At 71.0% G+C, this 41,187-nt stretch carries 36 protein-coding genes and 1 pseudogene; 14 read left to right on the forward strand and 23 right to left on the reverse strand.

Annotated features, from left to right (window positions below):
• Positions 1–48 precede the first annotated feature (48 nt).
• The 5 genes from QSK32_RS33170 to QSK32_RS33190 all read right to left on the reverse strand — a co-directional run bounded on the left by QSK32_RS33170 (position 49) and on the right by QSK32_RS33190 (position 3,300).
• A complete protein-coding gene (locus QSK32_RS33170; RefSeq protein WP_285474070.1) occupies positions 49–828 on the reverse strand; it encodes a LamG-like jellyroll fold domain-containing protein in 780 nt (259 codons plus the stop codon).
• Between the two features lie 381 nt (positions 829–1,209).
• Positions 1,210–1,824, reverse strand: a complete 615-nt coding sequence (locus tag QSK32_RS33175; protein WP_045746924.1) for a class I SAM-dependent methyltransferase — start codon at positions 1,822–1,824, stop codon at positions 1,210–1,212.
• Positions 1,825–1,863: 39 nt separating this feature from the next.
• Complete coding sequence (locus tag QSK32_RS33180; RefSeq protein WP_285474071.1) at positions 1,864–2,568, reverse strand: TIGR03089 family protein; 705 nt, start codon at positions 2,566–2,568, stop codon at positions 1,864–1,866.
• 54 nt (positions 2,569–2,622) lie between these two features.
• A complete protein-coding gene (locus QSK32_RS33185; RefSeq protein WP_245674261.1) occupies positions 2,623–2,940 on the reverse strand; it encodes a peptidoglycan-binding protein in 318 nt (105 codons plus the stop codon).
• Positions 2,941–3,036: 96 nt separating this feature from the next.
• Positions 3,037–3,300, reverse strand: coding sequence for a hypothetical protein (locus QSK32_RS33190; RefSeq protein ID WP_045746923.1), 264 nt, complete (start codon positions 3,298–3,300; stop codon positions 3,037–3,039).
• A gap of 136 nt (positions 3,301–3,436) precedes the next feature.
• Here QSK32_RS33190 and QSK32_RS33195 point away from each other — a divergent pair, with 136 nt between their 5' ends.
• Entirely contained in the window at positions 3,437–4,327 is an 891-nt protein-coding gene (locus QSK32_RS33195; RefSeq protein ID WP_045746922.1) for a S1C family serine protease, read from the forward strand.
• Positions 4,328–4,671: 344 nt separating this feature from the next.
• Here the strand turns inward: QSK32_RS33195 and QSK32_RS33200 are convergent, their stop codons facing one another.
• Positions 4,672–8,283: an ABC transporter ATP-binding protein/permease gene (locus tag QSK32_RS33200; RefSeq protein ID WP_285474072.1), complete on the reverse strand. Its 3,612-nt coding sequence runs from the start codon at positions 8,281–8,283 to the stop codon at positions 4,672–4,674.
• Between the two features lie 87 nt (positions 8,284–8,370).
• Positions 8,371–9,549 (reverse strand): metallophosphoesterase, encoded by a 1,179-nt coding sequence (locus tag QSK32_RS33205; RefSeq protein WP_045746934.1) that lies wholly within the window; start codon positions 9,547–9,549, stop codon positions 8,371–8,373.
• Positions 9,550–9,674: 125 nt separating this feature from the next.
• Between QSK32_RS33205 and QSK32_RS33210 the strand changes: the two genes are divergently transcribed.
• Complete coding sequence (locus tag QSK32_RS33210; protein ID WP_285474073.1) at positions 9,675–10,367, forward strand: hypothetical protein; 693 nt, start codon at positions 9,675–9,677, stop codon at positions 10,365–10,367.
• Positions 10,368–10,567: 200 nt separating this feature from the next.
• On the opposite strand, the gene QSK32_RS33215 is transcribed toward QSK32_RS33210, so the two are convergent.
• Positions 10,568–11,224 (reverse strand): hypothetical protein, encoded by a 657-nt coding sequence (locus tag QSK32_RS33215; RefSeq protein WP_285474074.1) that lies wholly within the window; start codon positions 11,222–11,224, stop codon positions 10,568–10,570.
• Positions 11,225–11,504: 280 nt separating this feature from the next.
• Between QSK32_RS33215 and QSK32_RS33220 the strand changes: the two genes are divergently transcribed.
• A complete protein-coding gene (locus tag QSK32_RS33220) occupies positions 11,505–12,317 on the forward strand; it encodes a polysaccharide deacetylase family protein (protein WP_285474075.1) in 813 nt (270 codons plus the stop codon).
• Positions 12,314–13,375 carry a glycoside hydrolase family 26 protein gene (locus QSK32_RS33225; RefSeq protein ID WP_285474076.1) on the forward strand — a complete coding sequence of 354 codons (1,062 nt, stop codon included), beginning with the start codon at positions 12,314–12,316 and terminating at the stop codon, positions 13,373–13,375. The genes QSK32_RS33220 and QSK32_RS33225 overlap by 4 nt, the downstream gene beginning before the upstream one ends.
• On the opposite strand, the gene QSK32_RS33230 is transcribed toward QSK32_RS33225, so the two are convergent.
• The 6 genes from QSK32_RS33230 to QSK32_RS33255 all read right to left on the reverse strand — a co-directional run bounded on the left by QSK32_RS33230 (position 13,372) and on the right by QSK32_RS33255 (position 21,851).
• A complete protein-coding gene (locus tag QSK32_RS33230) occupies positions 13,372–14,493 on the reverse strand; it encodes a glycoside hydrolase family 26 protein (RefSeq protein WP_052721085.1) in 1,122 nt (373 codons plus the stop codon). The two genes, QSK32_RS33225 and QSK32_RS33230, sit on opposite strands and share 4 nt — an antisense overlap.
• Before the next feature lie 12 nt (positions 14,494–14,505).
• Positions 14,506–15,303, reverse strand: a complete 798-nt coding sequence (locus QSK32_RS33235) for a DUF1616 domain-containing protein (RefSeq protein ID WP_045746918.1) — start codon at positions 15,301–15,303, stop codon at positions 14,506–14,508.
• Complete coding sequence (locus tag QSK32_RS33240) at positions 15,300–18,323, reverse strand: putative glycosyltransferase family protein (RefSeq protein WP_285474077.1); 3,024 nt, start codon at positions 18,321–18,323, stop codon at positions 15,300–15,302. The genes QSK32_RS33235 and QSK32_RS33240 overlap by 4 nt, the downstream gene beginning before the upstream one ends.
• Positions 18,324–18,463: 140 nt before the next feature.
• The gene (locus QSK32_RS33245) at positions 18,464–19,795 is read right to left on the reverse strand and encodes a glycosyltransferase family 2 protein (protein ID WP_045746916.1); all 1,332 of its coding nucleotides are present in this window, start codon (positions 19,793–19,795) and stop codon (positions 18,464–18,466) included.
• On the reverse strand, positions 19,792–20,742 hold the full coding sequence (locus QSK32_RS33250; RefSeq protein ID WP_045746915.1) for a glycosyltransferase family 2 protein: 951 nt from the start codon (positions 20,740–20,742) through the stop codon (positions 19,792–19,794). Before QSK32_RS33250 ends, QSK32_RS33245 begins: the two co-directional genes overlap by 4 nt.
• Positions 20,743–20,774: 32 nt before the next feature.
• Complete coding sequence (locus tag QSK32_RS33255; protein WP_083449561.1) at positions 20,775–21,851, reverse strand: glycosyltransferase family 2 protein; 1,077 nt, start codon at positions 21,849–21,851, stop codon at positions 20,775–20,777.
• A 736-nt stretch (positions 21,852–22,587) separates the two neighbouring features.
• On the opposite strand from QSK32_RS33255, the gene QSK32_RS33260 reads away from it, so the two are divergent.
• The 8 genes from QSK32_RS33260 (at position 22,588) to QSK32_RS33295 (ending at position 31,444) form a co-directional block, all read left to right on the forward strand.
• Positions 22,588–23,520 carry a sulfotransferase family protein gene (locus QSK32_RS33260; RefSeq protein WP_285474078.1) on the forward strand — a complete coding sequence of 311 codons (933 nt, stop codon included), beginning with the start codon at positions 22,588–22,590 and terminating at the stop codon, positions 23,518–23,520.
• A gap of 64 nt (positions 23,521–23,584) precedes the next feature.
• The gene (locus tag QSK32_RS33265; protein WP_285474079.1) at positions 23,585–24,496 is read left to right on the forward strand and encodes a glycoside hydrolase family protein; all 912 of its coding nucleotides are present in this window, start codon (positions 23,585–23,587) and stop codon (positions 24,494–24,496) included.
• An 815-nt stretch (positions 24,497–25,311) separates the two neighbouring features.
• Complete coding sequence (locus QSK32_RS33270; protein ID WP_353051003.1) at positions 25,312–26,436, forward strand: serine/threonine-protein kinase; 1,125 nt, start codon at positions 25,312–25,314, stop codon at positions 26,434–26,436.
• 175 nt (positions 26,437–26,611) lie between these two features.
• Complete coding sequence (locus QSK32_RS33275; RefSeq protein ID WP_045746912.1) at positions 26,612–27,115, forward strand: hypothetical protein; 504 nt, start codon at positions 26,612–26,614, stop codon at positions 27,113–27,115.
• 261 nt (positions 27,116–27,376) lie between these two features.
• Positions 27,377–28,801: an amino acid permease gene (locus tag QSK32_RS33280; RefSeq protein ID WP_045746911.1), complete on the forward strand. Its 1,425-nt coding sequence runs from the start codon at positions 27,377–27,379 to the stop codon at positions 28,799–28,801.
• 301 nt (positions 28,802–29,102) lie between these two features.
• Positions 29,103–30,128 (forward strand): aldo/keto reductase, encoded by a 1,026-nt coding sequence (locus tag QSK32_RS33285; protein WP_285474080.1) that lies wholly within the window; start codon positions 29,103–29,105, stop codon positions 30,126–30,128.
• Positions 30,129–30,163: 35 nt separating this feature from the next.
• Positions 30,164–30,619 carry a VOC family protein gene (locus QSK32_RS33290; RefSeq protein ID WP_285474081.1) on the forward strand — a complete coding sequence of 152 codons (456 nt, stop codon included), beginning with the start codon at positions 30,164–30,166 and terminating at the stop codon, positions 30,617–30,619.
• Positions 30,620–30,796: 177 nt separating this feature from the next.
• Complete coding sequence (locus QSK32_RS33295; protein WP_285474082.1) at positions 30,797–31,444, forward strand: TetR/AcrR family transcriptional regulator; 648 nt, start codon at positions 30,797–30,799, stop codon at positions 31,442–31,444.
• A 74-nt stretch (positions 31,445–31,518) separates the two neighbouring features.
• On the opposite strand, the gene QSK32_RS33300 is transcribed toward QSK32_RS33295, so the two are convergent.
• Positions 31,519–32,472, reverse strand: coding sequence for an endonuclease/exonuclease/phosphatase family protein (locus tag QSK32_RS33300; RefSeq protein ID WP_285474083.1), 954 nt, complete (start codon positions 32,470–32,472; stop codon positions 31,519–31,521).
• 389 nt (positions 32,473–32,861) lie between these two features.
• Between QSK32_RS33300 and QSK32_RS33305 the strand changes: the two genes are divergently transcribed.
• Positions 32,862–33,212, forward strand: coding sequence for an STAS domain-containing protein (locus tag QSK32_RS33305; RefSeq protein WP_045746907.1), 351 nt, complete (start codon positions 32,862–32,864; stop codon positions 33,210–33,212).
• Here the strand turns inward: QSK32_RS33305 and QSK32_RS33310 are convergent.
• The 5 genes from QSK32_RS33310 to QSK32_RS33330 form a co-directional block, all read right to left on the reverse strand.
• Positions 33,154–34,440: a cytochrome P450 gene (locus QSK32_RS33310; protein ID WP_045746906.1), complete on the reverse strand. Its 1,287-nt coding sequence runs from the start codon at positions 34,438–34,440 to the stop codon at positions 33,154–33,156. The two genes, QSK32_RS33305 and QSK32_RS33310, sit on opposite strands and share 59 nt — an antisense overlap.
• Before the next feature lie 79 nt (positions 34,441–34,519).
• A complete protein-coding gene (locus QSK32_RS33315; RefSeq protein ID WP_285474084.1) occupies positions 34,520–36,727 on the reverse strand; it encodes a glycoside hydrolase family 9 protein in 2,208 nt (735 codons plus the stop codon).
• Between the two features lie 32 nt (positions 36,728–36,759).
• A complete protein-coding gene (locus tag QSK32_RS33320) occupies positions 36,760–37,998 on the reverse strand; it encodes an ATP-grasp domain-containing protein (RefSeq protein WP_045746905.1) in 1,239 nt (412 codons plus the stop codon).
• Between the two features lie 15 nt (positions 37,999–38,013).
• On the reverse strand, positions 38,014–38,712 hold the full coding sequence (locus QSK32_RS33325) for an alpha/beta hydrolase (protein ID WP_285474085.1): 699 nt from the start codon (positions 38,710–38,712) through the stop codon (positions 38,014–38,016).
• Positions 38,713–38,780: 68 nt separating this feature from the next.
• On the reverse strand, positions 38,781–39,230 hold the full coding sequence (locus QSK32_RS33330; RefSeq protein ID WP_045746926.1) for a nitroreductase/quinone reductase family protein: 450 nt from the start codon (positions 39,228–39,230) through the stop codon (positions 38,781–38,783).
• 103 nt (positions 39,231–39,333) lie between these two features.
• Between QSK32_RS33330 and QSK32_RS33335 the strand changes: the two genes are divergently transcribed.
• Complete coding sequence (locus QSK32_RS33335) at positions 39,334–39,786, forward strand: MarR family winged helix-turn-helix transcriptional regulator (protein WP_285474086.1); 453 nt, start codon at positions 39,334–39,336, stop codon at positions 39,784–39,786.
• 185 nt (positions 39,787–39,971) lie between these two features.
• On the opposite strand, the pseudogene QSK32_RS33340 reads toward QSK32_RS33335, so the two are convergent.
• From QSK32_RS33340 to QSK32_RS33350, 3 genes and pseudogenes are all read right to left on the reverse strand, one after another.
• Positions 39,972–40,502: pseudogene (locus QSK32_RS33340) on the reverse strand (flavoprotein); the annotation flags it as partial.
• 236 nt (positions 40,503–40,738) lie between these two features.
• Positions 40,739–40,867: a hypothetical protein gene (locus tag QSK32_RS33345; protein WP_285474087.1), complete on the reverse strand. Its 129-nt coding sequence runs from the start codon at positions 40,865–40,867 to the stop codon at positions 40,739–40,741.
• Between the two features lie 122 nt (positions 40,868–40,989).
• On the reverse strand, positions 40,990–41,187 hold a 198-nt coding region (locus QSK32_RS33350), incomplete at its 5' end, for a hypothetical protein (RefSeq protein WP_285474088.1).

The following is a 41,187-nucleotide window of genomic DNA, read 5'->3' on the forward strand; positions in this document are numbered from 1 at the left end:
GGATCTCGCCAGTCTGAGACGCCCACCGGCATCGGGGTCCGCCGGTGGTCAGCCCATGGCGATCCAGACGTCGTCCAGGTCGCCGTGGAACTGGTCGTTGTCGCCGTGGGCGCTCTTGCCGCCGATGCTGAGCGGGTCGTCGTTGGTGATGCTGAGGGCGGCGGGCACGGCCACGCTGCCGCGCGGGTTACCGTCGATCAGGACGGTCAGGGTGCCGGCGTCGCGGCGGCATTCCAGACGGTGCCAGCCGCCGTCGGCCACGCCCAGGTCGGCGACCGCGATGCGTACCCGGCGGTCCGCGTCGCCGACCAGGACGCAGCTCGGGTGGCCGGCCCGGCCGTCGACCTGCAGCTTGTACTGGCTTCCTTCGGCGGAATAGCCTTTCTGCAGGATGTTCTGGCCGTTGCTGGTGTTCCGCGGGGAGAGCCGGACCATCGCGCCGAACCGCAGGTTCTGCCGTCCCGGATTCAGCTTGTCCTTCGCCGGGGCCCGCAGGACCAGGCGCGGGCACGGTTCGGTGGTGCACGGGTCGGGGAAGCGGACGGCGTGGCCGCCGTCGCGGGCCACGAAAGCCGGCTTGGCGCGGTTGCCGGCCACCGGCTGGAGGTGCTGGGCGTTGCCGGTCAGGTCGGTCCAGGCCAGAGGCGGGACACCGTCGAAGGCGTACCGGGCCATGGTCACCGGCGGGGGCGTGGCGGGCGCCGGGCTCGACGGCACCACCCAGACGGTGCGGCGGGCGGTGTCCGGGCGCACGACGGTGGCGGTGGCCAGGGCGGCGATACCGAGGGCGGCGAGCACCCCGAGGAGTGCGGTTCGGGGAGCAGACACGTCAGAACAAACGGATCTGCGCCCGCTCGGATTCGGCCGAAAAAGCCTAAAAAGATGAAAAAACCGGAATCTCCAGCCTGTGCCGGAGATCTATGACCGCTTTTGATAGCTACGAGCTACGAGCTACGAGCTACGAGCTACGAGCTACGAGCTACGAGCTACGAGCTACGAGCTACGAGCTACGAGCTACGAGCTACGAGCTACGAGCTACGAGCTACGTGGTCTCTGGTCGTGTGGCTATGGGGGCGAACGGTGGGCGCCATGACGACTCGACTGTAGCGCCCGCGGAACCGTACGGAACGGAACCGGCGGCCCGGTGCGGAACGGGAGCCGGGCCGCCGGGAGGGAGGGAGGGAGGGAGGGAGGGAGGGAGGGCGTGCCTCAGGATTTGAGCTTGGCCAGCGCGAAGATCTGGCTCTCCGGCGGGGTCCCGGCCGGCGTGAACTCCACCGTCTTGATGCTCTCCACGTGGAAACCGTGGCGTTCCAACAGGGCCGCCAGGTCCGGTTCCAGATAGCCGGACACCTTCACCGGCACGCCCAGGAATTCGACCGGCGCGCTGTCCAGGTCGAAGTTGACCATGCCGATGGCGAGGTGGCCGTCCGGCTGCAGCCAGCGTGCCACCTTCGCGATCGTCGTCTCGATGTCGGCGCGGCTCAGCATCAGCAGGGAGAAGAACGCCGTCACCGCGGCGAACCCGCCCCGGTCCGCGCCGAAGTCGTCCGGCAGCGCGGCGAAGTCGGCGTGGACGAACTCCGCCTCCGGCACCTGGGCCCGGGCCAGCGCCAGCATCCCCTGGGAGATGTCGACACCCACTACCTGGTGATCGGACGCGGTCAGGATGGCGGCGGTCGGTACGCCGGTCCCGCAGCCCAGGTCGAGCACCGTCGACGCGGGCGGCAGCAGGTCGGCGAGCTGGGACACGAGGGCGTTCTGGAAGGGGTTATGACTGTGTTCGTTCTGATAAAGCTCGGCTAGCTGATCGAAAACCTCCATGCTCAGCGACCGTAGCCCACCACGGTCCACCGTGGAAGATCAATCGAAGTGTGTGATGCCTTCCGCCGCGATCCGCGCGTCCAGCAGGGTACGGTCCAGGTTCGCGCAGATCACGATCGACGCCCCGGCGGTCAGTGGGGACATCAGCCAGGTCAACGGCTCCTCGGAGGCTGTCGCGTCGATCAGCAGCCGGTCGCCCGGCCCGATACCGCGGTTCCGGGCCACTTCGGCGGCGACCACGCCGTACTCGCCGTAGGTGGTGCCGTCGACCGTCGCCACCTCGCGCAGGCCCACACCGTCGGCCGGTGGGGGCGTGCCGAGGTGGTCGCGGACCACCGCCGGGAAGTCGCGGTAGCCGTGCGGCACGTCCGGTGTCGGCGCGCCGTGCGGGGCCAGTCCGAGGACGAATCGGTGCGGCGCCTCCGGCACGTCCTCCAGCCAACTGCCGACCCGGCGCCGTTCGACGAACACCGCGTCCAGTGGCGGTCCGGTGTCCGGGGCCAGCCCGGCGGTGCTCCAGCCGCGGAACGCGACCTCGATGCCGGCCGCCCAGGCGCCGAGCAGCACCGCGGCGGTCTGCCAGTGCGGCGGGAGCAAGACGCCGGCGCGGCTGCCGCGGGCCAGGCCGCACTCGGCGGTGAGCAGCGCGGCCGTGGCGGCCGTCCAGGAGCCCAGCTCTCCGGCGGTGAGCCCGGAGCGTTCCCCGGTTGCGTCGTCGTAGTACGTGATCAGTTCGTGGCTCATCGCGACCACACGATAGCGCCGCCGTGGCCGGGCGGGAATCACTCGTGGCGGGGATCAGGCGGCGTCGATCCGGATCCGGTCCCGGGCGGCTGTCGCGTACTGGGCGAGCAGATGCACGGTGCGCGGGCCGGCCTGTCCGTCGACGGGCAGGCCGGTGCGCTCCTGGAAGTAGCGCACCGCCTCGGCCAGTTCGGCGTCGTCCGGCCCGATCGTCACCCCGAGCGTGGCGAACAGTGCCCGCAGCTCGTCCGGATCCGCGGACGGCGCGGTCTCGCCCCATCCGATCAGGCCGCCGACGGCGCTGCCGACCACGGTGAGCATTCCTCGTGCGGACATCGCGACCTCCTTGATGCTGTTGGTGCTCTCCAGCATCGCGACAGGTTCTGTGCCCGGCATCTGACATTGGTCTCTACCCGCTGTGCGTTACTCCCTCTTTCAGCCGATGCGCGGATCGGCTATAGCGGGCTGTCAGCCCACGCGCAGGGAGCGCACAGCATGATCACCGGGAGTAGTGCGACCCCAGTTGGTGATCAGGGCGGCCCAGGTCAGCGGCCCCGCCTCCGCGCCGGGCTGACCCGGGCCCGCGGCGGGCTCCCGGTGCTCACCGGGAGCCGACGTGCGGATCGCCGGCGGCCCGGTGACGGTGGGGCCGAACGGGCGGCGTTCGACCAGGGTACGGGAGGTGTGGGGGAGTTCGGAGGACACGACGTTCGAGACGTGGGGCGAGAACACCCGGACGACCCTAGACCTCGCTGACGGACACGCCGTGCGGCGCGCCGAAGCCACTCGGATGGGCGACCAGCGCCACACAGCGAAGTCACAGAGCGTTCACCGGTCGGCGACAATCTCGGGGCGCACTGTCGTTCTCATGACCGACCTGCTGACGCGCCCCACCGGCAACGCCCCTCGCACCGAGTACTCGGTGGCCGACCTGCCGCCGCTCCCGCCGACCCACATCCCCCCGATGATGGTCCGGCCGCCCCGCGACCCCCGCTGGAAGCGCCGTCTCGCCGGCGGCGCCGCGGTGCTGGTGCTGGTGGCCGGCGGTGGCAGCGCCGGAGCGTACGCCACCGACCGCTACCTGGACGGCAGGGCCGCGCAGGCTTCCGTCGCGGGCACCACGGCGGGTGCGGTGACCGAGGGTACCGACCTCGCCCCGATCGTGGCGAAGGTGCAGCCCAGCATCGTGACCGTGCTGGTCGACGGCGCCCAGTCCTCGTCGCTCGGTTCCGGTGTGGTGCTCAGCGCGGACGGCATGATCCTCACCAACAACCATGTGATCGCCGAGGACGGTTCGGTCAGTGTCCGGTTGTCGACGGGTGAGACCGTGCCGGCGACCGTGGTGGCCACCGACACCACGCACGATCTGGCGCTGGTGCAGGCGACCGGTCTGTCCGGTCTGACGCCGGCAACGTTCGGTGCCGACGACAGCGTCGCGGTCGGTGACACGGTGCTGGCGTTCGGCGCGCCGCTGGGCCTGGAGGGCACCGTCACCTCGGGCATCGTGTCCGCTTTCGACCGTAGCCTGGACACCGGCGACGAGCAGCTCTCCGGCCTGATGCAGACGGACGCCGCGATCAACCAGGGCAACTCCGGCGGCGCGCTGGTCGACATGTCCGGCAAGGTGGTCGGCATCAACGTCGCCATCGCCACGTCGGGCGACAGCACCGGCAGCGTCGGTCTCGGCTTCGCGATCCCGTCGGACACCGTCACCAGCGTCGTCCGCAAGCTCGTCGCGCAGATCAACACCACCAATTGACCGGCGTAACTGCCCCAGTCCTTCTTTGCCGGGTACGCCGAAAGCCCACTCCCGTCCCCGCCACCACCCCGAGCCCCCCGGAGCCGAGCCCCCCGGAGCCGAGCCCTCGGAGCCGAGCCCCGCACGCCGAGTCCGGGCGCCGAGAGCGTCCGAACCGCACCATCGCCGAAAGCTGCGTGCCGAGTTCGGGCGTTGTGGACGCCCGAACTCGCCACAGCGGTGCCAGAGTGCAGCGGTGCCAGAGTGCAGCGGTGCCAGAGTGCAGCAGTGCCAGAGTGCAGCGGCGGCAGAGTGCAGCGGCGGCAGAGCACAGCGGCGGGACGGAGGCCGGTGAACCGGAGGGGTCAGCCGGCCAGGTGGCCCCAGCGGGATTCCAGGTCGGACCAGGTGCCCTGGTCCTCGGCGTGGCCGCCGATCAGCACGACCACCTTGTCGGCCTGGGCCAGCGCGGCCCGTTTCGACGTGGAGCCGACGACCGTGACGCCGTGCGAGCGCAGCGCCCGCCACAGCGCCAGCTCCGTCGTCACGTCCAGGGCGGACGAGACGTCGTCGGCGATCAGCAGTTCGGTGCGTGGGGCGAGGGCCCGTGCCAGCGCCAGCCGCTGCAGCTGACCGCCGGAGAGCCGGGTGCCCTTGTGGCCGATCAGCAGTTGCAGGCCGCCGCCGGCCGCGGCCAGGTCGTGTTCCAGTTGGGCGACCGACACCGCGTCGGCCGCGTCCACCTCGTGGCCCAGCTGGATGTTCTCGGCGACCGTGCCGGACAGCACCCGCGGCAACTGGGCCACGTAGCCGACCTGGTTGGGGCGCAGGAAGAGTTCCGGGTTGCGGACCTGTTCCCCGTTCCACTGCAGGTCGCCGGTGTGGTGCACGATCCCGGCCAGCGCCCGCAGCAGTGACGACTTGCCCGAGCCGACCGGGCCGACCACGAGCACCAGCTGACCGCGTTCGACGGTCAGGTCCACGTCGCGGACGCCGAGCGCGCCGTTCTCGTGGACCGCGCTGAACCGTCCGAGGCGCAGGGTGCGCAGCGGCTGCCGGGACGAGCCCTCGGGGGCGGGTGCGGTGCCTTCGGCGATGTCCACGCCGGGGACGTCCGACGAATACTCCGAGACGCCGGTCATGGCCACCGTCCGGCGGGTCCACACCTTCGCCGACGGGTAGTGCGACACCAGTGACGCCGTCGTCCACGCGAACCAGCGGGCCGAGCCCAGTGTGGAGACCGCGATCAGCGCCGCCGCCGCGGACAGCCCACCGGACAGGTAGAGCGCCCACACCCCGATCGGCAGCAGGCCGCTGGCGATGGACGGCGTCGACCGTGCCCACACCTGGATGGCGATCTCCCGGCGTTGCAGTTCGCTGCGGGTCGTGTCGAGGCCGGCCAGGTGGGCCAGCACCGGTTCGGTGGCGCCGGCCAGTTTGACCGTGCGCGCCGCGGACAGCGACGACACCAGTGCGGTGGCGAACGCCGCCCGGGCCGCGACGGTCTTGCGGGCCGCCTGCTCCAGCCGGGGGCCGAACAGGGTCGCGGCCAGACCGGAGACCAGCATGGTGCCGAGGAAGAACATCGCCGGGACCACCGACTGCGAGGCCGCGGTCATCGCGACCACGGTGAACAGGGCCACGCCGTTGTCGATCAGGTTGTCGGCGAGCATGACCACCCGCTCGGTGTCGCCGCCCTGGGCCACCACCTCGGCCGGGGTGTGCTTGCTGACCCGGCGCGGGCCGACCTGGCCGTTGACCAGGCGCAGGCTGATCCGCAGCATCTGCCGGACCCACCACTCCGGGAACCAGGCCCCGGTGTAGAACAGCGTCGGGATCAGCAGGATCAGCGCGGCGGCGATCCCGGCCGCCGGGTGGAGCGGGTTGCCGACGCCGTCGACCACGTCGGCCCAGAGCAGCGGCAGGATCGCGCCGTCCAGTCCGAACAGCACCATCAGCACGAAGAAGCCGACCGCGCCCAGACCGTAGCGGGGGTCGTTGGTGGCCAGCCGGGCGATCTCGCGCATGGTGCGGGCCGGCGGCGGGGCCGGCAGTGGCGGCGGCTCCACCGTGGGCAGGGGCCGGGCCAGCGCGTCCAGTCCCGTCTCTGCCGGCTGCGGGCCGGCCAGGGTGTCCCGTCCCAGTTCGGTCCGCAGGGCGGCATCCCAGTCGCCGCCGGAGACCAGCGGGACGCCGCCCGGGGACGACGTGCCCGGCGAGATGGTGCCCGGCGAGGAGGCGCCCGGGGAGGAGGCGCCCGGCGAGGAGGCGCCTGGTGCACTGTCCGCCACGGTGGCCGGCGACGGGACGGCGAGGGCACTGCTCGCCATCAGCTCGGCGAAGCGGCGGGACTCGCGCAGCGGGCCCTGTTCGAGGACGGCGCCGTCGGCGAGCACGATCACCTCGTCGCAGCGCTGCACCGAGGAGAGCCGGTGTGCCACGATCACGCCGATCCGGCCCTCGAGGAGCCGGTCGGTGGCCCGCTGCACCCAGGACTCGGTGACCGGGTCCATCCGGGCGGTGGCCTCGTCGAGGATCACCACTTGCGGGGCGCGGACCAGGATCCGGGCGAACGCCACCAGCTGTTCCTGGCCGGCTGAGAGCTTGTGGCCGCTCTCGCCGAGCCGGGTGTCCAGGCCGTCGGGCAGGCCGGCCGCCCAGCCGGTCAGGCCCAGCTCGTCGAGGGCGGCACCGGCCCGGGGCAGCAGCTCCGGGTCGAACAGGGCGATGTTCTCCGCCAGGGTGCCGGCCAGGATCTCGGTGCGCTGCGGGACGATCGCGGTCCACCGGCGCAGGCCCTCGACGCCGATGTCGTTGATGTCGACGTCGCCGAGGAAGACCGTGCCGCGGGGCACGTCGACCGCCCGGGTCAGCACCTTGGCCAGGGTGGACTTGCCGGAGCCGGTGCGCCCGATCAGTGCGTAGGACCGGCCGCGGGCGAAGGTGGCGCTGACGTCGCGCAGCGCCGCCGGGCGGCCGGAGTCGGCGTTGCCGTAGTGGAACGTCAGGCCGCGGACGACCAGGTCGCCGTCGGCCGGCGGGACACCGTCGACGGGTTCCTGCGGCACCGCGCTGAGCAACTGCACCCGGCCCCAGGCGCCCAGCGCGTTCTGCAGCTCGGGGACCATCCGGGTGACGTGTTCGAGGGTGCCGCCGAAACCGAGGGCGAGCAGCCAGACCGCGGTCAGCCGGGCGGTGCCCAGGTGGCCGGTGGCCAGCGCCCACGCGCCGCCGACCACCAGGCCGGCGATCAGCATGCGGGTGATCGCGCCGGCGGTCATCGTGATCCGGGACGCGGAGCGCCAGACCCGGCGGCCCCGGGCCAGCACCTCGGCGGCCCGTTCGGCGAAAAGGCGGCGCACGTAGGGCGCGGCCAGACTGGTCCGGACGTCGTCCTGCCCGTGCACCGCCTCCTCCATCACGGCCGCGAGGTCGGACCAGGCCTCCTCCTCGGCGATGCGGATCGGGCCGATCCGTTGCACCGGTTTGTTCATCACCGCGAAGAGCAGGACACAGACCGCGATCATGGCGAGGGCGGCGGGCCACCAGACGAAGAACGTGGTGGCGATCGAGAGGGTGGCGACGGCGAGCGACTGGGCCAGGCGGACGCCGGCGTTGCGCAGCTCGGAGCCGACCTGGTAGACGTCGGAGTCGATGCGGTCGAGCAGCTCGCCGACCGGGGTGCTCTCCAGGGTCGGGATGTCCTGACCGAAGGCGACCCGGTTGAGCCGTCGCCGGGCCCGGGCCGCCCAGTCGGCGGTCAGGCGGGCCGCCACCAGGCCGACCGCGACGTCGCTGAGCACCGCGGCGACCAGCGCGACCGCCAGCACGGTGAACAGGGTGGCGGATCGGTCGACCAGCACCGGGCCGGCCAGCGCCAACGAGGCGGCTGAACCGGTGGCGCCGATCACGATCAGGATCGCGGTGATCGTGGTGCGACGTGGGCTGGTGGCCCATAGGTCGCGAAGCAGGCGCATGACAGGGTCCTCCGGCGGGGATGAGAGGCGGTGCCCTCATCCTGCTCGGCCGCCGGAGGACCGCTCAACCGGTTTATTCCCGGCTTTTCACCCGGCGCGCAGGGTCAGCAGCGTGATTTCGGCCGGTGCGAAGATGCGGAACGGCGGGCCCCAGAACCCGGTGCCCCGCGACGTGTAGAGCTGGGTGCGCTCGGAATGCCGGGACAGGCCCTGCAACGCCGGCTGGTCCAGCCGGACCAGATAGTGGAACGGCCACATCTGGCCGCCGTGCGTGTGCCCGGACAACTGCAGGTCGACGCCGTGCGCGACGGCGCCGCCGATCTGGGCCGGCTGGTGCGCCAGCAGCAGGATCGGCAGGTCCGGGTCGGCGCCGGCCAGCGCCGCCTCGTGGTCGGCGTGGTGCCCCGGCAGGCCGGAACCGGCCGCCGTCCGGTCGTCGACCCCGGCCACCACGAGCGAGTCGCCGCCCCGGGTCACCACGATGTGCCGATTGTGCAGGGCGTCCCAGCCGAGCCTCGTCATGTGCTCGACCCAGCCGAGGGCGCCGCTGTAGTACTCGTGGTTGCCGGTGACGTAGACCCGGGCGTGCTTCGCCTCGATGTCGGCGAGCGGGGCGGCCATCGAGAGCCGCTGCGCCACCTCGCCGTCGGCGATGTCACCGGTGTGCGCCACCACGTCCGGCTCGAGGGAGTTGACCACCTCGGTCACCCCCTGCGACCACCGCGTCCGGTCGATCGGGCCGTAGTGCGTGTCGGTGATCAGCACCACCTTGAGACCGTCGAGGCCGGCACCCAGACGGTCGATCGTGACGTCCACCCGGCGGACGCGGGCGACACGCATCGCTTCCGCGTACCCCCACAGGAGCAGGGGGATCGCGATCAGGAGGACCACCGCGGCGATCACCCGGGAGCGCAGCGGATCGGCCACCCCGGCCAGGCGCAGGGCCAGGCCGGCGACCTGACCGATCACCGACCAGGTGAACAGCACCCAGGCGACACCGAGCGTGGTGTCCGCCACCCGGGACGCGGCGTCGCTGTGCGCGGCGCCGTGCCCGCGCATCATCAGCACCGGGAAACCCGCCGCGGCCAGCACGAACAGGGCGGTGCCCGCCGCGAACACCGGGACCGGCCAGTCGCCGGACCAGACCAGCGTCGCCCACGGCACGCCGAACAGCAGCAGCACCACCGCGACCAGAACCACACCGAAACCGGCGGCACGCGACGCGCGCCCGCGCGGCTCGACCTCGACCGCCTCACCCACAGACATGAGCGCAAGCATGCCACCGCCGTGTGACAGAAGCCTTACGGGTACGTCGGATCGAGGACTCCCCGGTCGTCCCGGCCGTCGGGGCGGCGCAGCCTGGGGAGGCATCGACCACACGGGGGACACGGATGAACGGGCATTCGGGTCCGGTCGGGCTTCTCGCCGCGGTGCTGGCGCTCGCGCCGGCCGGCGCCGGTGAGACGTCCGGGCCGGGCTTCGCGGGGGTGACGGTGGCGACCGGTCTGTCCGGTCCGCGGGGGCTGGCGTTCGGTGAGTCCGGCGAGCTGTACGTGGCCGAGCGCACCGGGGTCGGCGTCGTCGGGTTCGACCGTTCCGGCCCGGCGCCGCCGTCGTGGTCGGCGGTCGCGGCCCGGGAGGCGGCCGACCCGCTGACGGCCGCCGGTCCGCGACGCGGCCGGGTCGAGGTGACGGCGGGGACGGTGTTCCGGGTGGGTGTCCGGGGGCGGCTGACCGTCGTCGCGCGTGCCCCGGCCGGTGCGGTGGCGGTGGCGCAGGCGCCGGACGGCTCGGTCGTGGTGGCCGCGGCGACGAGGGTCTGGCGGATCGAAGCCGGTGCACCGCCGCGCGTCCTCGCGGACGGTTTCCGGTCGATCGTGGATCTGGCCTGCTCTCCGGAGGGGGTGCTCTACGTCCTGGACAGCACGGCTCTGCTGGCCGTCGGCCCGGGTGGGCGGCGGACGACGGTGGCGTCCACCGGACTGGTGTCGCCGGGCGGGCTGGCGGTCCGGGGGCGGTTCGCCTACGTGACGGTGTGTGCCGGTTGTCCGGTCGGTGGCACGGTCGTCCGCATTCCCCGATAGGTCAGCGGGGCACCGATCGGCCGGCGTGGGGGGCGGTGAGTCGCGATACGGCCGGTGGGCGCGCTGCGGCCTCGGCCCGGCACGTGGTCGCGGGCAGCCACGGGCGGTGCGGGTGGAGCAGAGGGCACGGGCGGGGCGGTTCGGCGCGTACCCCCGAAGGAAGCGGGGGAGGGGGTCCTGGCCGGACCCCCATCCATGGCTCAGGAGTTGAGCAGGCCCAGGCGCAGGCCGGCGACGCCCGCGGGGGAGAGGGGACGGGCGGTGGCGCGGCGCAGGTCGGTGCGGACCGAGTCGGGGAGTTCGTCACCGAGGGTGCAGAGCGCCGGGTAGAGGTCCAGGACCTGGCGGTGCGAGAGGGCTCCGGCACCGATGAGCAGGCCGTTGAGGGCGATCGGGCTGGTGGCGAGTTCGGCGCAGAGTTCGGAGCGCCACGCCGGGTCGTGCACGTGGTCGGCGAACTCGCGGGCGATCCGGTTGCCGGACGGCGCGCGCAGGCCGAGGGAGGTCTGCCGGAAGCGGGCGACCGAGGGGGCCAGCCGGCAGGCTATGCCGAGGCGGCGGGCCAGCTGGGGTACGGTCAGGACCTCCAGGCCCTTGGCGCAGCGCTCGCACAGCCGTTCGTAGGTCTTGGCGTGGATCACCGAGGCGGGCCGCTGGCAGGCGCCGTCGAGGCCGCAGATCGGGTCGAGGATCACCTCGGTGAGGGTGCCCTCGTGGTCGAAGCGGCCGACGGCGAAATAGGTCGCCGGCGCGGTGCGGTAATGGGCCAGGGCGGCACGGGCGCTGACGTAACCGTCGGCGTCGACGCCGATGCGTGGCACACCACTGTCGGTGTGCAGTTGGATGAGCCGGAACATGGTGCGCGCTCCCCGAGGTTAGAGCGGTTGCGGTGACTCCCTCCGATACGTCTCCGATGCGATAAAGGTTCAGACATCACGGTGAGTTGCCGATTCGTGACGTCGTAAGCGCAGGCCGGAGGGCCGGAAGGCGTCGAACGTTACTCCGCGTAGTGTCTGATCGCCAGGGGCGAGCGTCACGGAAGCCTGGGCGAACGGGGGAGGCAATCGGGTGATTCCGGTTGGTAGGCTTCGGCGCCGGTAAAGGAAATTAAGGGGAGATATCGGTGGTGGGGATTCGGTGACCGACTCGGCGACGCAGGCCTGGACCACACTGCCGGCACTGATGTACCACTCGGTCTCCTCCGTGGCCGGCCCGCTGCGTGATCTCGCGGTGCCGCCGGAGCGTCTCGCCGAACAGCTCGGGGCTCTCACCGCAGCCGGTTACCGCCTGGTCGGCCTGACCGAGGCGCTCGACCTCCTCGGCGCCGGCAGCACCGAGAAGATGGTCGCGGTCACCTTCGACGACGGCTACCGCGACTTCGTCACCGCCGGGGTCCCGGCGCTGACCGCGGCCGGTGCCGGCGCCACCCTCTACGCCTCCGTCGGGCACCTCGGCGGGTACGCGGGCTGGCTGGGCCAGTGGTCGGCGGACTTCGGGCCGATGCTGACCTGGCAGGAGCTGGCCGACGTGGCCGCCGCCGGGATCGAGATCGGCAACCACAGCCTGATCCACCACCCGCTCGACGTGCTCACCCCGGCGCAGCTGCGCGACGAGGTGGTGCGCAGCCACGACGAACTGGAGCAGCGGTTGCAGGTCAAGGTGCGCTCGTTCGCCTACCCGCACGGCTACAACAGCCGCCGGGTGCGCGAGGTGGTCGCCGCGGCCGGGCACGACAACGCCACCGAGGTGGGCCGCAGGCTGCACACCCCGGGTGAGAAACGGCTGGCCGTGCCGCGCTTCCAGCCCACCCCGGACCACACCGGCGCCGACCTGGTCGCCTTGGTGGAAGGCGGCGGTTCCACCCTGGTGCCGACCCTCAAGCAGGCCGCCCAGCCGGGCTGGCGGATGGTTCGCAGACTCGCCCGCAAGGCGGGCCGGAACCTCACGTGACGACGCCGCACGGGCACCGGCGTCCCTCGTCGGGCATCGGACGGCGCACGCTGCTCGGCATCGCCGGGCTCGGCGTACCCGCCGCGGCCATCGGCGCCTACCAGATGCGGGCCGCCGGGGCGCCGGAGATCGTCGACCCCGCGCCGAGCGCCCCGTCGGCGGCGCCGAGCGTCACCCCGTCGCCGTTCGCCGACGCCGATCCGGACCAGAAGCTCGGCGGCACCGTGCCGTACCGGGCCGGCAAGGCGATGCGCGGCTCCTACCTGGGGCTCAAGGGCAAGACGTACGCCGAAGCCCTCGCCCTGCGCAAGAAGCAGCTCGGCCGCACCGAGCGGATCGTGCACGTCTTCTACGCGTGGGAGGACCGGCTGCCGACGTCGATCCCGTACCTGCCGAAGAGCGCCGTTCCGCTGGTCTCCTGGCGGGGTGCGAAGTACAAGAACATCCTCAACGGCAAGTCGGACGACCTGATCGCCGCGGCCGCCCGCCGGATCAGGGCGCTCGACCAGCCGACCCTGCTGCGCTGGGGCTGGGAGATGAACGGCCACTGGTACGAGTGGGGCGGCAAGAAGAACGGCGACGACCCGGACGGCTACGTCGAGTGCTACCGCCGGCTGCACAGGATCTTCGACGAGGAGGGGGCGGACAACGTCTCCTGGGTGTGGAGCCCGAACTGGAACGCCAACCCGCAGGAGGCCTGGAACGCCACCGAGAACTACTACCCGGGCGACGACTACGTCGACTGGGTGGGCGTCTCCGGGTACAACCTGCACGAGGAGTCCCCGCAGACCCTGTTCGACGGGATCTACCAGGGATTCTCCGCCCGTAAGCCGATCATGATCACCGAGGTCGGGTCGATGGACTGGGGCGGCACCACGAAGGCCGACTGGATCACGGCGTTCACGAGGTATGTGCAGGAGCGCCCGGCGATCGGGGCGGTGGTCTGGTTCGACACCGACACCCACGAGAGCTACACCGAGGACTGGCGGACCGACACCGACGAGGCGTCGATCGCGGCGTACCGGGCGCTCGCGCAGAACGCCCGGTTCGCCGGCTAGGAACCCCAGAGCTCCCGGTAGACGTTCGACGACGCGGTGTTCGGCAGGCAGTTCCTGTCGTTCGGCCGCAGGATCGCCGACTGGTTGACCGTGCCGTCACAGCGCTGGAAGTACATCTCGTAGGCGAGCGTGTCCGCGTGCGCCGCGAACCAGTCGTGCATCCAGGTGATGAAGTCCGGGTTCTCCTTGCCGGCGTCCCCGGTCGGCACCACACCCCACTCGCCGACCGAGAACAGCTTGCCGCGGGCGCGCGCGAAGTCGTGGAGCCAGTCCAGGCCCTCCTGCGCGTCCGCGGTCCGCTCGAAGTCCTGCCGCGTCGGCGACCACGGGTGGTGGTCGTAGTTGTCGATGCCGATGATGTCGACGTAGTCGTCACCCGGGTAGCAGGTGGTGCTCAGCCCGCCGCACAGGTCGGCCGGCGAGTTGTGCGCGTTGATCGTCCAGTCCAGGACGACCTGCGGGTTCGTCGAGCGGATCGCGGTCGCCGCGTGCCGGTAGCAGTTGATGTAGTTCGCGGCGTTCAGGCCGCGCCAGGCCATCGTCGCCTCGTTCATCTCCCAGCCCAGGCGCAGCACCGAATCACCCCGGTTCTGCTTCACCATCAGGGTGCCGAAGTCGCGCCAGTACGCGTCGTACTCACCCGCGGCACAGCCGGCCACCAGGTTCTCGCCCTTGTCCGGCACCAGTGCCTGGGAGATCACCAGCACCCCGTCGAAGTCGGCGAAGTACTCGAAGGTCCAGGCGCTGCCGCGGGTCATCGACTCGTACGAGGTCCGGTCGGTGTACGTGTGCGCCACCGTGCAGCCCCGTCCCCGGGCGGTGCAGAACTCGGTCACCGACTTCGTGTTCAGGGTGGGGAAACCGTTGACGCCGGACAGGCCGTGGTCACCCGGCCAGGTGCCGGCCGCCTTGGGCAGGGCGATCCGGGTGCGGGCCGACCGGAGCGAGGCGCTGTCGGTGGCCACCGGGACGGGCGCCGCCACGCTGACCGAGGCGCTCGGCGTGGCGGCCACCGGCCGTTCGTCGTCCTTGCCGGTCAGGGCGGCCACACCGACGCCGAGGGCTACCACGACGACGGCGGCCGAGGCGATCCAGGCTTTACGAGCAGGGGTGGTCATGAACCCGTTTCTCTATTGAGCTGCGGCGGCAGCGATGATCACGGTGCGGAACGGGGAGGTCATGTCGGTGCCGCGGTAGAGGTTCGCGGTCACCCGGTCCTCGCCGGGAAGCGTGAACGGGCCGTCCCAGACGCCGTCGTCGTCCGGCGTGAGGACGTTGGTGGCGAGCTTCTCGCCGGCGGTGCCGATCAGCACCAGGGTCCACGGGCCGGCGGTGACGTCCAGGCCGGTGGCGGTGATCTCGACGGTCCGGTTGCCGTCGGCGCCGGTGCTCGGCGGCGGGGAGACGGCGAGGGTGGTGAGCTTGCTGTCGTAGGTCTGCTCGGAGTCGAGGAACGACCACCAGCCGATCCCGGAGATCAGCACGACGGCGAGGGCGAGCGGCAGGATGTCGCTCAGGATCCGCTTCTTCGTCCAGAACGGTGATCTGTCGGGTTCGGCGGTGGAGATCCGGACCGGCCCCGGCTGCAGGGTCTTGGCCCGGAACAGCGCCAGCGACAACCCCATCAGCGTCGCCGCCGCCGCGATCAGCATCCACGCGATCCGGTTCAGCGTGCCGCCCACCGCCCACACCGCGAGCCCGCCGAGCACCATCAGCGCCAGGCTCAGCGACGGGATCAGCACCAGACGTTCCACGATGCCGATGTCCCGGCGCCCCGGCCGGAAGATCGCCTCGACCAGCGCTAGACCCGGGAGCACCAGTGCGAGCGCCAGCCCGCCCGGCACCGACAGCGGCAGCGGGCCGAACATCACGGCCGCTCCGGCGACGACGGTCAACCCGGCGAGGACGCCGGCCCGGGCCGTGTTCACGAGGCTCCCAACTGGTAGATGCGGACCTTGCCGTTGTCGTAGATGCGGGACACGCTGGTGATCGTGTCGAACTTGTGCAACTGCAGTTCGGAGAGCGGCTCGGTGATCCGGCCGGCCATCGGGTCACCCTGGAAGTACGCGTCGTTGGACGGCAGCGCGTCGCCGAGCCGGTCGTCCACGACCAGGTAGCCGACACCCCGCGACCGGGCGATCTCCTGCTCGGTGCCGCCCCACGTGGTGGCGTAGAACAGTTCGCCCACCTCACGGACCGGGTCGGTCCGGCCGTAGGTCGACGACAGCGCCACCGCGGTGATGTCACCGCCGACCCGGGAGTCGTGGCTGAGGTTCGCCGCCTGCCAGAGGGCGGCCTCCACGCCGTACGCGTCGACCGACCGCTCGTACGCGGCGGGCAGATAACCCCCGGGCAGCAGGGCCGACACCGGCGGCCAGCCACCGGTCCGCGCCCCGACCATCAGCACCGTGATCAGTGCCGTGCCCAGGTAGACCTGGCCGGCCAGGCGGCGCCCGGTGGTCACCGAGACGCCGGGCGGCGGCACCGACAGCCAGCGCCGGCCGTTCTCGTCCTTCGGCGGGATGATCTGGACGGCGTACACGATGGCGATGGCCGCGATGATCGACATCGGGACGTAGGTGAAGGTGGAGAGCCGCCCGGCGATCTCCGGGCCGCCGGAGCCGAGGAACCGTGCGCCGTTGCCGGCGAAGAACACCGCGCCGCCGACCAGGGCCGCCCAGCGCCAACTGTCGCGGTCCTTGCGCAGCAGCATGTCCCGGGCCACCGCGAGGAAGAGCACCAGCAGGCCGAGCAGACCCGCGCCCTGCACCGCGAGCTGCGTCAGCGGCACCGGTTGCGAGGCGGTCGCCTCGGCGTTGCTACCGCCGAACATCGACTCCAGTGAGGCGATCAGGCTCTGCACCGGTGCCTCGAGGTAGGCGATGACGTCCTGCGCGACCAGCAGGATCCACCCGGTCACCACGGCCAGCGCGACGGCGGGCACCACCAGCGTGATCCACTGGCGGGGCTTCTCCAGCACCAGCTCCGAGACCGACAGCAGCAGCAGCGTCGCGACCAGCGCGAACGCCGTGACGTGGTGGCTGACCGTGGTCATCAGGATCCCGACCAGCGCCAGCGCCAGGAACTTGCGGCCACCGCCGGTCCGCCACCGCCGGTGTGCCCAGACCGTCATCATGAAGAACGGCAGCGCCGCGGTCAGGTACAGGAACATCGAGTTGAAGAACAGGTAGTGCATGGCCGTTGCGTACGTCACGCAGGACACCCCGGCCATCGCGGGCGAGTTGCTGGCCCGCAGCACGGCCGAGAACAGCATCCCCACGAAGATCAGGTGAGCGATCCCGGCCACGATCACCCCGGCGGCGGTGACCGGCAGACCGGTCAGCGACGAGATCGAGGCGCCCATCTCGGCCAGGCCCGGGAAGTGCACGGCCGGTGGCAGCGCGTTGTTCAGCCGGAACAACTGGCCGGACTCGGTGATCAGGGTGGTCGCCAGCCAGTGCTGCAACTCGTCCGGGAAGCGGAACTGATCCGGACTGTAGAGCCATTTCAGGAGATACTGGTTGGTCGCCAGACCGATCACCAGCAGGAACGACTCGGCCACCCCGGCGAGCCGGCTGAGCAGCCGGAACACCACCGGGGAGAAGACGATGATCTGGCCGATCCAGTAGGCGGTCATCGCCCATCCGGTGTCCGCGCGCCCGCCGCCGTAGGCCAGCGCCACGATCACCACACCCAGGCTGGAGAGCGCGAGGACCCAGGGCGCGTACCCCAGGTCGACCTGACTCGGCCGGACCGGTTTCGGCGCGGGCTTCGGCGAGGCCGGAACCCGGATGATGACGGTGTCCTCGCCGACCGAACGTTTGTCGACGGTGGCACGGCCGGCGGCCTTCTTCTTCGGCGCCTGCGGCAGCCGGATGATGACGGTGTCGTCGGCGCGCGGCTTGCGGGGCGCGTTCTTCGGCTTCGACCCGGGCAGCCGGATGATCACGGTGTCGTCGCCGACCGCGCGTTTGCGCGCCGGCGCCTCTTTGCCGGGGAGCCGGATGATGACGGTGTCCTCGCCGGCCGGCTTCTTACGGGCCGGTTTGCCCGGGGTCTTCTCGGCCGGCGGCAGTTTGCCGATCACGACGGTGTCGTCGGCGGGCTTCTTGGCCGGCGGGGGCGGGACCTGCTTGACCGGTGCGGTGTCGTCGGCGGCGGGCCGGTGCGGCGTGGCCTTCGCCGGGATCCGCAGGATCATCGTCTCGTCAGCCTCGGCCCGCGACGGCGCGGGCTTGGCGGGGGGCGCGGCCGGGGGGACATTCTTCGGGGGTACGCCCGGAGCCTGCGCGGGGGAGGCCGGAGCCTTGCCCGCCGGCGGGGTGGCCTTGGCGGCACCCGTCGCGGGCGGGGCCGCCCGTCCGAGGGTGGATCGTCCGGGCGCGGTCGGGTTCGGGGCCGGTGCGCCGCCGAGGGTGGATCGTCCGGGCGGGGTCGGGTTCGAGACGGGCGCGCCGCCGAGGGTGGACCGGCCGGGCGCCGTGGGGTTCGGGGTCGGTGCGCCGCCACGCGTGGATCGTCCCGGTGTGGTCGGGTTCGAGACGGGCGCGCCGCCGACGGTGGACCGTCCTGGCGTGGTCGGGTTTGCGGCGGGGACGCCGCCGAGGGTGGAGCGGCCGGGTGTGGTCGGGGCTGCTGTGCCGGGGGTGGCCCGGCCCATGGTCGACCGGCCCGGGGTGGTCCTCGCGGCCCCGGGCACGGCTGTGCCACCGGCCTCGGGCGGCGTCGCCTTCCCGGGTGTCTGCGGCTTGCCGGGCGCGGGCGGATCCGCCGTCGCGGGTGGGGCGGCCGGGGGAGTGGCCGCCTTCGCCGGGCCGGCTGTCTTCGCGGGTTGTCCCGCACCGCCCTGCTTGGTGAGCACGACGGTCTCGTCGGGTCGCGGATCCGCGGGCTTCGCGGTCGCTTCCTCCGGCGTCCGTTTCCGGTCGGACGTCGGCTGGTCCCCCATGAAAACAGCCTCCACAGCTTCTTCGAAGGTCGGGCACGATGAGGCGGTTCCACCACCGGGGCCGCCCGCGGTCACCCCCGGAATCGAGGATGCCAGTCGGCGGGCGGAACTCCCGGTAGATGGTACTTCTTCATGATCAGTTAGCGGGTGCCCCGGAGCTTGGCCCGGGCGGCGCGTCGTCCGCGCAGGTAAGCCCGCGGTCCCGCCATCATCCCGCGCCGGTTGGCCGTGAGGAGCTCCCTCGGGAAGTCGTCCTTCAGCGTGGACACCCGCAGGCTGTCCGCGCCGGTCAGATCACGCAGCGCGGTGGGCGCCAGCTGGATCAGCTTGAACAACAGTCCCGGGCGGCCCAGCACCAGACCGGTGTACGCCGCGGTGAGCCCCGTGCCGTACCCCACCATCTGCTTGTGCAGGCCGGCGAAGTCCCGCCGGTGGTAGTGGTGCGTGACCGCGGTCGGCTGGTAGACGATCGTCCCACCGGCCAGCAGCACCTTGGTGAAGGCGAGGGTGTCCTCCGAGCCCATCGCCGGGGTGCCGGCGCCGAGCGCGTTGTCCCAGCCGCCGATGCGCTCGATGACACCCGGACGGAACGTCATGTTCGCCCCGGTGCCGAACGGCGGCAGCGGGTAGAGCGGGCTCTGCAGGTGCGCGGTGTGCGGGCCGAACGTGTCCGGCTTGAACCCGCGGCCCTTGCTGTGCCCGCCGAACTGCTCGAACCACAGCTGCGCCTTGGTCTCCAGCTCGGCCGGCACGATCACCCCGGAGACGACGTCCGCCTCGGGGTGCTCGACCAGCGCGCGGGCCACCTCGGCCAGCCAGTGCCGGTCGGCCAGCTCGTCGTCGTCGAGCCAGGCGACGATCTCGCCGCGGGTGGCGGCCTCGGCCGCGTTCCGGGCGAAGGAGAGCCCGGCTTTCGGCTCCAACAGGTAGTCGACCTTGCCGCGGCGGGCGGCCGAACGGACCACCTCGGCGGTCTGGTCGGTCTCCGGGGCGTTGTCCACGACCAGGATCCGGGCCGGGGCGTACTCCTGGTTGAGCAGGCTGTCCAGGGCGCGGGCCAGTGCGCCGGGACGCTCCCGGGTGCAGATCACCACGGTGATGTCCGGCGCGGCCGCGAGCGCCGCCCGGCGGCCGGCCAGGAACGCCGGCTCGGACTGCGGGACGAGACCGGTCGACGGCACCCGGGCACCGCCCAGGCGCGGGCCGACCACCGAACCCAGCTGAGCCTCGACGGCCGCGGCCAGGTCGGCCGGGGTCAGGCCGTGGTCGGGCACGTCGACCAGGATGGTGCCGAGCGGCTCGGTGAAGAGCCGCACCAGTGCCCAGGCCTGCTGCACCCGGCGGCCGTCCGGGGCCACCGCGGCGACCGGCGGCAGCGGCTCGGACAGCTCGAGGTCGAGGACGACGGCGGGACGGATGCCGCTCTCCTCGTCCAGCCCGGGGGCCGGGGTGATGCCGGTTCCAGAGGTCATTGTCCTGCTCCCGCGTCCGTACGGTTGCGGCGAGCGCTCACCGTCTCAACAACGCCGCCGACTCCGGCAGCGGTCACACCGGCGACGACGCCGCCGGCGCGGAGGAAGTGGTCGGCGCCCTTGCCGGTCAGTCCCGCGCCGACGTGGCGCAGCACCGCCTTCGGCAGCGACCACAGGTAGCTGCGCTCGGCGCCGAGCGCGTCGTTCTCGTGCAGGCCGGACATCTGCACCTTGCCCCGGCCCTCGGCGTAGCAGCGCTTCACGAAGAACCGGAAGCTGGCCCGCTCGGTGGGGACCTCGTGCTGGATGACGGCGGCCGGCACGTACATCCAGTGGCCGCCGCTGACCTCGCTCATCCGCAGGCACAGATCGGTGTCCTCGGGACGGTTGCGGTCACCGAGCTTGCCGAAGCCGACCCGGAAACCCTCCGCCGCCACGAACACGTCCCGGCGGACGATCATGTTGGCCGACCAGACGTTGCGGATCGGCGCGGTCTCGGTGGGCATGCCGGCGTACGAGCCGCCGACAGCCCACAGGAACTCGTCCGGCATCCACTTGGGCGCCGGCCCCTCCCAGGCGGGTTCGATCGCGCCGCCGGTGCCGACCACGGTGGGGTCGGTGAACGGCTCGATCTGCCGTTCGAGCCAGTCCGTCTCGGCGACGATGTCGTCGTCCAGGAACGCGATCAGCGGCGTCTTGGCGTGGAACGCGCCGGTGTTGCGGTTGCCGGAGACGCCCTGGGCGTACTCGTTCTGCAGAACGGTGACCCCCGGCAGCTCGCGCTGGATCCGCGCGAACATCGCCGGGTTGTGGTCGACGACCACGATGATCTCTTCTGGGGTGTACGTCTGGGCCCGGGCCGAGGACAGGGTCCGGGTCAGGTACTCCCAGCGCACCTCCGAGTAGGTCGGGATCACGATCGTCGTGGCGAGAGGGGTGGGGTTCACGAGGGGAGTGCTCCTGTGGGCGGGAGGGGCGCTCAGTCGTCGAGCGAGGCGGGGAGGCGGGTGCCGTCCTCTTCCATGACCCGGGCCCGCAGCGAGCTCAGATCCTGGGTGGGCTGGGCGCCGAGGTCGTCGAGCGCCCGGCTGCGCAGCTTGTTGATGTCGTCGGTGCGGCGGGTGCCGACCTCACGGGGGGCGCTGGACCGGTTGAGGTGACCGGCTTCGCGCCGCGGGTCCACCGGGTGGTGGGCGACCTGCTGCTGCAGACCCGGGTTCTGCGGGGCGGCCGGGGTGACCGGCAGCGACATCAGGCTCTGCACGAACGGCGGCAGGCCCGCGCTCCGGCGACGCCGCATCCGGCCGTACTCGCTGAAGATGGTCCGCAGCACGCGGAAGCCGTCGCGGAAGGTGTTGAGGTTGCTCTCGCCGTGGATCCGCTCGTGCTCGGTGCTGCCGACCTCGCCGACGTTGAGCTTCTCGACGACCGCGCGGATGTTGATCATGGTTTCGATCTCGAAGCCGTCGCCCCAGATCTTGCTGCCGTCGGCGGGACGCGGCAGCGCGGTGTCCGGGAGGTCGAGGGCCGGCACGACGTTGCGCCAGAAGGCGTTGTAGCCGTAGCAGAGGTCGGTGAAGTGCGTGCGGAAGAGCACGTTGACGACCAGGTTGAGGCCGTCGTTGCCGAGCTTGCGCAGCGCGGTGATGTCGTGGCTGTGCCCGCCGTGGCTGAAGCGCGAGCCCTTCACGAAGTGGTCGCCGTTGATCAGCTTCTCGACGAAGAGCGGGATCTCGCCCGGGTCGGTGGACCCGTCGGCGTCGATCATCACGATGATGTCGCCGGTGCAGGCGGAGAAGCCGCACGCGAGGGCGTTGCCCTTGCCCTTACGCGTCTGCTGCACGATCACGGCGTCCGGGCGCAGCTGACGCGCGACCTCGACGGTGCGGTCCTTGGAGCCACCGTCGACGACGATCACCTCGGTGATCATCTCCGGGAGCTTCGCGAACACGTGCGGCAGGTTCCGCTCCTCGTTCAGGGTAGGAATCACCACACTTACTGTGGGTGATTGCGGACGGTTACTGTCGGTGTTCGTATTCAAGTGCGAAAGCTCCATGTCGGTCCCTTCCGGGGGCGGCAATGCGACTTGTCGCGCGAATTCCCGACCCTGGGTTCGCACAGCCGCTCGCTTCAGGAAATCAACCTAGCAAGGGATTACGTAGCGTCAACATACCGCGAGAAAGGTCTGGGTCACAGCGGCCTCAAAGCTGACAGTTTCAGTATGGCCAAAGCAAGTCCTCCGAGGTAACCCGGCGCGACCTAGGCCACATCGTTACCTTGTGTTACGGACATACTCCCTGCTTCGGTCTCAGGCGGAGAGCCTATGACGAATGCATAATAGCGGAGTCGATCATGACAAAACCGGACAAGAAGAATTTTCGGGTTTATTTTCTTCTACCTAACTTTTCGGGCTTGACTCTTAACGCAGCGTATATCCGTCACCCGGTCGGGTGAGTGCGCCGTTGCTGGGCGTGAGGAGCAGAGGCTGGCTACGGTGGTGGCCATGGCATCCGGCCGGCGCGCACCCGTAGCCTCCGACGCTCTCGTCCGTTGGTGACTCGATGGCTTCCGACACCGCGCCCTGCGTCTGCGGGCATCCGTACGCCGCGCACCGGCACTACCGCCCGGGCAGCGAGTGTGTTCTGTGCGAGCGCGGGGGATGCACCCGCTTCCGGCGTTCCGCCTGGTGGCGGCTCCGGAGCCGGCCGAAGCGGCAGTGATCGCCCGCCGGGGTGCGAATTCCTAGTCGATCTGTAGGCTAAAGGTCGTTTGTCGCACCCTCAGGGGGACCCGTGCCGCTGCCCGACTTCCTCATCGCCGGCGTGCCCAAGGCCGGCACCACCGCTCTGCACGCCGCACTGACGCGGCACCCGCAGCTGTTCCTGTCGCCGGTCAAGGAGCCGAAGTTCTTCCTCTCCGACGGCGCCCCACCGGCCTTCGGCGGCCCCGGTGACGTGCAGACCTACCAGGAGCACGTCTGGCGGCGCGACGACTACGAGGCCCTCTTCGCACCGGCCCCGCCGGGTGCGCTGCGCGGTGAGGCCACACCCTTCTACCTGTACGACCTGAAGGCCCACGACCGGATCCAGGCCCTGGTCCCGGACGTGAAGATGATCGTCCTGCTACGGGACCCGGTGGACCGGGCGCACTCCAACTGGACGCACCTGTGGGTCGCCGGTCTCGAGTCCGAAGCGGACTTCCTCGCGGCCTGTGCCGCCGAGGAGAAACGCCGGGCCGCGGGCTGGGCGGACTTCTGGCACTACATCGGACTGGGCCTTTACGGACAGCAGCTCGAGCACCTCTACCAGCGGTTCTCTGCGGAACAGGTGCTTCTGCTACGGTATCGCGATCTCAAGGACAGCCCGGCCGCGACGCTGGACCGGGTCTGCTCGTTCCTGGGCGTCCGCACCGGCGTTCTCACCTCGATCCCGAGGGAGAACGTCAACCGGCACTACGTCGAGGACAACGGGCTGAACCGGGTGCTGCGTGGCCTGCTCCGGGCCGGTGGCACCGTCGGGCACCGGTTCCCGGTCCCGCTGCGGCTCGCCGCTCGTGGCCCGTTGCTGACCCTGCTGCACCGCAAGCGGGGCAGCCGCCCGGTGACCACGCCGCAGGAGCGGGCCGCGCTGCTGCCGCACTTCACCGACGACATCGCCCTGCTGCAGGACGTGACCGGCCAGCGCTACGACGACTGGCTCAGCCTGGACCGGCATGCCCGCGCCTGACCCGCTCGCCACGATGGATGGTGCAGACTTGACGGGCCCGCCGCCGCTACCTCGGGGAGTCGCCTTGACCACCGGAATCTCGGTCCTGCCCCTGCCACGCTGGGAAGACTCCACGGTGGTGGTCGAGCCGCCGGGCGCCGAGCCGGGGGCGTGGTCCGGCGCCCCCAGCTCGATCGCCGCCGACGGGGCGATCTACCTGGCGTACCGTCTGCGCCTGCCGCTCGGGGCCGGCCGCGGCATCGCCAACGTGGTGGCCCGCTCCACCGACGGCCTGAGCTTCACCGTGGTCGCCGAGGTGGGCAAGGAGCGGTTCGGGGCCGAATCCCTGGAACGCCCGGCCCTGGTGCGCACCTCGGAGGGCCGCTGGCGGCTCTACGTCAGCGCCGCCACCCCCGGCACCAAGCACTGGCGGGTCGAGATGCTCGAGGCGGACACCCCGGAGGGCCTGCCCACCGCGCCCGCGGTGACCGTCCTGGCCGGTGACGACACCGTCGGCGTCAAGGACCCGGTGCTGCACCACGACGAGCACGGCTGGCACCTGTGGGCGTCGGTGCACCCCCTGGAGTCCTGGGACGACGCCGACCGGATGACCACGCGGTACGCGACCAGCCCGGACGGCGTGCACTGGACCTGGCGGGGGACCGCGCTGGCCGGCCGTCCCGGGCAGTGGGACGCACGGGGCGTGCGCGTCTCCTCGGTCCGGGTCGACGGCGACGGGATCACCGTCTCCTACGACGGCCGGGCGACCGCGAGTGAGAACTGGGAGGAGCGGACCGGCGTGGCCCGCGGCGTGCGCCTGCCGGACGGCACCTTCGGCGCGCTGACCGCGGACGACGGCGAGCCGGTGGGCAGCCCGCACGCCCCGCACGGGCTGCGCTATCTCAGCCTGGTCGGGTTGCCGGACGGCCGCTGCCGGCTGTACTACGAGGCCACCCGCCCGGACGGGGCCCATGATCTGCGTACCCAGGTGGTCTGATCTGCCGGTGTGATCGGGGCGTCTCCCGGGGTCTGTGCCTCGCCGGGGGCGCCCCGATCGCCGTCTCCGGCCGGTCGCGGTGGGTGATCATGATCCACTCCAGCGGGTACGGGTATAAGCGCACAGTGATCAGTCGCGGACGGCTCGGGGCGGCGCCGCCGATCGGTGTGAGAGTGCCGTCACGTGCGGCGGCACCCGCCTTCACACCTCGATCCACATGGCCTAACGTCGTCGGCGACGTCAGGTGTGCGCGGAAAACGGCCGCACTGTCGATGGCGGAGCCGCTCTCACAAGGAGTGTCTCCGCCATTTCTTTACCGGCTTCCGATGAGCATCCGGTCACTCTGCGTGCCGGTACGGTGAGTGTCTCCCCGTGGGGCCCGCAGTGATCCCCGATGACAGTCGATGTCTACGGTAAGTGACGACGGGGAGTCTCTTGGTGTTTCCTTAAGGCTCCTACAATGTTTCCGTAAGGTATCCCCGAGTCCCGTTTCCGCCACAAAGGCACACAGGCGGAACACAGCTTCGAAAGTGATTTGGGAGCGTTCCCGAATCGTCGATTCCACCGTGCACGCCGACATCCCGGCGCTATTGCATGAAGGTTCCGGTAAATCCGCGCCGAATAGGTGATCACATCCGCCATTCGGCCGAGCCGCACGACGAATCGGCGTCATGTTTACACCCGGACATCCGCGGGCGCCCGGGCCGTCCGGGCCGTACCCCCGCGGGCCGCCACCGGCGTTTGTGCCCCGGTGAGTGGGGTACACCTGGTGGCGGGGCGGGGCCGGTCCTCTCCCACCCCGGTGAGGAGGCACGATGCGGACCCTGGGCGGGCGCTACCAGCTGGTGAACCGAATCGGTCTGGGCGGCATGTCAGAAGTGTGGCGCGGACACGACCGTGTCCTCGACCGGCCGGTCGCCGTGAAAATCATGGCGCCGGCGGTGGAAGGCACCCTCGGTGAGGCGGGAGTGGACCTGGTCCGCGCCGAAGCCCGCTCGGCGGCACGACTGGCCCACCCCAACGTGGCCGGCGTGCACGACTTCGGGACCTCGCCGTCGCCGGGCCGCGACGTCCCCTACATCGTGATGGAACTCGTCGAGGGCCGCACCCTGAGCGCGCACCTCGCCGAAGGCCCCCTCGACTGGCGCATCGGCGTCCGCGTCTGCGCCGAAGTGGCGGCCGCCCTGGCCGCCGCCCACGTCGAACACGTGGTGCACCGCGACATCAAACCGGCGAACGTGATGCTCACCCCGGCCGGTGCGAAAGTCCTCGACTTCGGCATCGCCGCCGCCGTCGGCGCCCACGACGCCGACCCGGACGCGCCGGTGCTGGGCACCCCCGCCTACATCGCCCCGGAACGCTTCGACGGCGAACCGGCCACCCCGGCGGCGGACATGTTCGCCCTGGGCACCCTGCTCTACCACTGCCTGTCGGGCCGCCTGCCGTGGAGCGCCCGCACGAGCACCGGCCTGGTGATAGCGCAGCGCTTCGCCGACCCGGAACCCCTGCCCCACCTCGACGGCGTCCCGCCGGAGGTCCTGGACCTGTGCTTCAGCTGCCTCGACCGCGACCCGGCGGCACGTCCGACGGCGATGGTGACGGCCCTGCTGCTGGCCGAGGCGGTGGACGCGCGCGTCTACGTCCCGCTGATGGACCTGGAACCGTGGCCGCACCACCCGGCCCTCTCCCCGTGGGACGAGCGCGCCGCGTCGGCCCCGACCTCCGCCGCGCACCCCGCCGTGGCTCAGCCGGCCGTCGCACCCCGGCCGTCGGCTCCGGGTGAGTCCGGGGTGCCGCACCCTTCCGTGGTGCCGCAACCAGCCGGACCGCCGTCGGCCGTCTCCTCTGTCCGTGTTCCTGAGGCGGCTCCCTGCGCGGCCCCTCCGGGCGACGGTGTCCCCTCACACACCGAGCGGGTGGGCCGCCACCGCGCCTTCTGATCATCCCGTCCGGTCCCGTCCGGTCCCGTCCGGTCCCGTCCGGTCCGGGTTCGTTGCGGGCAGTGACCGGTGTGCATGGCGGGGTCACTGTCCGTCGGGCCGGACCACCGGCGAAAGACCATCGTCCCTCCCGGACACATACAGGTGACGAGGAGATCCGATCCGGGAGGGCACCATGAAGTACGCGATGTTCGCCAGCACCCTGACCCTCGGACTGGCCCTGGCCGGCTGCGCCGGCGACCCGAACGATGTGAACTCCGCCGGCACCGCGGACCCCGGTGCCGGACCGTCCCCGGCGGCATCCTCCGGCCTCACCCTGACGGCCGGGGGTGCGGCCGCCCGCTGCGCGCAGCCTGAGGCGGAGTTCTTCAAGGACGCCGAGGTCGTCTTCGAGGGCACGGTCACGTCGGTGACCGACGTCGCGACGACGGAGGTGGGCACGGTCGACGCCTCGGTCACCATCACGGTCACCCACACCTTCCGGGGGGAACCGGGAGCGACCGTGCGGTTGCGGCAGGACGGCGGCAACCCCGACGCGGTCTCCTACCGCGAGGGGCAGACGTACCTGATCACGGCGGGCGACGGGGGCGTCTGGGACTGTCTCAGCGGGACGGCCGACTCGCCGGAACTGGCGGAGAGCTACGAGCAGGCCTTCGGACCGTGGCGGAAGCAGCGGTAGCCGGAGGGCTCGGCGGGTGCTGGACACCGCGGGCGTGGAAGCGGCGACGATGCTCCGGGTCCGCGCAAGGGCGGTGCCCCGATGCTGCGGCGATCCCCTCCGTGCCGGACCACCCTGATCAGCCGGCCATCATCCACTTCGTAGGGGGACTGGCAACCCGGATGACTGAAGTTGTCGCATCGCGCTGATCGGCTCGTCGTTGCGCTTGCGAGCGTGGCAAGTGCGGGATGAGTGAGGTCCAGCGGTTGATGAGGGGGCGCCATGGCCAAGGCGGGACTGTTCGCGATCCGGGACGTCGGATCGCTGATCAAGGGGACGGCCGAGGAGGGCTCCGAGCTCAAGAAGGCGGTCGGCGTCACCCAGCTGACCGCGATGGGCGTCGGCGCGATCATCGGCACCGGGATCTTCGTGGTGATCGGTAAGGGTGCCGGGATCGCCGGGCCGGCGGTGATCCTGTCGTTCGTGCTGGCCGCGCTGGCCTGCGTGTTCTCGGCACTGTCCTACGCCGAGCTGGCGTCGTCGATCCCGGTCTCCGGTTCGGCCTACACCTACACGTACGCGACGCTGGGGGAAGTGGTCGCTTGGGTGATCGGCTGGGACCTGATCCTGGAGTACGGGGTGTCGGTGGCCGGCATCGCGATCGGCTGGGGCGGCAACCTGAACGCGTTCCTGGACGCGGCGTTCGGGGTCAGCCTTCCGGACGCGATCGCCAAGTCGCCGGAGGACGGTGGCGTGTTCAACCTTCCGGCCGTCTTCATCGTCCTGGCGATCACCGCCCTGCTGATCCGCGGCGTGACCGAGAGCGCCCGGGTCAACCTGGTGATGGTCGTGATCAAGCTGGTCGTGCTGGTGTTCTTCATCGTGGTGGCGTTCGTGAACTTCAGCACCGCCAACTTCCACCCGTTCGCCCCGGCGGGCGCGGACGGGGTGACGGCGGCCGCGGCGATCATCTTCTTCGCGTACATCGGCTTCGACGCGGTCTCCACCGGCAGCGAGGAGGCGCGTAACCCGGCCCGGGACCTGCCCTGGGCGATCATCGGATCGCTGATCATCTGCACCTTCTTCTACGTGCTCACCACCGCCGGGGCGCTCGGCATCGCCTCCCCGGACCAGATGAAGGACAGTGACGCGCCGCTGGCCGCCGCACTGGACCAGGGCGCCGGCATGCCCTGGGCGGCCGGGATCCTCGCGCTCGGCGCGGTCGTCGCGATCACCAGCGTGGTGCTGGTGATCTTCTACGGACAGACCCGGATCTTCTTCGCCATGTGCCGGGACGGCCTGCTGCCCCGCCGGATGGCCAAGGTCAACCCTCGTTTCGGTACGCCGGCGCGGCTGACCGTCACCCTCGGCGTCCTGATCGCGATCCTGGCCGCGCTGGTCCCGCTCGGCACCATCGTCGAGCTGGTCAACATCGGCACGCTGTTCGCGTTCGTCCTGGTCAACATCGGGGTGATCGTGTTGCGCCGCACCCGGCCCGACATGCCCCGGCCGTACCGGGTGCCGTGGTCGCCGGTGCTGCCGCTGATCGGGGTGGCCTTCGCCGTCTACCTGATGTCCGACCTGCCGCTGGACACCTGGATCCGGTTCGGTGTCTGGCTCGCCGCCGGCCTGATCATCTACGCCGTCTACGGCTACCGCCACTCCCTGGTCCGCCGGAACGCGGAGTCGAGTCAACGACGGGACTGACGAGCTTCCACGCGCGCGAAGTCACCACGCCCGTATCGGGGTGTGGTGACTTGGGGGCGGGCTGAAGTCGCCACGCGGGCGCTGACCACGACACGTGTCCAGGGGCTTCTTGATCGCGGTCCTCACCCGGTCCGTTGCGCCGGAATAAATTAATACCAGCGGGTACCGATACTTGCCGTTACCGAAACCGGCGGGTACCGTTTAAGGGGCAAGCTTCGCTCCGTCGCAGCTCAGGAGCCTTCGGCTCAGATGAAGACTCCTGCGATGTGATGCGGAGCCGTCTTGAAGAACGGGTGATCACATGCAGTACCGCCCTCTCGGCGACACCGGACTGCGCGTCAGCTCCCTGGGGCTGGGCACGATGATGTTCGGATCCTGGGGCAACAGGGACCACGACGACTCCATCCGCACGATCCACCACGCGCTCGACGCCGGCATCAACTTCGTCGACACCGCCGACCTCTACGCCCGGGGCGAGGCCGAGGAGATCGTCGGCAAGGCGCTGGCCGGGACGCGCCGCGACGCGGTGGTCCTGGCGAGCAAGTTCCACAACCCGATGAGTGACGACGTCAACGACCGCGGCAACTCACGCCGATGGATCATGCGGGCTGTGGAGGGCAGCCTCAAACGACTCGGCACCGACCACCTCGACCTCTACCAGGTGCACCGCCCCGACCCGGCGACCGGGATCGAGGAGACGCTGGGGGCACTGACCGATCTGCAGCGGGCCGGGAAGATCCGGTACTTCGGTTCGTCGACGTTCCCGGCCCACCAGCTCGTCGAGGCGCAGTGGGCCGCCGAACGCCGGGGACTGAGCCGGTTCGTGACCGAGCAGCCTCCGTACTCGATTCTCGCCCGCGGGATCGAAGCCGATGTCCTGCCCGCCGCCGAGGCACACCGCATCGGCGTGCTCACCTGGAGCCCGCTCGGTGGCGGCTGGCTCTCCGGCACGTTCCGCAAGGGCGCGACCGGCCAGGTCAGCAGCCGTACCGAACTCATGCCCGGCATCTTCGACATCGACGCCCCGCGCAACGCCGGCAAGCTCGACGCCGTCGAGGCCCTCGCCCTGCTCGCCGACGAGGCCGGCCTGTCCCTGATCCACCTCGCACTCGGTTTCGTGCTCGCCCACCGAGCGGTGACCGCACCGATCATCGGCCCGATGAACGTGGAACAGCTCGACAGCCAGCTCGGCGCCGCCGACCTCGTTCTCGATCAGGACATCCTCGACCGCATCGACCAGATCGTGCCTCCGGGCCGGAACATGACCGCCGGCGACGCCGGCTACTTCCCGCCCGCGCTCACCGACGCGACACTGCGCCGGCGCTGATCAACCCCCGCACCTCGAACGAACGGAACCTTCTCATGTCGACCTCCGCGATCCCGCACCTCAACTTCGCCGGTGGCCAGGCGCGCCAGGCACTGGAGTTCTACCGGGATGTCTTCGCCGGCGACCTGCTGTCGCACACCTATCAGGACTTCGGTATGCCCGCGGGTATGCCCGACAGCGACCGGATCGTCTTCGGTCAGATCACCACCGCTGACGGCGTCCTCCTGATGGGCTACGACATCCCGGGCACGCAAGCGCCGGACTTCGGCAAGCCGGGGTCCACCCGGCGCGCGAACGGCACCACGATCACGGAGCAGCCGATGTTCGTGACCCTGCGCAGCACCAGCCTCGCCGAAGCCGAAGCGCTCTGGAAGCGTCTGGCCGTGAACGCGGTCGTCGTCGAGGACTTCGCGTCGTCGACCTGGTCGCCCGGCTTCGGCATCGTCACCGACCAGTACGGGGTGACCTGGCTGGTCAACGCCCACGAGTAGTGACCCTCGCCTGACCGATTCCTCTCCGGCGTCTCACGTTCCCGCGGTCTGAGCCCTGCCTCGACCGCCGGTGGGCGGCACGCGGCCCCGTGTGCCGCCCACCGGGCCGTCGGCACAACAATGGATCGGGACCGACTTCGAGCAGGACATGCATCTGGCAGCGAGGAGACCACCGTTATGACGCAGGACGACCCGACCGCGGGTGACGCCGGCACGGACGGCGAGGCCGGCCGGACCGTTCACCGCCGTCCGGGCCGCAAGCCTGACCCCCACCGCGACGCCGAGATCCTGGATGTGGCCCTGCAGGTTCTGGCGGAGGTCGGCTACACGGGTATGACGATGGCCGCGGTGGCGGCGCGGGCGAAGGCCGGTAAAGGCACCTTCTACCGTCGCTGGCCGTCGAAGGCCGACCTGGTCCTCGATGCCGTCGGGCACATGAAACGCAGCCAGGCGGACCTCGACAGCCTGCCCGACACCGGCAGCCTCCGTGGCGACATCCTCGCGCTGTTCAAACCGGCATCCGTCGAGGAGGGCGAGTACCAGCTCTCGATCATGGCGGGGCTCGCGTCGATGCTCAGCCAGGACCGCGGGCTCGCCGAGGCGGCGAACGACGCGATCGTGGAACCGTGGACCGCCGCCAATCGTGTGCTGTTGTCCCGTGCGGTGAGCCGCGGCGAGGTCGGCGCCACCGCCGACATCGAGACCCTCGCCCAGGTCATCCCGTCCATCGCCGCCTACCGGGCACTCATTCAGCGCAAGCCGTTCGACCGCGACTTCCTCGTCTCCATCATCGACGGCGTTCTCCTGCCGGCCGTCCGCCCCTGACCCGCCCCGGCAGGGTTGAGAGGACCGGGCCGCAACCGCGCCCACCGGCGGGTTGCGGCCCTTCGGCACTGTCGTCAGTCGATGCTCAGATCGGCCCAGCCCCAGACGATGCGGTGGTCCGAGCAGAGTTCGCTGCCGCAGGTGCTCAGCGGCAGCGAGTCACCGGAGTGCTGCCCGGCGAGCCGGTCGTTCGGGAAGAAGATCATGTCGATCTTCGTGCCGGTGCCGCACGGGCTGCCGGTGGTCGCCTTGGTGGTGCCCTCGCCGTACCCGAGGCAGTACGGGTCGGCGTCGTCCATCTCCCGCCAGTTGCCGGTGTTGCCGCTGTTCGCCGTGGTGTCGACGCTCGGGTGGTACCAGACGTCGAACTCGGGCCAGCTCGGGGTTCCGTTGAAGTCCCCGGCCACCAGCACGGTCTCGCCGGCCGCCTCGAACTGCTCGACGTGCCCGAGGACCTGTTCGAGCTGAGCCTTGCCGGCGGTGCCGAACGGCGTCGGGGTGATGTGGGTGACGCAGTACTTCACCGTCATGGTGGTGGTCGGCGCGCAGAGCAGGTGCCGGATCTCGTCCTTGTCGAACGCCGGGTTCGGTTCCAGCGGGATGCGGATCGCCGCGCCCAGCGGTTGCCTGCTGAACAGGGCGATGCCGACCGGGTTACCCTGACAGACGTCCGGGTTGTCCGGGCCGGCCTCGGCGTTCCGGGTGGCCTGGAACCGGGCGAAGTTGGTCTCGTCCGCCGGCCAGTCGGTTGCCTGAAGCTTCGTGATCAGTGCGGAGTACTGGCTCTGGCAGACCTCGTTGAGGGCCACGAAGTCCGGGATCGGATTCCTCGACATGATCGCGTCGAAGAGCGTGTTGATCATCAGCGTGGTGGCGCCGCCGGTCTGGTACTTCCATCCGCCGCTGACGTTCCACTGCAGGCCGGTCAGCCGCTTCGTCGTCGCGGCCTGGGCAGCCTGCGGCGCCGTCACCGGCACCAGCAGTAACGCGGCGGCGACCGCCAGGATCCGTCTCACCAGAGTCCGCATGCACACTCCCCGTTCATGATGATCGATACCGTTGCTGAGACAGTATGGACGATCACTCTCTGTCGAATGGGCCACGGCTACCGCCATTCCCCGGACTGCCGGGCCGCGCTGGAGGAAGAGCGGACGCCGGGCGGGAGAAGCGCCGGTGAGGGCGCCGGGCGGGAAGGGCCGGCGGCGAGGGCGCCGGCGAGAAGGGAGCGGAGCGACAGGCCGGAGAAACGGCGGAACCGGCGCCCGATATGCGAAGCCCTGTGCGCGATGCGAAACGAACCGTCGTCAGGCGTACGCCCTGTGCGCCGCGTCCACCGAACCACGCGGCAGCCTGCGAGGGGCAGGTGCGGAGTTGTACGGTGAGGCGAACGGGCAGGTCGCCAGGCTCGGAGGGCGTGATGGGTGAGGCCGTGATCACGGCACGGCAGCAGGCCGACGGCACGATCGTCGTCGAGGTGCGGGGCAGTCTCGATGCGGCGACGGTCGGCGCGTTGCGCGGTCAGCTGGTCGAGACGGTGTCCCGGGACCGGCCGGAGCTGATGATCGTCGACCTGATGTTCGTCACGTTCATGGATTCGATGGGCATCGGTGCGCTGGTCGCCGGATATGAGGCGGCCCGCGATTTCGGCACGCGGTTCGAGTTGCGCAACCCGAACGAGTTCGTGCACCGGCAGCTGCGGGTCACCGGACTCACCGGGCTGTTCGGCCTGCCGCCGGCGCCGCCGTCGACGCAGACCTTCTCGGTGTGAGGGCGACCGGCAGGCTGATCGGCCCGCGGATGACGCCGGAGTTGCGGCGGCGGACGGCACCCGCGCGGTGCAGGCCGGGCATCCGTTCGGCGAGCCGTTGCAGCGCGACGGTGGCCTCGAGGCGGGCCAGCGGCGCCCCCACGCAGTAGTGGATGCCGCTGGAGAACGCCAGGTGGTCGACGCCCGGGGTGCGGGTGATGTCGAAACGGTCCGGGTCGGTGTGCACGGCCGGGTCGCGGCCGGCGCCGGCGATCAGGCTGACCACGAACTGGCCGCGGCGCACCGGGACACCGGCGACCTCGACGTCCTCGAGGGCGATGCGGGAGGTCCGCTGCACCGGCGGATCCCAGCGCAGCGTCTCCTCGACGGCCGGCCCGGCCAGACCGGCCGGGTCGTCGCAGAGGGCGCGCCACTGGTCGGGGTGATCCAGCAGGGCGGTGACCGCGTTGCCGATCAGGTTGACGGTGGTCTCGAAGCCGGCGACGAGCAGCAGCCGGCACATCGGCAACAGCTCGTGTGACTGGATCTGATCACCCTCGGCGGCCAGGATGCGGCTCACCGCGTCGTCGGCCGGCGCGGTGCGGCGCAGCGTGAAGAGCCGCTCGAAGACCCGGTCGAGTTCACCGCTGGCGGTCCGGAGCCGGGCGGCGTGCCGCAGCGAGCGGACGCCGTCGAGGGCGCTGCCGATGACCGCGCCGTGCGCGGCGAACCCGTCGGCGTCGGACGCCGGCACCCCGAGCAGGTCGATGATCACCGTGATCGGCAGCGGCGACGCGAACGCGGGGACCAGGTCGAACATGGGACCGGCGGCGTCGAGCAGCTGGTCGACGCGGCGCTCGACCAGTGGGCGGTAGCCGGCGATCCGGCGAGGGCTGAACGCGGGCTGGGCGAGGCGGCGCAGCCGGGTGTGGTCGGGCGGGTCGCGGTCCAGGAACGACATGTCGATCTCGTCGCCGGGTGCGCCGGGCCCGTTCATGTCGGCGGCCCGCACCCCGAACCGGCGGTCGCGCAGCACACTGTCGCAGACCGCGTGCCGGGCGGTGATGAAGTGGCCGAGCGCCGTGCGGGTCAGGTCGCCGGCGTCGCGGACCCGGCGGTAGATGCGGTAGGGGTCGTCACGCCCGGGCGCCAGGTGCAGCAACGACAGGGCGTCGCGGCGGAGGTGGCCGCGGTGGACGATGCCGAGCTGCCGGGCGTAGAGCGCCGCGGCGAACCGGAGAGCCTGCATGGGCGGACCTCCCGCTGAGGGTGCGATCGCACCCCCAGCGTAGGCCCACCACCTGCAAGATCTCTGTCAGCGACTCGACTCAGGCGAGATCGGCGACGTAGCCCGTGAGGCGTACCAGGGCGGCGTTCCAGTTGATGGTCAGCTCGTTGGTGGACCAGGACTGGATGTCGTCGATGTAGCAGAACTGCCCGACGCATCCGGTCAGCTTGGACTGGGCGTACGGGTCCTGGATCGAGGAGTTGGGACCACCGGCGAGGGTGCCGGCCGGCGGATGCGGCAGGGCCGGGTCGAGCTGCGCGGCATACCAGCGGCTGTGCTGGTTCTGCGCGCTGACCTCCCCGTACCCGGTGATGTAGGAGATGTTGAGGGCGTTGCGGCCGAGCAGCCAGTCGACGCCGGTGAGCACGCCGTCGCGGTATCCTCCGTTGCCGGTGAGGCGGTGCGCGGCGGCGATCACCACGGTGTTGTCGGCGACGATGCTGGCCGAGCCCCAGTCCCAGCTGTTGTTCGCGGGGGAGTAGGCGACGCCGTACGGGTGCGCCTTCTGGATCGCGAGGTACTCGTCCGCGCCGGCCAGCACCTGGGTGCGCACCGCGGAACGTCCGGTGAAGCCGTTCGGCACCAGCGCCAGGTCGAGTTTGCCGGCCGCGCCGGTGGTCGCCCAGTCGAACGCGACCGGGCCGAACGAGTCCGCGGTGTGCTCGGGTGAGGCCAGCAGGTCGGTCGCATACAACTTGTCGCCGGTGGTGAGGAACAGCTCGGCCGCCGCCCAGTAGAAGTCGTCGGTCACCTTGGTGTCGTTGTAGGCGCCGCCGCCCACGCCGTCGGACTCCGGCGCGTACACCACAGGGTTGGTCTTGGCGGCCTGGTAGGCGGTCGTCGCGGCAGCCAGCGCCCGCCGCGCGAAGGCCGCGTCGTAGGGCCGGTAGATCCGGGCGGCCTGCGCCGCCGTCGCGGCGACGTTCAGGGTGGCGGCGGTGGAGACCGGGTGCAGTTCCCGCGGCTGCGGATCCAGGTGGGGCAGCAGCGGAAGACCGGTCCAGGCAGCGTCGTGGATCTTGTGATGGACCATTCCGGCGTACGGGTGACCGCCCGGTACCTGCATGCTGAGCAGGAAGTCGAGTTCCCACCTGACCTCGTCGAGCAGGTCGGGGGTGCGGTCGCCGCTCTCCGGGATGTCCAGGTTCACGGTGCGGGCGGTCGGGGACTGCTCGAACTCGTGCAGCAGCTCCCAGACCGAGATGCCGCCGTTGACGACGTATTTGCCGTGGTCGCCGGCGTCGTACCAGCCGCCGCGGACGTCCAGGGTGTAGTCGCAGACGCCCGGCTGGCAGGGCACGGCGGTGTCACCCTGGTTGGGGGCGACGCCGAGGTGGCCGGCGGGGCGGGCGTACCCGGGGCGCAGGTCGTCGCGGATCGCGATGCCGCTGCGCTGGGTGTAGTAGAACTTGAGCGCGTCGGTGCGGAGTTGCTGGTAGGCGTCGCCGCCGATGTCGAACGGGTGGGAGGTCTCGCCGTCCGCGGTCAGGGTGAACCCTTCGCCCCGCTGGCGGAAGCCGGTGAAGTCGATCGTGTGGACGTTCTGTCCGGAGGACGGGTCGATGCCGCGCGGCGTCGATTGGCCATTCTTGACGACTCTTCCGGACTTGTCGGCCAGGGACCAGGCGGTCTTAGTGGTTTTGTCCGTTACGAGTGTTGCGGCTTTGGGGCCGTTGTTGAGGTAGGCGAGTTGGTTGACCCGGACCCTGGGGCCGGTGTCAGGCTCGTAGACCTCGGGCGGGACGCCGCCGACGAGGCTGACGTCGTCGACGCAGAAACGCCACGGGTCGGGGCTGCCCCCGACCTGGAAGGCGACCTGCCCCTGGTCCGTGGAGGTGCCGGCCGTGAACGTGTATTCGTAGTGCTGCGTGTCGCCGAGCGTCGGTGACACCTCGAAATACGTGTCGTACGGGCTGACCGCGAGCCCGGTGATCGCCCGCGCCACGTGGCCGGCGTCGCCGCTCGCGTCGAAACTGAACCGGTACGACTCGCCGGCGACCAGGTCGATGTCGTTCTGCCCGACCGCGGCGTCCCAGCGGTTGACGGTGCCGCCGGGCACGTCCACGCAGGCGCGGCCGTCGTCGAGCTGGATCGGCATGCCGGTGGTGGACCAGAACGGGTCGGCGGTGCCGTCGAACCCGCCGTTGACGACCTGTTCGACTTCGTCGGCGTACGCGGGCGCGGTGGAGCCGAAGATCACTAAGGCGGAGGTGAGGCCGATGATTCGGGAGCGCTCCCATAGAGACATGGAGATATGTTTATTGCGTACGTGTTACCGCGTCAACGCCCCTGGTCCCGGATCCACGCGTCGACCAGCCCGTGGAAGTGCCCGAGGAACTTCTCGTGCTCGTGCACCGGGAACATCGCCCGGACCGTCTCGCGCAGCAGCGACCGGAACTCCTCCGACGACACCCAGTCGAAGACGATCTCGTCCACGCCGGCCAGGTGCTTCGCGCAGAACTCCTGGTACCGCTCCACCTCGAAGTACTCGTCGGCCAGCCGCCGGTAACCGGCGAGCTTCTCCGCGTACCCCAGGGAGGGGTCGTCGGCGATCGCGAAGTACTCCGACGTGTCGGTGTCCAGCCGCGGCCTCCGGCCGGTCACCACACAGAACACCGTCCAGCGCAGCAGCGCCGTCATCGCCCACGGGAAGTAGTAGTGCAGCGACGTCAGGGCCACGTCCGGGCACGCGTTCGCATAGTCGATCGGGTACACCTCGTCGCCGCGCACCAGCGTCTCGCAGGAGTTGAACTCCCACCGGAAGAACGCGTTGACCAGCCGGGACACGGTGACCACCTCGTCACCGGCGGCGGCGGACAGGAAGTTGTGGTCCACCTCGTACCGGGCGTGCATCGGCTGCTCGGGCCGGAACTTCATCACCATCGTCTCCGGCCCGATGCTCAGGGTGCGGGCGAAGACGTCGTACCCCTCCACCGAGGCCTGCAGGTGCATCAGGCGTTCCCCCGAGGCGTCGTACGCGGTGTGCAGCTCGTCCGGGTTACGGATCTTCGAGACGCCGACCCAGGCGCCGCCGTCGTACGGTTTCATCCACAGCGGGTACCCGATCGCCGCCGCCGTCGACTCCAGATCGAACGGCCGGTTGTACCGGGCCGCGGTGTACGCCCAGCGCGAATTCTCCAGGGGGTTCTTGAACGGCACCAGGACCGTCTCCGGAACCTTCAGCCCGAGCCGCATCATCGCGCAGTACGCCGCATGCTTCTCCATCGACTGGAACGTGAACGGGCTGTTCAGCAGGTACACGTCGTCCATCAGCGCGATCTTCTTGAGCCACTCCCGCGGGTGGTAGTACCAGTAGGCCAGCCGGTCGATCACCAGGTCGTGCCGGGGCCGGTCGCGCAGGTTGAACGGCTCGATGGTGACCCGCACCGACCGGGCGCGATGGCTGCGCCCGTCCGGCCCGGTGACCGTGCCGAGGCGGCGCAGCAGGGATTCGTAGGCCCGCGGCCAGTCGTCCTCGGTGCCCAGCAGCAGTCCGATGGTGTGTTCGACGTCGGCCACGGCCGCCTCCCAGTGTCAAACGGGCCAGATCCGGTGCAGCAGCGGAGTCAGATGCGGGCCCAGGGCGTCGCGCCAGGACTCCCAGTCGTGGGCGCCGCCGGTCGCCGCCAGGGTCGCCGGATATCCCTGTCGTCGCAGGGCGTCCGCCATGGCGCGGTTGTTGGCCAGGTTCTCCTCGGCGGCGCCGCAGGTGAGCACGGCCGGGACGGCGGGGCCGCGGGTGGCGTGCCGGACCCGGGTGGTGAACCCGGTGATCCGCCGGAAGTACCGGAACCCGGACTCCTGGCGGTCGAGCCGCGCCTGGAAGTAACTGCCGGACTGCAGGAACAGGCCGGCGAACCGGGCCGGATGGCGGCGCTGGGCGTGCAGCATGGCGAGGGCGCCGAGGCTGACCCCGGCGCCGACCACCGCACGGCCCGGCGACAGGCGCGGCAGGATCTCGGTGGTCAGCAGCCGGGCGTACCCGGGGGAGGCGGAATACCACTCGTCGCGGTCGCCGGGTGGCAGCAGCGCGAGGTGGAAGGGCGCGACGCGGCCGGCGGCGATGGCGGTCGCGGCCCACCGTCCGAGCCCGCCCCGCCGGTGGTACTCCGGTCCGTCGTGGGCGACGAGCATCCGGTCGGTCCGGGTGGGCGGCGACCAGATCCGCACGGTCAGGCCGGGCAGCCGGGTGGCGCGCCAGCGCCCGGCAGCCGGTCCGCCCACACCCCTCATGAACGCACATTAACGTCGGACGGCCGGATCCGCTCCCGTTGTGCGCAGCCGGGCCGCTCCGGGCCGGGTCAGGCCGCCCGCGGTGTCAGCCGGATGACCGGGATCTCGCGGTCGGTCTTGGTGCGGTAATCGCCGAAACGCGGCTGCGCGGCGACGATGGTCTGCCAGGCGGCCTCCAGGTCGGCGCCGTGCAGTTGCTCGGCGCTGACCGGCACGGTCCGCCCGCGGTTCTCGATCCGGATCCGGTCCGGGTGGGCGCCGATGTTGTAGTACCACGCCGGGTTCTTCGGGGCGCCGTTCGCCGAGGCCACCACCAGCCAGGCGCCGTCGTCGAGCGGGAACCCGGCGACCGGGGACTGGCGTTCCTCGCCGCTCTTGCGCCCGAGGGTGGTGAGCACGATCAGGTTGCCGCCGCCGCCCCGCCGGACCCGGCCGATCATCAGGCGGTTCATGAAGCCGAGCAGCCGTCCCCCGGGCTGGCGTGCTCCGCGGCTGCCGTTGCGGGTATCGAATGCCAACGTGTTCACTCCCTCATGAGATCCTGGCGGTCAGCGCGTCCGAAGGTTCGCGCCACGAACTAAATTAGTTCGTATTGCGAACCTTTGCAAGGAGGAACCGGTCGTGAATCGCGACGAGCAGGGCTTCGGATCGGCACTGGTGAACCTCACCATCGTGGTGCAACGCCGCTACGGGCAGATCTGCGCCGACCACGGGCTCACCGCCACCCAGGCGCAACTGCTCTGCATGCTCAAGGACGGGCCCCGCGGCATGACCGAACTCGCCCGCCTCCTCGGCCTGGCGAAACCGGGACTCAGCGGCCTCGTCGACCGGATCGAGAAACTCGGCATGGTCACCCGCGAGACCTCCGAGCAGGACCGGCGGGCGATCACCCTGAACGTCACGCCCCGCGGCAAGGAGGCCGCCGACGCCCTGTACGCCGACGTCGGCGCCCACCTGCCCGACACCATCCTGACCGATCTCGCCCCCGCCGACCGGGAACACCTCGAACGCATCGTCCGCGGCATCGTCGCGGCCCACGCGGTCGGTTGCGAGGGGCCGCCGGTCGCCGGCTGATGATCGCCGGTCTGTGATCGCCGGTCGCCGGCCCGTGATCGCCGACCTGTGATCGCCGGGCGCCGACCTGTGATCGCCGGGCGCCGACCTGTGATCGCCGGGCGCCGACCTGTGATCGCCGGGCGCCGACCTGTGATCGCCGGGCGCCGACCTGTGATCGCCGGGCGCCGGCCCGTGACCGCCGGTCACCGGCCCGTGATCGACGTCAGCGCCCGGGCCCAGGGAAAATCGGCCAGTCGGCGGTCACCCTCACCGGGCGGGTGCGGCTCCCAGTCGTCACGATCGAAGATGATGTGTACGCCTTCGTCACGCAGCGAGTCCATCGCCCGCAGGAACGGCCGGCGCGACGCCAGGACGGTGTTCACGAACGGCACGACGGTGATCGGCCGGGCCCGTCCGATGAGGTCGGCGACGAGCGTGAGGGCGTACGTGTCGCAGATTCCGGCGGCCAGCTTGTTGACCGAGTTGAAACTGGCCGGGGCGACGATCACGGCGTCCGCACCGGTCCAGGTGGGGCCGGGATCACCGACCGGCCGGAAGTCGTACCGCACCGGCGCACCGGACAGCCGCTCCAACTCGTCCAGGTCGAGGAACCGGGTCGCGTGCGGGGTGGCCGCCACCCGGACGGTCCAGCCGGCCCGCTGTGCCAGGCCGACGAGTACCCCGGCGCGCGCCGCCGGGCCGGCCGCACACACGACGACACAGAGCGTCCGTCCGCCCGCGCTCTCGTTCCCGCGCGTGTTCTCGTTCCCGCGCGTGTTCTGGTTTCCGTCCGTGCTCTCGTTCCTGTCCGTGTTTACGCTCCCGTCCCGACCCCGGCCGTAGTTCACGGTTGCGTTCTGGTGCTCGGGGCGGTCCGGGCCTCGGCCGTCGTCGGCGGTGGAATGGCGGTGGCTGGGGGCCTGGCCGTCGGGGGTCCGGTCGACGCTTCGGGCCGGGGGCCGGTCGCCGTTCACCGCGCGGCCCAGGACGGTGGAATGGCGGCTGCCGCGCCAGCCGGACGGTTCAGCGCGGTGGCGAGGGGGACATCGGTGAAGCCGGGCAGGTCGTCACGGTGTACGGGCGTGAGAATGATCGTCATGACGTTCAGCGTGCCCCATCCGCGCACGGGGACACTCCCCACGCGGCCCGCCGAATAGTGTCGGAGGGGCGGCCAAGACGCGTTTCATGGTCCGGGTGCGGAAGCCCGCCCGCGTGGTGACTTCAGCCGCGCTGGGCGCCCGAAGTCATCACGCTCGTGGTGGTGTGTTGATTACGGGCGTGCTGGGCGCCTGAAGTCATCACGCTCGTGGTGGTGTGTTGATTACGGGCGTGCTGGGCGCCTGAAGTCATCACGCTCGTGGTGGTGTGTTGATTACGGGCGTGCTGGGCGCCTGAAGTCATCACGCTCGTGGTGGTGTG

The sequence above is a fragment of the Actinoplanes sp. NBRC 101535 genome (genome assembly GCF_030269225.1).
GTDB classification, from domain to species: Bacteria; Actinomycetota; Actinomycetes; order Mycobacteriales; family Micromonosporaceae; genus Actinoplanes; species Actinoplanes rectilineatus.

Bases quoted from the DNA above. Each gene is read 5' to 3' on its own strand.
- QSK32_RS33280 (WP_045746911.1), top strand. From the start codon at position 27,377: ATGGCCAAGGCGGGACTGTTCGCGATCCGGGACGTCGGATCGCTGATC.
- QSK32_RS33275 (WP_045746912.1), top strand. From the start codon at position 26,612: ATGAAGTACGCGATGTTCGCCAGCACCCTGACCCTCGGACTGGCCCTG.
- QSK32_RS33290 (WP_285474081.1), top strand. From the start codon at position 30,164: ATGTCGACCTCCGCGATCCCGCACCTCAACTTCGCCGGTGGCCAGGCG.
- QSK32_RS33230 (WP_052721085.1), bottom strand. From the start codon at position 14,493: ATGACCACCCCTGCTCGTAAAGCCTGGATCGCCTCGGCCGCCGTCGTC.
- QSK32_RS33205 (WP_045746934.1), bottom strand. From the start codon at position 9,549: ATGTCTGTGGGTGAGGCGGTCGAGGTCGAGCCGCGCGGGCGCGCGTCG.
- QSK32_RS33215 (WP_285474074.1), bottom strand. From the start codon at position 11,224: ATGTTCCGGCTCATCCAACTGCACACCGACAGTGGTGTGCCACGCATC.
- QSK32_RS33240 (WP_285474077.1), bottom strand. From the start codon at position 18,323: ATGGGGGACCAGCCGACGTCCGACCGGAAACGGACGCCGGAGGAAGCG.
- QSK32_RS33180 (WP_285474071.1), bottom strand. From the start codon at position 2,568: ATGAGCCACGAACTGATCACGTACTACGACGACGCAACCGGGGAACGC.
- QSK32_RS33315 (WP_285474084.1), bottom strand. From the start codon at position 36,727: ATGTCTCTATGGGAGCGCTCCCGAATCATCGGCCTCACCTCCGCCTTA.
- QSK32_RS33345 (WP_285474087.1), bottom strand. From the start codon at position 40,867: ATGACGATCATTCTCACGCCCGTACACCGTGACGACCTGCCCGGCTTC.
- QSK32_RS33300 (WP_285474083.1), bottom strand. From the start codon at position 32,472: ATGCGGACTCTGGTGAGACGGATCCTGGCGGTCGCCGCCGCGTTACTG.
- QSK32_RS33200 (WP_285474072.1), bottom strand. From the start codon at position 8,283: ATGCGCCTGCTTCGCGACCTATGGGCCACCAGCCCACGTCGCACCACG.
- QSK32_RS33185 (WP_245674261.1), bottom strand. From the start codon at position 2,940: ATGCTGGAGAGCACCAACAGCATCAAGGAGGTCGCGATGTCCGCACGA.
- QSK32_RS33295 (WP_285474082.1), top strand. From the start codon at position 30,797: ATGACGCAGGACGACCCGACCGCGGGTGACGCCGGCACGGACGGCGAG.
- QSK32_RS33195 (WP_045746922.1), top strand. From the start codon at position 3,437: ATGACCGACCTGCTGACGCGCCCCACCGGCAACGCCCCTCGCACCGAG.
- QSK32_RS33285 (WP_285474080.1), top strand. From the start codon at position 29,103: ATGCAGTACCGCCCTCTCGGCGACACCGGACTGCGCGTCAGCTCCCTG.
- QSK32_RS33245 (WP_045746916.1), bottom strand. From the start codon at position 19,795: ATGACCTCTGGAACCGGCATCACCCCGGCCCCCGGGCTGGACGAGGAG.
- QSK32_RS33270 (WP_353051003.1), top strand. From the start codon at position 25,312: ATGCGGACCCTGGGCGGGCGCTACCAGCTGGTGAACCGAATCGGTCTG.
- QSK32_RS33210 (WP_285474073.1), top strand. From the start codon at position 9,675: ATGAACGGGCATTCGGGTCCGGTCGGGCTTCTCGCCGCGGTGCTGGCG.
- QSK32_RS33255 (WP_083449561.1), bottom strand. From the start codon at position 21,851: ATGGAGCTTTCGCACTTGAATACGAACACCGACAGTAACCGTCCGCAA.
- QSK32_RS33305 (WP_045746907.1), top strand. From the start codon at position 32,862: ATGGGTGAGGCCGTGATCACGGCACGGCAGCAGGCCGACGGCACGATC.
- QSK32_RS33175 (WP_045746924.1), bottom strand. From the start codon at position 1,824: ATGGAGGTTTTCGATCAGCTAGCCGAGCTTTATCAGAACGAACACAGT.
- QSK32_RS33325 (WP_285474085.1), bottom strand. From the start codon at position 38,712: ATGAGGGGTGTGGGCGGACCGGCTGCCGGGCGCTGGCGCGCCACCCGG.
- QSK32_RS33310 (WP_045746906.1), bottom strand. From the start codon at position 34,440: ATGCAGGCTCTCCGGTTCGCCGCGGCGCTCTACGCCCGGCAGCTCGGC.